This is a genomic window from Mycolicibacter nonchromogenicus, assembly GCF_002101775.1.
Classification (GTDB): Bacteria; Actinomycetota; Actinomycetes; order Mycobacteriales; family Mycobacteriaceae; genus Mycobacterium; species Mycobacterium nonchromogenicum.
In genome coordinates this window covers 171,458-227,660 of record NZ_LQPI01000039.1, presented here as the reverse complement: position 1 = coordinate 227,660, position 56,203 = coordinate 171,458, and the positions used below count along the sequence as shown (strand labels likewise).

58 protein-coding genes and 1 pseudogene (2 of these 59 cut by a window edge) are annotated in these 56,203 nt (G+C 66.3%); 26 read left to right on the top strand and 33 right to left on the bottom strand.

The genetic code is table 11. From position 1 onward, the window contains the following. From AWC18_RS09395 to AWC18_RS09345, 11 genes are all read right to left on the bottom strand, one after another. Window positions 1-404, bottom strand: partial view of a hypothetical protein gene (locus AWC18_RS09395; protein ID WP_064996535.1) — the 5' portion only. Its footprint begins 55 nt before the window's first position; only the first 404 of its 459 coding nucleotides appear in the window; it begins with the start codon at window positions 402-404; its stop codon lies off the left edge, out of view. Window positions 405-439: 35 nt separating this feature from the next. Then, entirely contained in the window at window positions 440-862 is a 423-nt protein-coding gene (locus AWC18_RS09390) for a hypothetical protein (protein WP_064996534.1), read from the bottom strand. 15 nt (window positions 863-877) lie between these two features. Then, complete coding sequence (locus tag AWC18_RS09385) at window positions 878-1,384, bottom strand: Rv2253/PknI dimerization domain-containing protein (RefSeq protein WP_064996533.1); 507 nt, start codon at window positions 1,382-1,384, stop codon at window positions 878-880. Between the two features lie 15 nt (window positions 1,385-1,399). Beyond that, window positions 1,400-2,950 (bottom strand): MCE family protein, encoded by a 1,551-nt coding sequence (locus AWC18_RS09380; protein WP_064996532.1) that lies wholly within the window; start codon window positions 2,948-2,950, stop codon window positions 1,400-1,402. Beyond that, on the bottom strand, window positions 2,951-4,114 hold the full coding sequence (locus AWC18_RS09375; RefSeq protein ID WP_064996531.1) for an MCE family protein: 1,164 nt from the start codon (window positions 4,112-4,114) through the stop codon (window positions 2,951-2,953). Next, entirely contained in the window at window positions 4,111-5,565 is a 1,455-nt protein-coding gene (locus AWC18_RS09370) for an MCE family protein (protein ID WP_064996530.1), read from the bottom strand. The genes AWC18_RS09375 and AWC18_RS09370 overlap by 4 nt, the downstream gene beginning before the upstream one ends. Then, window positions 5,562-6,656 (bottom strand): MCE family protein, encoded by a 1,095-nt coding sequence (locus AWC18_RS09365; protein WP_064996529.1) that lies wholly within the window; start codon window positions 6,654-6,656, stop codon window positions 5,562-5,564. The genes AWC18_RS09370 and AWC18_RS09365 overlap by 4 nt, the downstream gene beginning before the upstream one ends. Window positions 6,657-6,702: 46 nt before the next feature. Continuing rightward, window positions 6,703-7,731, bottom strand: a complete 1,029-nt coding sequence (locus tag AWC18_RS09360; protein ID WP_064996528.1) for an MCE family protein — start codon at window positions 7,729-7,731, stop codon at window positions 6,703-6,705. Then, window positions 7,728-9,026 carry an MCE family protein gene (locus AWC18_RS09355; protein ID WP_082960922.1) on the bottom strand — a complete coding sequence of 433 codons (1,299 nt, stop codon included), beginning with the start codon at window positions 9,024-9,026 and terminating at the stop codon, window positions 7,728-7,730. Before AWC18_RS09355 ends, AWC18_RS09360 begins: the two co-directional genes overlap by 4 nt. 270 nt (window positions 9,027-9,296) lie before the next feature. Next, window positions 9,297-10,502, bottom strand: coding sequence for a CaiB/BaiF CoA transferase family protein (locus AWC18_RS09350; protein WP_085138494.1), 1,206 nt, complete (start codon window positions 10,500-10,502; stop codon window positions 9,297-9,299). Next, window positions 10,499-12,001, bottom strand: a complete 1,503-nt coding sequence (locus AWC18_RS09345; RefSeq protein WP_085138515.1) for an aldehyde dehydrogenase family protein — start codon at window positions 11,999-12,001, stop codon at window positions 10,499-10,501. Before AWC18_RS09345 ends, AWC18_RS09350 begins: the two co-directional genes overlap by 4 nt. Window positions 12,002-12,236: 235 nt before the next feature. On the opposite strand from AWC18_RS09345, the gene AWC18_RS09340 reads away from it, so the two are divergent. The 4 genes from AWC18_RS09340 to AWC18_RS09325 are packed head-to-tail and all read left to right on the top strand — an operon-like array spanning window position 12,237 to window position 15,486. Further along, window positions 12,237-12,938, top strand: a complete 702-nt coding sequence (locus AWC18_RS09340; protein WP_085138514.1) for an SDR family NAD(P)-dependent oxidoreductase — start codon at window positions 12,237-12,239, stop codon at window positions 12,936-12,938. Between the two features lie 56 nt (window positions 12,939-12,994). Then, entirely contained in the window at window positions 12,995-13,855 is an 861-nt protein-coding gene (locus AWC18_RS09335) for a mycofactocin-coupled SDR family oxidoreductase (RefSeq protein WP_085138493.1), read from the top strand. 40 nt (window positions 13,856-13,895) lie between these two features. Next, on the top strand, window positions 13,896-14,090 hold the full coding sequence (locus AWC18_RS09330; RefSeq protein WP_024440885.1) for a ferredoxin: 195 nt from the start codon (window positions 13,896-13,898) through the stop codon (window positions 14,088-14,090). A 13-nt stretch (window positions 14,091-14,103) separates the two neighbouring features. Continuing rightward, entirely contained in the window at window positions 14,104-15,486 is a 1,383-nt protein-coding gene (locus AWC18_RS09325; RefSeq protein WP_085138492.1) for a cytochrome P450, read from the top strand. Between the two features lie 95 nt (window positions 15,487-15,581). Here AWC18_RS09325 and AWC18_RS09320 read toward each other — a convergent pair whose 3' ends face one another. Next, the gene (locus AWC18_RS09320; protein WP_085138491.1) at window positions 15,582-16,757 is read right to left on the bottom strand and encodes an acyl-CoA dehydrogenase family protein; all 1,176 of its coding nucleotides are present in this window, start codon (window positions 16,755-16,757) and stop codon (window positions 15,582-15,584) included. After that, the gene (locus AWC18_RS09315; protein ID WP_064996523.1) at window positions 16,741-17,748 is read right to left on the bottom strand and encodes an acyl-CoA dehydrogenase family protein; all 1,008 of its coding nucleotides are present in this window, start codon (window positions 17,746-17,748) and stop codon (window positions 16,741-16,743) included. The genes AWC18_RS09320 and AWC18_RS09315 overlap by 17 nt, the downstream gene beginning before the upstream one ends. A gap of 262 nt (window positions 17,749-18,010) precedes the next feature. Between AWC18_RS09315 and AWC18_RS09310 the strand changes: the two genes are divergently transcribed. The 4 genes from AWC18_RS09310 to AWC18_RS09295 are packed head-to-tail and all read left to right on the top strand — an operon-like array spanning window position 18,011 to window position 21,551. Further along, window positions 18,011-19,108, top strand: a complete 1,098-nt coding sequence (locus AWC18_RS09310; RefSeq protein WP_208858342.1) for an amidohydrolase family protein — start codon at window positions 18,011-18,013, stop codon at window positions 19,106-19,108. Between the two features lie 23 nt (window positions 19,109-19,131). Continuing rightward, entirely contained in the window at window positions 19,132-20,274 is a 1,143-nt protein-coding gene (locus AWC18_RS09305; protein WP_085138489.1) for an amidohydrolase family protein, read from the top strand. Further along, on the top strand, window positions 20,275-20,667 hold the full coding sequence (locus tag AWC18_RS09300) for a Rieske (2Fe-2S) protein (RefSeq protein WP_064996520.1): 393 nt from the start codon (window positions 20,275-20,277) through the stop codon (window positions 20,665-20,667). A 17-nt stretch (window positions 20,668-20,684) separates the two neighbouring features. After that, entirely contained in the window at window positions 20,685-21,551 is an 867-nt protein-coding gene (locus tag AWC18_RS09295; protein WP_064996519.1) for an alpha/beta fold hydrolase, read from the top strand. Window positions 21,552-21,556: 5 nt separating this feature from the next. Here the strand turns inward: AWC18_RS09295 and AWC18_RS09290 are convergent, their stop codons facing one another. After that, window positions 21,557-22,018, bottom strand: coding sequence for a hypothetical protein (locus tag AWC18_RS09290; protein ID WP_082960919.1), 462 nt, complete (start codon window positions 22,016-22,018; stop codon window positions 21,557-21,559). 29 nt (window positions 22,019-22,047) lie between these two features. On the opposite strand from AWC18_RS09290, the gene AWC18_RS09285 reads away from it, so the two are divergent. The 7 genes and pseudogenes from AWC18_RS09285 (at window position 22,048) to AWC18_RS09255 (ending at window position 28,461) form a co-directional block, all read left to right on the top strand. Next, the gene (locus tag AWC18_RS09285; RefSeq protein WP_085138488.1) at window positions 22,048-23,361 is read left to right on the top strand and encodes an NADH-ubiquinone oxidoreductase-F iron-sulfur binding region domain-containing protein; all 1,314 of its coding nucleotides are present in this window, start codon (window positions 22,048-22,050) and stop codon (window positions 23,359-23,361) included. Beyond that, window positions 23,358-23,552: pseudogene (locus tag AWC18_RS09280) on the top strand (ferredoxin); the annotation flags it as partial. The gene AWC18_RS09285 and the pseudogene AWC18_RS09280, both read left to right, overlap by 4 nt. An 11-nt stretch (window positions 23,553-23,563) precedes the next feature. Next, a complete protein-coding gene (locus AWC18_RS09275; protein ID WP_085138486.1) occupies window positions 23,564-25,216 on the top strand; it encodes a thiolase C-terminal domain-containing protein in 1,653 nt (550 codons plus the stop codon). Window positions 25,217-25,226: 10 nt separating this feature from the next. Continuing rightward, on the top strand, window positions 25,227-26,108 hold the full coding sequence (locus AWC18_RS09270) for an alpha/beta hydrolase (RefSeq protein ID WP_234806468.1): 882 nt from the start codon (window positions 25,227-25,229) through the stop codon (window positions 26,106-26,108). After that, on the top strand, window positions 26,108-26,926 hold the full coding sequence (locus tag AWC18_RS09265; RefSeq protein WP_085138485.1) for an NAD(P)-dependent oxidoreductase: 819 nt from the start codon (window positions 26,108-26,110) through the stop codon (window positions 26,924-26,926). The genes AWC18_RS09270 and AWC18_RS09265 overlap by 1 nt, the downstream gene beginning before the upstream one ends. Window positions 26,927-27,038: 112 nt before the next feature. Next, window positions 27,039-28,241: a cytochrome P450 gene (locus AWC18_RS09260; protein WP_085138484.1), complete on the top strand. Its 1,203-nt coding sequence runs from the start codon at window positions 27,039-27,041 to the stop codon at window positions 28,239-28,241. Between the two features lie 10 nt (window positions 28,242-28,251). Continuing rightward, the gene (locus AWC18_RS09255; protein WP_064996513.1) at window positions 28,252-28,461 is read left to right on the top strand and encodes a ferredoxin; all 210 of its coding nucleotides are present in this window, start codon (window positions 28,252-28,254) and stop codon (window positions 28,459-28,461) included. Window positions 28,462-28,555: 94 nt separating this feature from the next. On the opposite strand, the gene AWC18_RS09250 is transcribed toward AWC18_RS09255, so the two are convergent. The 4 genes from AWC18_RS09250 to AWC18_RS09235 all read right to left on the bottom strand — a co-directional run bounded on the left by AWC18_RS09250 (window position 28,556) and on the right by AWC18_RS09235 (window position 31,745). After that, window positions 28,556-28,861 carry a DUF1330 domain-containing protein gene (locus AWC18_RS09250; RefSeq protein WP_064996512.1) on the bottom strand — a complete coding sequence of 102 codons (306 nt, stop codon included), beginning with the start codon at window positions 28,859-28,861 and terminating at the stop codon, window positions 28,556-28,558. Next, on the bottom strand, window positions 28,861-29,067 hold the full coding sequence (locus AWC18_RS09245) for a ferredoxin (RefSeq protein WP_064996511.1): 207 nt from the start codon (window positions 29,065-29,067) through the stop codon (window positions 28,861-28,863). Before AWC18_RS09245 ends, AWC18_RS09250 begins: the two co-directional genes overlap by 1 nt. Then, entirely contained in the window at window positions 29,064-30,359 is a 1,296-nt protein-coding gene (locus AWC18_RS09240; protein ID WP_085138512.1) for a cytochrome P450, read from the bottom strand. The genes AWC18_RS09245 and AWC18_RS09240 overlap by 4 nt, the downstream gene beginning before the upstream one ends. A 105-nt stretch (window positions 30,360-30,464) precedes the next feature. Further along, window positions 30,465-31,745: an amidohydrolase family protein gene (locus tag AWC18_RS09235; RefSeq protein ID WP_085138483.1), complete on the bottom strand. Its 1,281-nt coding sequence runs from the start codon at window positions 31,743-31,745 to the stop codon at window positions 30,465-30,467. Between the two features lie 261 nt (window positions 31,746-32,006). Here AWC18_RS09235 and AWC18_RS09230 point away from each other — a divergent pair, with 261 nt between their 5' ends. From AWC18_RS09230 to AWC18_RS09200, 7 genes are read left to right on the top strand one after another with little or no spacing between them, the layout of a single operon-like run. Continuing rightward, on the top strand, window positions 32,007-32,552 hold the full coding sequence (locus AWC18_RS09230) for a carboxymuconolactone decarboxylase family protein (RefSeq protein ID WP_085138482.1): 546 nt from the start codon (window positions 32,007-32,009) through the stop codon (window positions 32,550-32,552). 4 nt (window positions 32,553-32,556) lie between these two features. Next, complete coding sequence (locus AWC18_RS09225; RefSeq protein WP_085138481.1) at window positions 32,557-33,834, top strand: aromatic ring-hydroxylating oxygenase subunit alpha; 1,278 nt, start codon at window positions 32,557-32,559, stop codon at window positions 33,832-33,834. Continuing rightward, on the top strand, window positions 33,818-34,141 hold the full coding sequence (locus AWC18_RS09220; RefSeq protein ID WP_085138480.1) for a hypothetical protein: 324 nt from the start codon (window positions 33,818-33,820) through the stop codon (window positions 34,139-34,141). Before AWC18_RS09225 ends, AWC18_RS09220 begins: the two co-directional genes overlap by 17 nt. A 2-nt stretch (window positions 34,142-34,143) precedes the next feature. Next, window positions 34,144-35,388 (top strand): metal-dependent hydrolase family protein, encoded by a 1,245-nt coding sequence (locus tag AWC18_RS09215; RefSeq protein WP_085138479.1) that lies wholly within the window; start codon window positions 34,144-34,146, stop codon window positions 35,386-35,388. Next, window positions 35,372-35,794 (top strand): nuclear transport factor 2 family protein, encoded by a 423-nt coding sequence (locus AWC18_RS09210; RefSeq protein WP_064996505.1) that lies wholly within the window; start codon window positions 35,372-35,374, stop codon window positions 35,792-35,794. Before AWC18_RS09215 ends, AWC18_RS09210 begins: the two co-directional genes overlap by 17 nt. Then, window positions 35,791-36,975, top strand: a complete 1,185-nt coding sequence (locus AWC18_RS09205; protein WP_085138478.1) for an acyl-CoA dehydrogenase family protein — start codon at window positions 35,791-35,793, stop codon at window positions 36,973-36,975. Before AWC18_RS09210 ends, AWC18_RS09205 begins: the two co-directional genes overlap by 4 nt. A 2-nt stretch (window positions 36,976-36,977) precedes the next feature. After that, entirely contained in the window at window positions 36,978-37,781 is an 804-nt protein-coding gene (locus AWC18_RS09200) for an acyl-CoA dehydrogenase family protein (protein WP_085138477.1), read from the top strand. A gap of 136 nt (window positions 37,782-37,917) precedes the next feature. Here the strand turns inward: AWC18_RS09200 and AWC18_RS09195 are convergent, their stop codons facing one another. Further along, complete coding sequence (locus AWC18_RS09195; RefSeq protein ID WP_085138476.1) at window positions 37,918-39,090, bottom strand: acyl-CoA dehydrogenase family protein; 1,173 nt, start codon at window positions 39,088-39,090, stop codon at window positions 37,918-37,920. Between the two features lie 222 nt (window positions 39,091-39,312). Between AWC18_RS09195 and AWC18_RS09190 the strand changes: the two genes are divergently transcribed. The 3 genes from AWC18_RS09190 to AWC18_RS09180 all read left to right on the top strand — a co-directional run bounded on the left by AWC18_RS09190 (window position 39,313) and on the right by AWC18_RS09180 (window position 42,626). Beyond that, window positions 39,313-39,966 carry a TetR/AcrR family transcriptional regulator gene (locus tag AWC18_RS09190; protein ID WP_109470278.1) on the top strand — a complete coding sequence of 218 codons (654 nt, stop codon included), beginning with the start codon at window positions 39,313-39,315 and terminating at the stop codon, window positions 39,964-39,966. A 111-nt stretch (window positions 39,967-40,077) separates the two neighbouring features. Further along, complete coding sequence (locus tag AWC18_RS09185; protein WP_064996501.1) at window positions 40,078-41,535, top strand: aldehyde dehydrogenase family protein; 1,458 nt, start codon at window positions 40,078-40,080, stop codon at window positions 41,533-41,535. 14 nt (window positions 41,536-41,549) lie between these two features. After that, entirely contained in the window at window positions 41,550-42,626 is a 1,077-nt protein-coding gene (locus AWC18_RS09180) for an NAD(P)H-dependent amine dehydrogenase family protein (RefSeq protein ID WP_085138475.1), read from the top strand. Here AWC18_RS09180 and AWC18_RS09175 read toward each other — a convergent pair. The 10 genes from AWC18_RS09175 to AWC18_RS09130 form a co-directional block, all read right to left on the bottom strand. After that, window positions 42,614-42,907, bottom strand: coding sequence for a cytochrome C oxidase subunit IV family protein (locus AWC18_RS09175; RefSeq protein WP_064996499.1), 294 nt, complete (start codon window positions 42,905-42,907; stop codon window positions 42,614-42,616). The two genes, AWC18_RS09180 and AWC18_RS09175, sit on opposite strands and share 13 nt — an antisense overlap. 7 nt (window positions 42,908-42,914) lie before the next feature. Continuing rightward, window positions 42,915-43,487, bottom strand: coding sequence for a cytochrome c oxidase subunit 3 (locus AWC18_RS09170; RefSeq protein ID WP_064996498.1), 573 nt, complete (start codon window positions 43,485-43,487; stop codon window positions 42,915-42,917). Further along, window positions 43,484-44,242 (bottom strand): hypothetical protein, encoded by a 759-nt coding sequence (locus tag AWC18_RS09165; protein ID WP_064996497.1) that lies wholly within the window; start codon window positions 44,240-44,242, stop codon window positions 43,484-43,486. Before AWC18_RS09165 ends, AWC18_RS09170 begins: the two co-directional genes overlap by 4 nt. Further along, window positions 44,239-44,994, bottom strand: coding sequence for a hypothetical protein (locus AWC18_RS09160; protein ID WP_064996496.1), 756 nt, complete (start codon window positions 44,992-44,994; stop codon window positions 44,239-44,241). The genes AWC18_RS09165 and AWC18_RS09160 overlap by 4 nt, the downstream gene beginning before the upstream one ends. Before the next feature lie 109 nt (window positions 44,995-45,103). After that, complete coding sequence (locus AWC18_RS09155) at window positions 45,104-45,691, bottom strand: TetR/AcrR family transcriptional regulator (RefSeq protein ID WP_085138474.1); 588 nt, start codon at window positions 45,689-45,691, stop codon at window positions 45,104-45,106. Window positions 45,692-45,712: 21 nt separating this feature from the next. After that, window positions 45,713-46,588, bottom strand: coding sequence for a methylmalonyl Co-A mutase-associated GTPase MeaB (gene meaB, locus AWC18_RS09150; RefSeq protein ID WP_064996494.1), 876 nt, complete (start codon window positions 46,586-46,588; stop codon window positions 45,713-45,715). A gap of 2 nt (window positions 46,589-46,590) precedes the next feature. Beyond that, window positions 46,591-47,358 carry an enoyl-CoA hydratase/isomerase family protein gene (locus AWC18_RS09145; protein WP_064996493.1) on the bottom strand — a complete coding sequence of 256 codons (768 nt, stop codon included), beginning with the start codon at window positions 47,356-47,358 and terminating at the stop codon, window positions 46,591-46,593. A 58-nt stretch (window positions 47,359-47,416) separates the two neighbouring features. After that, window positions 47,417-48,508, bottom strand: coding sequence for an acyl-CoA dehydrogenase family protein (locus AWC18_RS09140; protein ID WP_064996492.1), 1,092 nt, complete (start codon window positions 48,506-48,508; stop codon window positions 47,417-47,419). Then, window positions 48,495-49,400: an acyl-CoA dehydrogenase family protein gene (locus AWC18_RS09135; RefSeq protein WP_064996491.1), complete on the bottom strand. Its 906-nt coding sequence runs from the start codon at window positions 49,398-49,400 to the stop codon at window positions 48,495-48,497. The genes AWC18_RS09140 and AWC18_RS09135 overlap by 14 nt, the downstream gene beginning before the upstream one ends. Continuing rightward, complete coding sequence (locus AWC18_RS09130; protein ID WP_085138473.1) at window positions 49,385-50,803, bottom strand: class I adenylate-forming enzyme family protein; 1,419 nt, start codon at window positions 50,801-50,803, stop codon at window positions 49,385-49,387. Before AWC18_RS09130 ends, AWC18_RS09135 begins: the two co-directional genes overlap by 16 nt. A gap of 71 nt (window positions 50,804-50,874) precedes the next feature. Between AWC18_RS09130 and AWC18_RS09125 the strand changes: the two genes are divergently transcribed. Continuing rightward, the gene (locus tag AWC18_RS09125; protein WP_085138511.1) at window positions 50,875-51,873 is read left to right on the top strand and encodes a ferredoxin--NADP reductase; all 999 of its coding nucleotides are present in this window, start codon (window positions 50,875-50,877) and stop codon (window positions 51,871-51,873) included. 27 nt (window positions 51,874-51,900) lie between these two features. Here the strand turns inward: AWC18_RS09125 and AWC18_RS09120 are convergent, their stop codons facing one another. The 4 genes in view from AWC18_RS09120 to AWC18_RS09105 are tightly spaced (at most 49 nt apart) and all read right to left on the bottom strand, a layout consistent with a single transcriptional unit that may run on beyond the window. Next, window positions 51,901-53,334 carry an aldehyde dehydrogenase family protein gene (locus tag AWC18_RS09120; protein WP_085138472.1) on the bottom strand — a complete coding sequence of 478 codons (1,434 nt, stop codon included), beginning with the start codon at window positions 53,332-53,334 and terminating at the stop codon, window positions 51,901-51,903. A gap of 16 nt (window positions 53,335-53,350) precedes the next feature. Further along, on the bottom strand, window positions 53,351-54,280 hold the full coding sequence (locus AWC18_RS09115; protein WP_085138471.1) for an SDR family NAD(P)-dependent oxidoreductase: 930 nt from the start codon (window positions 54,278-54,280) through the stop codon (window positions 53,351-53,353). 49 nt (window positions 54,281-54,329) lie between these two features. Then, on the bottom strand, window positions 54,330-56,174 hold the full coding sequence (locus tag AWC18_RS09110; protein ID WP_085138470.1) for a flavin-containing monooxygenase: 1,845 nt from the start codon (window positions 56,172-56,174) through the stop codon (window positions 54,330-54,332). After that, a protein-coding gene (locus AWC18_RS09105) for an aromatic ring-hydroxylating oxygenase subunit alpha (protein WP_064996485.1) crosses the window boundary here: on the bottom strand, window positions 56,171-56,203 show its end. The gene runs 1,341 nt beyond the window's last position; only the last 33 of its 1,374 coding nucleotides appear in the window; its start codon lies off the right edge, out of view; its stop codon occupies window positions 56,171-56,173. Before AWC18_RS09105 ends, AWC18_RS09110 begins: the two co-directional genes overlap by 4 nt.

The following is a 56,203-nucleotide window of genomic DNA, read 5'->3' as shown; positions in this document are numbered from 1 at the left end:
CAGCCCACGTCGAAATGCGACTCGACGACGCCGGCCAACGTGTTCGCATCCCAGGTGAAGGTGTCGCGCGTCGGCATCGAGGGCCCGAACGGGCAGGTCAGACCGGTGGGGTAATCGGAGGTGAACGAGTACTGACCGTCAACCAGTCTGGCCGTCCCGCCGTAGTACCCGCGGCCGAAGAAATGCGGCCGGTCAATCGCGCTGATCGTCACGCAGCCGGCCGGCAGGTCGTCGAACTCGCCCATCGTCTCGCACGGGTACGCCGCCCACACCCATGTGGCGTCGGTCCACCGGTTGCTCAGGACTTCATAGTTGCCGTAGCGCATGTCAGCCGCGGCACTCGGCGCCACCACCGTGGCGGCGGTCAACGCTGCCAGCGCTGCACCGGCAGTGGTTCGTAGCATGGCGAACTCCTTCGACTTGCCAAAACTGTTGTGCGCTAGAGATCTCCGCGGCGCCACAACGCGTATCCGTCTGCGGTGACACAGGTCAAGAACAGGCCGTCGGGAGCCTGCGCCACCTCGCCGGAGTACGCGTCGCACCTGCTGTTCTCCTCCTTGATGCCGTGCATCTCCGGAGAGCGGAACCAGCGCGGTTCATAGCGGCGCGGCGACCCGCAGAACACCAGCCTGCCCGGCAGCGTCGACGGCCCTGCGACAGCCGACCCGAAGACGAAGTAGGTGGTGTTGGAGCACGGCGCCCCCAGCACGACGTTCGGCGCGATCCCGGGTGTGCACGCCGGAACGTCGCACATCGGCACGTACGGGTCGGCCGCAGACGGCGCCGCGGGCGTCACGCCGGCAACCGTCCCGGCGGCCAGGGCTGCCGCGATGGACGCTTTCAACAATCCAGTGGTCTGCATGGTCGTCCCTCCCGCCTAGAGTCGCTGCACCGTCAACGCCATGACAATCACCGTGGGCTGATTACGCCCACAGGCACCGGATACGCCGATCGTTCTGTCGTAGCCGACCAGCAGATCGGTATTGCGTTTCTCAACCTGACCGTTGGCATCGCTGCCCTGAAACTGGTAACGCTGCCGCCCCGGCGACGTGGTGCCATCCGGGCAGGTCTGCCAGTTCTCGTGGAAGCGATCGACGATCCAGCGCGAGGTACGGTACTCCAGCGGTGCCGTCCAGCCCTGGTCGCTGCTGACCTGCCCGCTACAGGTGTGCGCATTCTCGCAACTGGAACTGAACGTCCACACCGACGACACGGTGACCTCGTTCATGAACACATCGTTGGTCTTGGCCCAGTCGCCGTTGGAGGTGACCCGGTAGGACCCGTTGAGCTCGAAGCCCAGAGCAGCGTGCGCCGGCGGCGCCGGGGCCGACCCCACGACTATTCCGAACGCCGCAGCAGCGACTGTCAATTCACGTGCACGCATCCGTCCTCCCTCGGGTCAGAAAGGCATCAGGTCGGTCCACGACTTGGGCGAGGAACCGGGCACCAGATTCGTCTGCTGCTCGTATCGCCCATCGGGGGTCATGTACTTGCCGGTGTTCGGGTCATAGGGCAGCACCGCGACCGACGGCCCCGAGTTCGGAGTCACCGGTGGAATGGCGTTCGGCGACTCGGGCGGCGGCGCGGGCACCACCGGCCGCGGGGCATCAGGCGACGTCCCCGACGGGTTGGCCCACGGCGGCAGCGGGGTTCCCCCGACGGGAGCAAAGATCCTGTCGGTGAAGTCGACCCGGTCATCGAGCGGAACACCCTGCTTGAGCAGGTTCGGGTCGAACGCTCCGGGGCCGGTGAGGTGCTGGCGCATGGCGATCGGGACGAATCCCTTGGGGTCGTCGCAGAGTTCGACGGTCGGCGCACGCTTGCCCGGGTGCTCTATACAGGGGAAGTTGCGGGCGCCGCGCACCGATGTCGGTGAATCCTGCGGCAGTTTGCAATACAGACCGTCGGGGGTGTCGATGGTGGTGGTGTCGTCCGGGGAACGCCACGACGACGGCGGTAGGAACCCCACGGTGCACGGGTTGGGGTCACCGAAGGTCAGGGTGAAGTCGCCCTGGGGCAGACCGGTCGCGTTGTTCTTGGGCAGACCGAACGACTGCTGCGCCGCCATGTATCCGGGCATCAAGACCAAAATCTGCTCCAGCGACGGGTTGTAGACCATCAGCACCTGCCCCAGCGTGTTCAGATTCGCCAGCAGGATCGGCAGCGTGGGCTTGAGATCCTGCATCAGCCCCGACACCTCCTCGGCGAATCCGGGCCCGCGTTGCAGGATGGCCCGCAACTGCGGGTCGTTGGCGGCGATCTGCTCGGAGATCCCGGCCACGCTGCGCGCCCAGGTCCGGATCGCATCGGTGCTGCGTTCCTGGGAGTCCAGCAACGGCGCACCGTCATCGACCAGCTTGCGCACCTTGTCCGAGACCCGGTTGGCGTCACCGCTGATGGTGGTTGCCGAATCCAGCAGTGATTGGAAGTCGTAGCCGGCGCCGTCGAAGGCCTCGAAGGTCTCGTCGAGCAGGGCACTGAGCTTGTCTTTGGGGATGCTGTCGACCAGGGCGCTGACCTGATCGAGCATCGGCCCGACCTGCTGTGGAACTTCGGTGTCTGAGGCCGCGATCACCGAACCGTCGTGCAGGTACGGGCCGCTGTCACTGCGCGGCTGCAGGTCGACGTACTGCTCGCCGATCGCCGAGACACTGCGCACCGCGGCCACCAGGTCCGCCGGCACCTTGGGCGAGCGATCCAACGACAACGTGGCGCGCACACCGTTGGGCGTCAGCTCCACCTTGGTCACCGTGCCGATCTGTACGCCGTTGTAGGTGACGTTGGAGAACCGGTAGAGCCCCCCGGTCTCGGGCAGCTCCAGTGTGACCACCACCCTGCCGATGCCGAGCATGGTCGGCAGTTGCATGTAGCCGAAGAGCATGGCTCCCACGCCGATGACCGACGCCACCAGGAACAGGATCAGCTGGATTCGGACGAAGCGTGTCAGCACCTAGCCACCGCCTCCCGAGCTGACCGCTCCGGGCGGGAGGGCCTGACCCGACGATGCCAGGATCGGCTCCTGCAGCGGATCGTAGGTCCAGTTCAGATACCACGGATCCCCAGGCGCCGGAACCAGTTTCGCATCCTCGTCACCCCACTGCGTGCCGGGGAACAGGGCTCGCTTGAGGCGGGGCTTGGTGAGGTCGAAGACCGCGAACAGGTTCAGGAAGTCTCCCCGGACTGCGCGTTCGATCAAGTTGGGGCCGTAGGGGAAGGCCGTGGCGTAGGCCACTGCCGAGTTGAGTTCCGGTCCGATGTCGGCCAGCGAACGCAACGCCGGTTCGATGTGGATGAGGTCGGAGACCAGTTGGCGACCGGAGTCGTTGACCAGATCGGCCGACAGGTCACCGAACTGCCCCAGCTTGGTCAACGCGGTGACGAATTTGGGGCGCTCCCGGATCAAGACGTCGATGGCCGGCGGGATCTTGTTCAGCGCGCGGTTGATGGTGTCGCGCTGCCCGGCGAATGTCGTGGCCGCGCGGTTCATCTGCGCGATGGCGTCGACGATGTTGTCCCGCTGCCGGTCCAACGCTCCGGTGAAGTGGTCCAGCCGCACGATCAGGTCGCGAATGTCGGCCTCACGGCCGGCCATGGTGGCGCTGAAATTATGGATGATGTCGCCGATCTGACCGAGTCCGCCCCCGTTGACCAGCACGGCCAGCGAAGACAGGGTCTGCTCGGTAGACGGGTATGTCGACGAGTCGCTCAAACCGATGGTGGACCCCGACATCAGCCTCCCCGTCGGAGCTTCTCCGACAGGTGGATTGAGCGCCAGGTGCATCGAACCGAGCAGGCTGGTCTGACCGACGGTCGCGACCGCATTCGCCGGGACTTCGACACCGGGGTTGACCGCGATGTCGACGTTGGCGTGCCAGTCGCTGACGGTCATCTTGCCGACGCTGCCGATCACCACGTCGCCGAGCATCACCGGCGAATTGGACTCCAGTGTCCCGACGTTGGACAGCTGCACCGTGAAGTGCTGCGCTCCGGGTCCGCGGCCCTGTACGCCCGGCAGTGCCAGCGAGTTCAATCCACCGAAGGCGCAGCCGGTGGTGGTGGCGGCGACCGCGACGGCCAGCGCCGCACTGCGCCGCAAGGGATGCAGACCGATCATGGCGAGGACGTCCCTTCCGCAGGTAACGGACCAGGCAGGCCGGGCGGCGGCCCCGGCGGGGGGCCACCCGGCAGCAGCATCCCGTCGAACGTGGTCGGGCTGGGCAGGGGTGCTCCCGGAATCAGGGGCGGTGTCGCTGCGGCCGGCAGTCCGTCCGGCACGTAGGAACCGCGCGGTTGCAGGGGATCGGTCCACCCCGGCGGCGGGGGGACATCGCCGTGCAGCCCGGTGTAGGCCGAGATCGACGGCTGCTGTTCCGGCAGGTTTGCCGGGTGCTCGGCGTGCGGCATCAGCGCCGGGTCGGTGTAGATCAACTTGTCCGGGCTGGCCGCCTTGGTCAGATACGGGGAAATCGGCATCGGGAGGCCGTTGAAATTCAGCAGTCGCATGGCCGGCCCGAGGTACTGCGCGCACAGCTTGGCGGTCTCCGTCGACGTCACGTTGCTGACCGCGCCGATCATCGCGCAGATCGCCTGAACCGGGTTGCTGAGGTTGGCAAACGCGAACGAACCCACCGGAGTTCCGCTGGTCACGTTGTACATGTTGAGTGTGTTGGCGATCGCGTTCGGGGTGATGTGCAGGATATTGCGGATCGCGTTCTTCGAGTCGACCAGCGTCTGGCTGACCTGGGTGAGGCCCTGCAACGCCTCGGCGGTCTGGGCGCGACTGCCCGCCACGAAATCGCGCACCGTGTCGATCGCGCCGGCGAAGTCGGTGAGAGCAGCGTCGAGGTTGGATCGGCTGTCGTTGATCACGCTGGTCAAGGTGGCGAGCCGGGATTCGAAGACCACGATCTGCTGATCACTGTCACGCAGCGCGGTGACGAACGTCTGCAGACCCGAGATGATGTCCACGATGTTGCCGCTGCCCTCGGCGAAGATCCGGGCCACGCCGGACAGTTGCGCCAATGTCTCTCGCAGTTTGGCGCCGTTGCCGTCCATCGCATTGGCCGCGCTGTCGATGAAGCGCGACGCGGACGTTCCCGAGACACCACTGCGCGGCCCCAGTTCGGCAGCGAGCCGGTTCAATTGGGTCTTGACCTCATCCCACTCGACCGGGACCGCGGTGTGCTCGCGCGGAATCACCGCGCCATCGCGCAGGGTCGGCCCGTCGCCGCGATGGTAGGCGGGTGTCAGTTGGACGAAGCGCGCCGCCACCAGGTTGGGAGCGACGATGACGGCTTTGGCGTCGGCCGGAATCGGTACCTTGCGATCGACCCGCAACGTCAGTTTGGCCTGTGTGCCCTGCGGTTCGATACGGTCGATGGTGCCGACCTTCACTCCGGCGACCCGGACCTCGTCACCGGGATAGATCGCGGTAGCGGTGGAGAAGTACGCCGTGATGCGAGTCGGTTTCAGGATGGTCTGGCGAACGAGTATGCCCGCGCCGGCAGCCAGCAGCAGTGCCGTCAGGACGGCTGCCGCCAGGTGCAGTGGTTTGCGAGTCTTCATCGGGGCGGCAGATCTCCTGGTTGCGGAATCCCGTTGACCGGGAACGGCAGTTCGGCACGCGGCCCGGCATTGTCCGGCGGCTGTCCGGCATCGACGCCACGCCGGAATCCGAACGCGTAGTCGAAGAACGGCTGGAGCAGTTGCGGCAGGAACAGGTTGGGAATGTAGGCGCTGTAGTAGGCCCCGCTGGACACCGCCTCGCCTTGAGTGAGCTCGTATTTCGCCAGACCGGGCAGGGCCTTGGCGAGGTTGTCCCGGTTCTTCACCAGGATCTTGTTCAGCTCGATGACTTTGTCGAGGGTCGGTCGCAATTGTTCATTGTTCTGGGCGACCAGGTCGGACAGTTGCCGCGACACCGCCGACGTGCTGACCAACAGGTTGACGATCGCCTGCCGCCGGGTGTTGAGCACATCGACAAGGCTGTCGGCATCCAGGATCAGCGCATTGATCTGCTGACTGCGTTCGGAGAGCACTCCGGTCAGATCGGCGGCCGATTTCAGCAGGTCGGCCAGGCCTTCATTGCGGTTGTTCACCGCCCGCGACAGCCGACTCAGGCTGTCGAACGTGGGCCCCAACTGCGGGGCGATCTGGTCGATGGTGTCCGAGAGGGTGTCCAAGGACCGGTTCAGCGACTCGGTGTCGGTACCGGCGGTGTTGGTGGTGAGTTCACCGACCACGTCGACCAGCGAGTACGGCGATGACGTGCGGGTGAGCGGAATGACCTCGAGCGGACGCATCCTGCCGCTGCCGGCCGGCTCCACCGTCAGCACCCGCTCACCGAGCAGCGACCCGGTGCGAATGTGCGCGGTGGTCTGCCCACCCAACCCGTACTTGCCCGCCAGAGTGAAGGTCACCAGTGCGTCACCGTTGTCGAGTGCGACATCGGTGACCGAGCCGACCTTGATCCCCGAGAGCGTGACGTCGGCGCCGGTACTGAGGCCGCCGGCTTCGGCGAACCGGGCCTGGTAGCGCACGCAGGTGGCCCACTGGATCAACTGTTCGGGCTGCAGCCCGATCGCAACGATGAACGCGACGACCGCGATGCCGATCAGCCCCATTCGCGTCAGTTGGTTGCCGTGGTACTTCAGCATCGGCGTGCCCCCCGCTGTAGTGGAGCGGCACCGGGCGGCACGCCGCTCATTCGGTGTCGCTGCATCGCCCCTCCTCCGCTTTGATCCACGGGAACACCGCGGTGCGACCTTGGGTGTCGCTGACCCTGATCTGAACCGCGCATAGGTAGTACTGGATGAATGCGCCGTAGGCGCCGAGTCGGATGGCTTTGCGGTAGTTCTCCGGCGCCTTCTGCAATGACATGTCCAGGCCCGGCAGGTCGGCGTTGATCGCGGTGGTCAACCGGTCGGCCTGAGTGATGGCGTTGGTCAACGGATCCCGGGCGTTGCCGAGCAGATCAGCCAGCGACGCGGTGCCTCGGTCGAGCGCCGTCACCGCGGTGCCGATCGGGTCGCGGTCGGCAGCGAGCCCGGCAACCAGCTTGCCCAGCCGGTCGATCGCTCCGGAGAACCGCTTGTCGCCGTCGGCCAAGGTGGCCAGCGTCGTGCGCAGTTGGTCGATCAGCGATTCGATCACCTGGTTGTTGTCGGCCAGGGAATTGGAGAACGACGACGTTCGCGACAGGAGCGAATCGAGGGTGCCACCCTGGCCCTGCATGATCTGGATCAACGAGGCGGTGAGCGAGTTGACGTCGTCGGGATTCAGCCCACGGATCACCGGCTTGAGCCCGTTGAGCAGCAGGTCAAGATCCAGAGCCGGGGCGGTCCGTTCGAGCGGAATCTGGGCTCCCTTTTCCAACAGCTGAGTCGAGCCCGGCCCGTCGGTCAGTTCCAGATAGCGGTCGCCGACCAGGTTCAGGTAGCGCACCGACGCCTGGGTTCCCGTGGTGAGCGCAACGGTGCGGTCGGCGGAGAACTTCACCAGGACTGTTCCGTCTGAACGCAGCGACACACCACCGACCGTGCCGACCCGCACGCCCGCCACCCGCACGCTGTCGCCGGCCTTGAGCCGGGAGGCGTCGGCGAACACCGCCTGGTAGCCCACGGTGGGACCAGTCCGCACCTCGGCGAAGATCGCGAACAGAAATACCGTCGACAGCACCATCACCACGGCGTAGACGCCGAACTTGATCAGAGTTCCCAGCCCGCTTCTCATCCCGGCATCCCCACCTGGGCGCTGTTACGCGGCGGTCCACCGATCGGCCCGAACAGCGCCTGCTTGAGGCCATCGGAGTTGAGCAGGATCCCCTGGTTGCCGTACTCGTACGGGTTGGCTCCGACGTCGGCGATCAACGCGGGTACCCGGAATTCCGGCGGTACGTCGGGCAGGCCCAATTCGGTGCAGTAGGAACGGTCGGAGTGGGCCGCCACCTTCGGCAGATGGTCGGGGTATCGGTATCTCTCCTTGGCCAGGGTGAAGCTGGCGGTGAGGATGACGCCCGGGACGTGGAACGGCTGGGATTTGACGAACGGCACCAAACCGCCGATGGTGCAGCCGAGTTCGTCGTGGTACTTGTCCAGCAGCGCAGCGGTCGGCTCCAGAACCTGCGTCAAGTCCGTCAGGGCTTGGCGGTTCTCGCCCAGTACCTCGTTCCCGCTGTCGGCCAGACCGATGGCGCTGAGCAGGAAGGTGTCCAGGCTGCTCTGTTCGGCCACGATGGACTCGCTCATGGTGGTGGCGGCGTTGAGCGCGGCGGTGAGATCCGGTGCGGCATCGGCGTAGGACCGGAACACCGGTGCCGTGGCGGCGGCCTCGTGTTCCAGGGTGCCCAGGCTGGGCTCGATCTCGGCCAGCAGCTTGTCAAAATCGGTGAGCGCCTGACCCAGTTTCTGCCCACGGCCGTTGAACGCCGTCGACACAGCACTCAGGGTCTCGTTGAGCTTCTTGGGGTCGATCTTGTCCAAAACCCGCACCAGCTGTTGGAACACCGTGTTGATCTCGACGGTGACGTGTTCGCCCGCCAAGACCTGGCCGGCGTGCAGGCGGTCGGTGGCCGGTTCCGGCGGCGGCACCAGCTCCACGAACTTGGCCCCGAACACCGTCGAGGAGGCGATTCGGGCGCTGACGTTGGCCGGGATCGCCGACAGTTGACCCGGTTCCATCTTCAGATGCAGGACGGCGGTGCCGTCCGGTTTGGTCTCGATGTCGCCGACCTTGCCGACCTGTACGCCGCGAATCTTGACCTTGGCGTCGGGGTACATCACCAGCCCGGCGCGCTGCGACAGCACCGTGACCGGCACCGTGCGGGTAAAGCTGCCCTTGAACAAGCCGATCGGCAGCGCGATCGCGGCGGCGATCGTCAGCACGGTGGCCAGCCCGATCAGCGGACGCAGATAGGCCGGCTGCTGGCGCCGCGTACCGGCGGGCCGATGCCGGCCCGCAGCCGCCCCACGGGCGGAGCCGTCGAGAGAACCGCCCAACGGCGGATCCGCGGTCGCTCCCAGCACCATCAGCCCTCCGCCACCGCGGTGTGACGGCAGGCGGCATCGTGAGCTCCCGCACCGGCACCGCTACACACCACCGCCCCCTTCCGCAACGGTTACCGCCCACACCGCGGTCGGCCCCCGATGTTGTGCGCCGATCCGACCCGGGCACCGGCCGGGTCTCCCCCAGTCCCGACCGCCTGCTCGAAGAGTTGTACGCACTGTGCCACACGCACGGCACCCCGCGGGTGGCCTTGCGAATTCAGGCAACACGGCATCGAAGAATTCCCACTGTTCTCAGGTGACCGCGCCGACGGTCTTGAGTTCGATGATGCGGTCCCAGTCCAGGCCGAGCTCGGCCAGGATTTCGTCGGTCTGCTCGGCGAATCCAGGCGCCGGCCCGGTGGCCGGCGCGGCCACGTCGAACTGCACCGGGTTGGCGACCAATTCAAGCTCGCCGGCCTGCACGATGTATTCGTTGGCGCGGATCTGCGCGTCCTGAGCGGCCTGCAGGGTGTCCTGGACCGGCGCCCACGGACCGGCCAGGGTGGCGAAGCGCTCACTCCACTCCGGCAGCGTCCGCTTGGCCATCGCCGCGCGCAGGATCTCCACGGCCGCCGGGGTGTGCTCGGCAAAGGACTCCGCGGTGGCGAACCGGGGGTCGTCGATGTAGTCGTTCAGGTCCATGTGTTGGCACACGTCGGCCCAGAACTTGGTGGGCTGCATCATGACAAAGGAAATGTAGCGCTCGTCGGCGGTCGCGTAGACCCCCACCAGCGGGTTGATCGGCGAGCCGTGCACACCTGGCGGCTGTTGGATCAGGCGCTCACCCAGATGGCTGGTCAGGGCGACAGTGTGGCCCATGGCCCACAGTCCGCTGCCCAGCAGCGACACGTCCACCACCGCGGGCTCACCGGTGCGCTCGCGCTTGAACAGCGCCGCCGCGATACCGCCCGCCAGGTTGGTGCCGGAGATGGTGTCGCCGTAGGCGGGCCCAGGGGGGCCGATCATGCCCTCGATGCCGGGCGGGGTGATGGTGGCAGCAGTGCCGGCACGACACCAGAAGGCGGTCATGTCGTAGCCGCCCTTTTCCGATTCGATGCCGCGGGGCCCCAGTGCGCTGCCGCGGGCATAGATGATCTTCGGGTTGACCGCGCGGATGTCCTCGACGTCCATGGCGAACTTCTTGCGATGGCCGGGCAGGAAACTGGTCAGGAAGACATCGGCGCGCTTTGCCAGTTCGAGCAGGACATCGCGGCCCTCGGGGGTCGACACGTCCAGGCCGATGCTGCGCTTTCCGCGGTTGGCGTGCTCGATGTTGGGGTTGGGGTCGCCTTCGACCCGCAGCATGCCGGTTTGGCGCAACCCCCGCTGCGGGTCGCCGGTCACCGCGTGCTCGACCTTGATGACCTCGGCGCCCCATTCGGCCAGCACCGCCCCGGCCGAGGGGACGAACCCATACATCGCGACTTCGAGGACGCGAACGCCTTCCAGCGGTCTCACGCCGGAGCCCCGGCCAGCGGCACGGCGAACGTCTTGCTTTCCAGGAATTCCTCCAGTCCGGCGACGCCCATCTCGCGGCCGATGCCGGACTGCTTGTATCCGCCGAACGGGGCGTCCGGGCTGAAGTAGTTGCCGCCGTTGATCGAGAACGTTCCGGTCCGGATCCGACGAGCCAGCGCCAGCGCCCGCTCCTGACTGCCGAAGACCGCACCCGACAGCCCGTAGATGGAGTTGTTGGCGATCCGGACCGCATCATCGTCGTCGTCATAGGCGATCACCGTCAGGACGGGTCCGAAGACCTCCTCCTGAGCGATCTCGCTGTCCGGGTCGACATTGGTCAACAAGGTCGGGGTGTAGAAGAAGCCCGGGTCCACCTTCTCGCCACCGGTCACCAGGGTGGCGCCGTCGGCCACCGCACGCTGCACCATGTCGTGGACCTTGTCGCGCTGCTTGGCGCTGATCAGCGGACCCATGTAGGTCGTGGGGTCAGTCGGGTCGCCGTAGCGCACGTGGGAGAAGTTGGTCTTGATCAACTCGACGATCTCGTCGTGATGCGACTTGGGCACCAGCAGCCGTGAGGTCAGGGCGCACCCCTGGCCGGCGTGGGTCACCATCGAGAACGCGGCGAACACCGCAGCCATGTTGAAGTCGGCGTCGTCGAGGATGATCGCCGCGGACTTGCCGCCCAGCTCCAAGAACACCCGCTTGAGTGTCCCGCTGGCGGCCGCCATGATGGTGCGCCCCGTCGGGGTGGATCCGGTGAAGGTGACCATGTCGACGCCACTGTCGGTGGTCAGCGCGGCGCCGACCGCGGGGTCCGACGAGCTCAGGACATTGACCACACCGGCGGGTATGTCGGTGTGGTTGGCGATCAGTTCGCCCAGCGCAAGCGTGACCAACGGAGTGTCGGGCGCGGCCTTGAGCACCACGGTGCAGCCGGCGGCCAGCGCCGGCGCGAGCTTGGCCAGGGCCAACTGGTTGGGGTAGTTGTAGGCGATGATCGCGGCGACGACGCCCGCGCCTTCCTTCTCCACCCAACGGTGGTGCAGCATTCCGCGGCTCTCGACATTGCCGAGGTCTTCGGTCATCGGGTAATTCTTCAGCAGATCGGCGTAATAGCGCACGATCGCGATCGGCTGATCCAGCTGCGCCCCCTGAGTCAGCGCCGGGGTGGCACCGACCTCGGCGATGGTGAGTGCGGCGAACTCGTCGCGGTGCTCGATGAGCGCACGGTGCAATTGATCCAGACACCGGACGCGCAGATCGGTGTCGGTGGCCCAGTCGCCGGCGTCGAAGGCGCGGCGTGCCGCCCCGATGGCCGCAACCGCATGCGAGACACCGGCCTCGGGGGCGTAACCCAGGATCTCGCCGGTGGCCGGGTTGAGCGAGGGGTACGCGGCGTCCGCCTCCACCAGTTCACCGTTGATCAGCAGTCGCCGGTCGACGCCCTGTCCCGTGGAACTGTCAGCGGCGGTCTCTGCTGCGTCCTGCGAACCCATCAAGCCTCCCGGCGGGTAACTAGATTCTCATCTGCGGCGAATCATACATCTCCTATGAGAGAACTCAAGGGCGAGCGAAGGGCGTTGCAGCCTGCAGCTGTACGTCGAGAGTCGATGCGACTCCGCCGTTTTCGCTGCTGGGAGCGGGTCTGGATGCGCCTTGCCAGAATCCGACATACGAGAGTACGATTCTCAGTGCTCGGAAAGGAGATTCTTTGTGACCGAGACGGGCCTCGTGAGGACTGCTGTCGTGACCGGGGGCGCCTCGGGTATCGGGGCGGCAGTCGTGAAGCGCTTGCGCGCCGCCGGCCACCGGGTGGCCATCATCGATCTCAAGCCGGGCGGCGAGGATCTCGCCTTCGCCGCCGACGTGACCGATCGCGCGCAGATCGACGCCGCACTGGCGCAGATCCGCGAGCGGCTCGGCCCGGTCACCATCCTGGTCAACGCTGCCGGCAAAGACGGGTTCAAGAAGTTCAGCCACATCAGCTTCGAAGAGTGGCAACAGATCATCGACATCAACCTCAACGGGGTGTTCCACACCATTCAGGCGGTGCTGCCCGACATGGTCGAAGCCGGCTGGGGGCGCATCGTGAACATCTCCTCGTCGAGCACCCATTCCGGCACTCCTTATATGGCGCACTATGTTGCGGCCAAATCCGCCGTCAACGGGCTCACCAAGACGTTGGCTCTGGAGTACGGGCCGAGCGGCATCACGGTCAACGCCGTGCCGCCGGGCTTCATCGACACCCCCATGCTGCGCAACGCCGATCGTCGAGGGTTCCTCGGCAACATCGACGACAACATCGCCAAGACCCCCGTGCGGCGTATCGGACAGCCCGAGGACATCGCGGCGGCCTGCGCCTTCCTGGTGTCCGAGGAGGCCGGCTACATCACCGGCCAGATCCTCGGCGTCAACGGCGGCCGTAACACCTGACCTGCACCACAATTCGCCGCCCCGGGCGGCCATGAGCACGAACGAAAGGAACAGCTGTGGGACGCGTTGCCGGAAAGGTCGCCTTCATCACCGGAGCAGCCCGCGGGCAGGGCCGCAGCCATGCACTGCGGCTGGCCGAGGAAGGCGCCGACATCATCGCGGTCGACCTGTGCCAGGACATCGAGACCATCGGCTACCCGATGGCACGGCCCGAGGACCTCGAGGAGACCGCCAAGCTGGTCGAGAAGACCGGACGCAGCATCGTCACCGCGCAGGCCGATGTGCGTGACGCGGCGGCGCTCAAGACTGCGCTCGAGTCCGGTCTGGCCGAGTTCGGCAAGCTCGACATCGTGGTCGCGCAGGCGGGCGTCGCCGGCATGAAGGGCAACCCGCCGCTGCAGGCCTGGACCGACGTCATCAACACCAACCTGGTCGGCACCATCAACGGAATTCAGGTCGCGCTGCCGCACCTGTCCGAAGGCGCCTCGATCATCGCCACCGCCTCAGCGGCCGCGTTGATGGACGCCCACCAGAAGGCCAACCCGGGCAACGACCCCGGCGGGATGGCCTACATGACCTCCAAGCGGCTGATCGCGCAGTACGTGCACGACCTCGCAACGGAGTTGGCGGTGCGCGGCATCCGCGCCAACGTCATCCATCCGACCAACTGCAACACCGACATGTTGCAGAGCGAGCCGATGTACCGCTCCTTCCGGCCCGACCTGGAACGTCCGACCCGTGCCGACGCCGAACCGGTCTTCTACGTCCAGCAGGCGATGAAGGTGCCGTTCATCGAGCCCGAGGACATCTCCAACGCGGTGCTGTGGCTCGCCTCCGACGAGGCCCGCTACGTCACCGGTATGCAGTTGCGAGTTGACGCCGGCGGATACCTGAAGTGGTACGACTACCACGTCTGATGGCGCGCACCGTTTCGCACCAGTTGAAAGGAGCAAGGACATGAAGGTTTCCGTTGACGGCCAGCGGTGCCAGGGCCACACGCTGTGCGCGATGATCGCCCCTGATTCGTTCGTGCTCAACGACATTGACGGCACCTCTTCGCCGGTGTCCGAAGTGGTTCCGGCCGATCAGCAGGACGCCGTGCGCGAGGCGGCGCACTCCTGCCCCGAACAGGCCATTCTCATCGAGGAATGAAAGGGAGGATTCCTTGAGCGTCAACGACTCACTGGCCGCGACCGGCCAAGACGACGAATCCGACGATCGCAAGAAGAACACCTACTACTTCGACCGGCACACCCCGGAGTACCGCGATCGCTTCGACGAGATCACCAGCGAGATGCACGCCAAGTGCCCGATGGCGTGGAGTCCGACCTACAACGGACACTGGGTGGCCGCCGACAGCAAGCATGTCTTCGAACTGGCCCGCTGCCCCGCCGTCTCCAACCACCACGACATCACCGGGCAGACACCCTTCCAGGGCATCACCATCCCCAAGGCGAGCCGGGCCACCGTGGTGCGCGGCGGGATCCTGGAGATGGACGAACCCGAACACAGCGCCTACCGCGGCGCGCTGAACCCGTATCTGTCCCCCGCGGCGATCAAGCGGTGGGTGCCCTTCGTGGACGAGATCACCCGCGCGGCACTCGATGAGCACATCGAGTCGGGCCAGATCGACTTCGTCGAGCACCTGGCCAACGTGGTTCCCGCGGTGTTCACCCTGGCCATGATGGGCATCGAGCTCAAGAAGTGGAACGTCTACAGCGAGCCCACGCACGCCTCGGTGTACACCCCGGAGCACTCACCCGATCGCGAACGAATCAACGAGCAGCACCGCGAAATGGGCATCGACATCATCAACAATATGATGGAGATCCGGGAGAACCCGCGCCCGGGCCTGGTCAACGCCATGCTGCAGTTGCGGATCGACGGTGAGCCCGCACCCGACATCGAGATCCTGGGCAACCTGGGCCTGGTCATCGGGGGCGGCTTCGACACCACCACGGCGCTGACCGCGCATGCCCTGGAATGGCTCGGCGAGCACCCGACGGAGCGCACGCGGCTCAGCCAGGAGCGCGCAACTCTGTTGGACCCCGCGACCGAGGAGTTCCTGCGGTTCTTCACCCCCGCACCTGGCGACGGCCGGACTTTCGCCGAGGACGTCGAGGTGGAGGGACAGCAGTTCAAGCAGTACGAGAGGCTGTGGCTGTCCTGGGCGATGGCCAACCGCGACCCCGCGATCTTCCAAGAGCCCAACCGCGTCATCTTGGACCGTAAAGGCAACCGGCACTTCAGCTTCGGACTGGGGATACACCGCTGCATCGGCTCCAACGTGGCGCGCACCGTCTTCAAGTCGATGCTGACCGCGGTGCTCGATCGGATGCCCGACTACCAGTGCGATCCGGAGGGCACGGTGCACTACGACACCATCGGTGTCATCCAGGGTATGCGGAACCTGCCGGCGACCTTCACCCCCGGCAAGCGGCTGGGGCCCGGACTCGACGAGACCCTGGAGAAGCTGCAGCGCATCTGCGACGAGCAGGAGTGCGCACGCCCCATCACCGAACGGAAGGAGCCGGTTGTCATCGACTGACGTTCCCCGGTTTTTCTCCGCGAGCAGACGCGAAAGCCCCCTTTTCACACCAGAAATGGGGGCTTTCGCGTCTGCTCGCGGGGGTGGCTGGCGGGTCAGCCGCGGGGTAAGCCCAGCCCCTGCTGGGCGACGATGTTTCGGTGAATCTCCGAGGTGCCGCCGGCGATGGTGCCGGAGAAGCTTCGGGCATGCCGCTCGAACCAGCTGGCGAAGTAGCTGTCGAGGTTCATCGGCGCGTACGGTCCCGAATTCGCCGGGTGCACAAGACCGTCTGTCCCCGCAGCATCCAGTGCGTGACCGGAGGCGAACATCTCGGCCTCCGAGCCGAGCAGCTTGAGCACCGACAGTGCGGCCACGTCCTCCTCGCCGCGGGCCGCCCGCGCCAGCGCTCGCGACCCCAACAGGCGCAGCGCCTGATAGTCCATGACCGCGGTGGCGAATCGGTCGCGTTCGAGCGCGCCGTTGGGGTGGAAGTCAGCGATGATGTTGTCGAGCCGGTCGGCGAAACCCAGCCACATCATGGTGCGTTCGTGACCGAGAGACCCATTGGCCACCCGCCAGCCACCGTTCAGCGGACCGACCAGGTTCTCCCCCGGCACCCGCACATCGGTGAAGAAGACCTCGTTGAAGTCTTTGTCGTCCATTCCACAGATGGTGGGGAACGGACGACGCACCACCCCCGGGGTGTCTGTCGGAATGACCAGCACACTGATGCCTTTGTGCTTCGGCGCGTCAGGGTCGGTTCGCACGAAGGTGAGCAGCACGTCTGCATCGTGGGCCCCGGAGGTCCACACCTTCTGGCCGTTGACGATGAAGTCGTCCCCGTCGCGGTCAGCCCTGGTCCGCAACGACGCCAGGTCCGATCCCGCGCTCGGTTCGCTCATGCCCAGCGAGGCGGTGATCTCCGCGCGCAGGATCGGCACCGCCCAGCGCTGCTTCTGCTCAGGGCTGCCAAAGGTAAGTAGCGATGCCGCAATGATGTTCACACCCTGCGGATTGAAGCTGTGGTAGATGCGGCGGCGGCACAACTCCTCCAGATGCACGAACTGCTGCAGCAGGCCGGCGTTGCGACCACCGAACTCAGGCGGGTTGCCGGGCAACAGCCAGCCGTTGTCGAACAGCAACCGCTGCCAGCGTCGGGCCCATTGCGGCATGTGCGATACCGAACGTGGCCGCTCCATGGTCTCGGCCTCGGGCGGCAGGTTGGCGTCGAGGAAGGCCGAGAACTCGGCTCGGAATTCCTCGACCTCGGGATCAAACGCGAGTTGCAAGGTATTCCTCGGCAATCGCGGCCCGGTGCTGCGCGGCACCACCCAGCATCAACTCGCCCGCCTTGGCCCGCTTGAGCGCGAACTGCAGGTCGTTCTCCCAGGTGAACCCCATCGCGCCGAACAGTTGCAGCCCATGGCGGAAGACCACCGATTGGCATTCCCCAGCGGCCGCCTTGGCCATGGCGGAGGCCATCCGCCGCCGCGGGTCGTCGACTGAGATCGTCAGCGCCGCGAAATAGGCCAGCGCCCGGGCGCGTTCGATCGCCACGTGCATGTCCGCGGCCTTGTGCTGAACCGCCTGGAAGGAGCCGATCGGAACCCCGAACTGATGCCGGCTGCGGACGTGCTCGAGAGCCAGATCGAGAATGCGCTGGCAGGCACCGACCATCGTCATCGCCATACCGGCGAGCGCGACGTGACGGGCCCGTTCGACATCGACCCGGATCCGGGCACTGTCGGGCACCTCGACTCCGGCGAAGTACACGTCACTGACATGCAACGTCGGGTCGAACACGGCCGATTTGCGAGTCGTCACCGCACTGGCGTCAACCAGGAACACGCCCGCCGCGGTCACCACCGCCAGCCGGTCGGCGCGATCCCCGTCCAGCACATGCAGGGCGGTTCCGTCCAGCCTCCAGCCGTCGGCGGTGCGATGCGCGGTCACCCCGCTGAACACCGCTGCGCCCGTGGAGCCGTCCGCCTTGTGGTGTTCACCGACCAGCGGGGCGAACTGCGTCATGGTTGCCAGAAAGGGCGTGGGGTCGGTGGCGCGGCCCAGTTCTTCCAGGACGATTGCCAGCTCGACCGCTGTTTCGGGTTCGTGCAGCTCGGCCCAGCCCAAGTCGACGTAGACCTTCCAGAGTGAGTCCACCGCGCCGTCCGCCCCGCCCTCGGCGATGCTGCGCACCAGCGACGGCGAACACTGCTTGCCCACCACATCGCGGACCGTGCCCTGCCACAGTCGCTGATCTTCGTCGAACTCCAAGAGCATTGCCGCCACCTCTCCCAAGCGCCGGTTGAGAATAACATTCTCACAAACGGATGTAACGATCTCGATGCGAATTTCCTTGCCGCCGCGCACCGCAGGCAAGCCTGGCTCGCAGCGCGGGCCGCGGCGGCGACCGGCCGTCCGCCAGAAAGAGAATCTGGTTCTTGCACGCAAAGAATACAGCTATACAATGGTCGCGCGGGGGTCGGGCGGCACGGTGACAGGCCACCGTGCCCGGTGGGCGGTACGACGAAGGGCGGCGTTGATGATCGAGCACCCCGACGGCACCCGGACGCCTGTCATCGACGCCAGCGTGCACATCTTTGCGGCGTCCAACGCCGACCTCCGAAGCTTCCTGCGGGAGCCGTTCAAGAGCCGTGGCTTCCCCGACTACGAGATGGACTGGTACGGCGCACCGGGCGGCGAGTACGCACCCGGCACCGACGGACCGCAACGCCAGTACCCGGGTTCCGACCCCGCGGTCGTGGCTGCGCACCTGTTCACCGAACGCGGTGTCGATGTGGCCGTGCTGCACCCGATGACCCGTGGAGTCATGCCGGACCGGCATCTGGGATCGGCGATCGCCGCGGCGCACAACGAGATCCTGGTGTCGCGCTGGCTGGACCATCCCGAGTACGGCGAACGCTTCCGCGGCACCATCCGGGTCAATCCGGACGACATCGCCGGCGCACTGCGCGAGATCGACCGCTGGAAGGACCACCCCCGGGTGGTGCAGATCGGCGTGCCGCTGCAGTCCCGGGAGCTTTTCGGCAAGCCGCAGTTCTGGCCGCTGTGGGAGGCGGCCATCGACGCCGGCATGCCGGTCGTGGCGCACATCGAGGTGGGTTCCGGCATCTCCGCCTCGCCGACGCCGTCCGGCGTTCCGCGCACCTACGAGCAGTACGTCGGCTTCATGGCGTGCAATTACCTGTACCACCTGATGAACATGATCGCCGAGGGCGTTTTTGAGCGGATGCCGGCGCTGAAGTTCGTGTGGGCCGACGGCGCCGCGGATCTGCTGACTCCGATCATCTGGCGAATGGACACCTTCGGTCGGCCGCATCTGGAGCAGACACCCTGGGCGCCGAAGATGCCCAGTGACTACCTGCCCGGTCACGTCTACTTCGTGCAGGGCGCGCTGGACGGCCCCGGGGACACCGATTTCGCCGGGGAATGGCTCGGCTTCACCGGCAAAGACGACATGGTGATGTACGGATCCAGCTATCCGCACTGGCAGCGCAACGAACTGACCATTCCGGGGGCGCTCAGCACCGAACAGCGCGACAAGTTGTGCTGGCGCAACGCCAGTCTGCTTTACGGCATAGAAGTCCCTGTCGCACCGGCCGCCACAAGCGCACACTAGAGAGCAGACCAAGGGAGTTCGCGATGACCGTGACAGCCACCGAGCGCAAGCCGGCCGCCGAGCGAATCGCCGTGCGGTGTGTGGATTCGGACGTACACCCCGTGCCGCGGCGCGGCGACCTGGTGCAGTACCTGCCCGAGCCGTGGCGCAGCAAGTACTTCCTGCCCCGCCGGGTCGGCGAACAGATCTACTACGACGCACCCGACTACGCGCACGCCTTCGCCATGCGCGTCGACGCGTTCCCGGCCGACGGTGAGTTCCCGGGAAGTGACCCGGAGTTGGCGTTCAAACAACTGATCATGGAGGCGGGCGCCGACTACGCGATCCTTGAGCCCGCCGCCTATCCGGCCCGCATACCCGAAGCGCAGCAGGCGATGTCGTCCGCACTCAACGACTGGCAGGCCAATCACTGGCTTGATGCCAAGAACAACTGGCACCAGCGCTGGCGCGGCTCGATCTGCGTCGCGATCGAGGACCCGCCGGGCGCGGTCGCCGAGATCGAGAGGTGGGCCGGCCACCCCTATATGGCACAGATCCTGATCAAGGCCGAACCACGTCCGGCATGGGGCGACCCCAAGTACGACCCGATCTGGGCAGCCGCGACCAAACACGACATCACCGTGAGTTGCCACCTGTCGCGCAGCCATCACGAAGAGCTGCCCATGCCGCCGGTGGGCATGCCCAGCTACAACCACGACTTCATGGTCACCTACTCGCTGCTGGCCGCGAACCAGGTGATGAGCCTGGTGTTCGACGGCGTCTTCGACCGGCACCCGAACCTGCGGATCGTGCTCGTCGAGCATGCCTTCACCTGGATCCTGCCGCTGATGTGGCGGATGGACGCCATCTACGAGGCCCGCAAGTCCTGGATGGACATCAAGCGCAAGCCCAGTGAATACGTCAAAGACCACATCAAGTTCACCACCCAGCCACTGGACTACCCGGAGGACAAGACCGAGCTCACCAGAGCTTTCGAATGGATGGAGTGCGAGAAGATCCTGCTGTACTCCTCGGACTACCCGCACTGGACCTTCGACGACCCGCGTTGGCTGGTCAAACACCTGCCCAAGGCGGCCAGGGAAGCGGTGATGTTCAAGAACGGATTGCAGACCTACCACCTGCCGGACACCGTCCCGGCCCTCGAGGGTCAGGTGCGGGTGTTCTAGATGAGTCACGACGAAAAGCGGCCCCGGCTGGCCCAGGGCCGCGAGCACATTGTTGCCACCGTCGATGAGATTCCGCCCGGCACACACAAACTCGTGCCGATCGGGCACCACGGAGTCGGCGTGTACAACATCAACGGGACGTTCTACGCGATCGCGAATTTCTGCCCCCATCAGGGCGGTCCCCTGTGTTCGGGCCGGCTGCGCGGCCGCACCGTCGTCGATGAAGAGAGCCCGGGCGATGCCGCCATGGTCCGCGACCTCGAATACATCCACTGCCCTTGGCATCAATGGGGTTTCGAACTGGCCACCGGCACGACAGCGGTCAAACCGGAGTGGAGCATCCGCACCTACCCGGTGCGGGTGGTCGGCAACGACGTCCTCGTCCAGGCCTAGCACACAGGAGATTTTGGGTGGCCTCTATCGAAGTCAACGGCGGCAACGTTGTCTACGAGATCCTCGGCACCGCCGGTGATTTGATCGTCCTGACACCCGGCGGCCGGTTCTCCAAGGAGATCCCCGGACTGCGCCCCCTCGCCGACGCACTCGTTGACGGCGGCTACCGGGTACTGCTGTGGGACCGCCCCAACTGCGGGGCTTCCGACGTGCAGTTCTACGGCCAGTCCGAATCGCACATGCGCGCCGAGACGCTGCACGGACTGTTGACCGCCCTTGGGACCGGACCGGTCATCCTGGCCGGCGGCTCGGGCGGGGCGCGGGACTCGATCCTGACCACCATCCTCTATCCGGAGATGGTCACCAAGCTGGCTCTGTGGAACATCGTGGGCGGCATCTACGGCACCTTCGTGCTCGGGTCCTACTACGTGGTGCCCTCCATCCTGGCCGTGCGAGGCGGCGGCCCGGCGGCCCTGCTGGATATCCGCGAATGGCAGGAACGGATCGAGGAGAATCCCAACAACAAGCAACGCCTGCTCGACTTGGACGGGGATGCGTTCCTCAAGGTGATGCTGCGCTGGCTCAACGCTTTCGTCTCCAAGCCGGGCCAGACGATTCCCGGCGTGGACGACGAGATGTTCGACCGGATCACGGTCCCCACGTTGATCATCCGCGGTGGCGAGAACGACTGGGACCACCCCAAACGCACCTCACTGGAGGTGCACTGCCTGATCAAGGGCTCGAAGCTGATTGACCCGCCGTGGCCTGAAGATGCCTGGGAGCGCGCCGCTGAAGACCGGGCAAAGGGAAAAGTGAGTCGCTTCAACCTGTTCGACACCTGGGTGCAGGCCGCCCCGGCGATTTTGGAATTCCTGGGACGCTGATGCGGTCAGCGGCTATGGATGTGGACCTCGCAGTTCAGCGACGCCTCCAGCGCGGTGTGGATCCGGCTTTCGCCGACCCGCTGCAGATCCGGCTCGGCCAGGGTCACATGCACGATGTCCAGGCCGTCGGGCCCCGCGGTACGGGCGATCTCGCCGGTCAGTCCCAGCCCGGCCAGCACCCCATGCACGTCGTCGTCGGTGCCTCTGCTGAGGTAGGTCACCACTCCGGGGGCCGGAATCGTGTCGAATGCCTTGGCGCACAGTCGCACACCGAGGTCGATGACGACCTGCTCGGCTCCGGTGATCAGCAGTCTGACGTGGCGCCGGCCCACCACGATGTCGGCATCGACCACTTCGACACCGGCCTGGTCGGCCAGAGTGCGCAGCGTTGCCATTCCCTGCGTCAGTCGCTCGGGCGTCAACTGCCCGGACGGGTCGACGTCAAGTCGCACCACCGCTGTTCTCACGTCCGTGAGCCTAGCCAAAAGAGGTGTCCATGACGACCAACAGCACGGTGGCCCCGGAGGCGAAGACGGTCACCGTGGCCACTTGGCCGAGCTGCCCGCCGAGGTTGCTTCGCACGGCGTCCGGCGTCGAGGGCGCAACAGAGTATGCGGCCGCCGGTGGCTATCAACCGCTGCCCGACCCGGAGGAATTTCTCGCCGAGGTGCAACGCAGCGGTCTGCTCGGCCGCGGCGGCGCGGCCTTCCCGCTTGGCGTGAAGCTGCGTTCGGTACGCGACGGCGGACTGCGCGGCCGCGACACCGTGGTGGTGGCCAACGGCGAAGAGGGCGAACCGGCTTCGGTCAAGGACCGCTGGCTGCTGCGCAACCGCCCGCACCTGGTGCTGGACGGGCTACGCATTGCCGCAGCGACGGTGGGAGCACATCGCGCCTACGTCTACGTCTCCGATGCGTGGGCGGCGCGCAGTGTCGACAACGCGCTGACCGAGCTCGGACCAGAGGTTCTGGGCGAGCTGTCGATCACCGTGTTCACCGTCGATGCGGGCTATGTGGCCGGCGAGGAGACTGCGGCGGTGCAGGCCATCAACGGCGGCCCAGCCAAGCCGACGGATAAACCTCCACGCCCCTACCAGCAGGGAATCGGTACGCTCCCGACGCTGGTCTCCAATGTCGAAACATTGGCGAATCTTCCCTATCTGCAACGACACGGCGCCGACGCATTTCGCACCATCGGGACTGCCACGTCACCGGGTACCTTCTTGGCGACGGTCAGCGGCGGCGGGCGGCCACCCGTGCTCTACGAGCTTCCGCACGGCCTGACGATCGCCGAACTGCTGAGCGCGCACGGAGTTGCGACGGAGCAGGTCCGTGGTGTGCTGATGGGTGGTTACTTCTCCGGGTTGCTCAATCGCGACGCCCTGCAGACCACCCTCGACCACGAATCGTTGCGCGCGAGCGGCAGCGGCCTGGGCTGCGGGGCGATCTCCGTCCTGACCGACGAATGCCCGGTCGCGGTGGCTGCCTCGGTGTTGGCCTATTTCGGCCGGGAGAACGCCGGGCAGTGCGGGTCATGCTTCAACGGCACCGTGGCCATGGCGGCGGTCGCCGAAGTCCTGCGGGACGGTGTCGCGACCACCGAAGACGTGCAGCGGCTGCAGCGGTGGGCCGGTGCGCTGCCCGGGCGGGGCGCCTGCGGCACCCTGGACGGCGCCACCAATGTCGCGGCCAGCCTGCTGACCCGTTTCCCAGATCTGGTGGCGCGCCACCTCGACGGCGCCTGCGACGTCTGCGGTGACGGCGCCTTCCGCGCCGAACGCCCCTACGAGGTCGAGGAGGTGACGGCGTGAAGATCCGCCTGGACCGCACCCTGTGCGACGGGTTCGGCTACTGCGCCAAACACGCGCCCAAACACTTCTCGCTGGATGACTGGGGATATGCCTCGCTGACCGGCGACGGGTCGGTTGAGAAGACTGATGAGCACGATGTCCTGCGGGCCCTGCTGGACTGTCCCGTGCACGCCATCATCGAGATCGCCGAGGACGGCGAGGCATGAGCGCACCCGGGCGCCCCCTTCCCGCGGTCACCCCCGAGAACGAATTCTTCTGGACTGCCGGTGCTGACGGCGTGCTGCGACTCCAGAGTTGTCTCGACTGCGCTGCGCTGATCCACCCGCCTCAACCGGTGTGCCGGTATTGCCGCAGCACCAACATGGGTGTGCGGGACGTCTCGGGGCGGGCCACACTGGCGGGCTTCACCGTCAACCACCGATTCAGCCTGCCGGGGCTGCCGGCGCCGTATGTGGTGGCCCAGGTGGCAATCGACGAGGATCCCCGAGTTCGATTGACCACCACCCTCATCGACTGCGATCCCGAGGGCCTCGAGCTGGGTCAGCAGGTGGAGGTCACCTTCGAGCACCTCGAAGACGTGTGGTTGCCGCTGTTTCGGCCGGCGAAAGGCTCGGCGACCAAGCCGCTCCCCGAGGACGCGATTGCGCCCGAAGACTTCGCAGCGCACGTGCGCCCGATGGTGACAACCGAGAAGTTCGAAGACAAGTCGGCGATCACCGGGGTCGGGGCTTCCCGGCTGGGCCGTCGGCTCATGGTCGCACCACTGGCTCTGACCGTGGAGGCATGCCAGGCGGCGGTCGCCGACGCAGGCTTGACCTTCGAGGACATCGACGGGCTCTCCACATATCCCGGCTTAGACGTCGCGGGCATGGGCGAAGGCGGGATCTCGGCGCTGGAGGGGGCATTGGGGTTACGCCCGACCTGGTTCAACGGCGGCATGGACACCTTCGGTCCGGGCGGCTCCGTCATCGCCGCGATGATGGCCGTGGCCACCGGGCTGGCCCGCCACGTGTTGTGCTTCCGCACCGTGTGGGAATCGACATTCGGCGAGCGGTTGAAGGCAGGCAAAGCCGCACGGCCGGGTGGACGGCGCACCGACAGCTGGCAGGTTCCGTTCGGCGCCACCTCGGCAGCACACACACTGGCACTGAATGCGCAGCGGCATTTCCACCGCTACGGCACCACCCGCGAGACACTCGGCTGGATCGCGTTGAACCAGCGCGCCAACGCCGCACTCAACCCGACGGCCATCTACCGCGACCCGATGGACATGAACGACTATCTGTCCGCGCGGATGATCACCACCCCGTTCGGTCTCTACGACTGCGACGTCCCGTGCGACGGCGCAGTGGCGGTGATCGTCTCCGCCGTGGACGCCGCCCGCGATCTGGCCAAACCGCCGGTCCTGGTGGAGGCCGTCGGCACCCAGATCATCGAGCGAACTGACTGGGACCAGAGCACCCTGACGCACGAGCCACAGGTCCTCGGTCAGTCCGCGCACCTGTGGTCACGGACATCGTTGCGGCCCAAGGACGTCGACGTCGCCGAACTCTACGACGGGTTCACCTTCAACTGCCTGTCCTGGATTGAGGCACTGGGCTTTTGCGGTATCGGTGAGGCCAAGAGCTTCCTCGACGGCGGCACCAACATCGCCCGCGACGGAGTACTGCCCCTGAACACCCACGGGGGTCAGCTCTCGCACGGCCGCACCCACGGGATGGGACTGATTCACGAAGCCGTCACCCAGTTGCGCGGCGAGGCCGGCGAGCGCCAGGTTGCCGACGCCAGGGTCGCGGTGGTCAGCAGCGGCGGGCTGACCCCGAGTGGCGTCATCCTGCTGCGGACCGACTCGTGAGCACCGGCATATGAGTCGAGTGGTCCGCCCGCGGATGGTCAGCGCTGACGGCATTCCGATGTCGGCACTGGTCGCCGAGGTCGCCGAACCGCGTGCGGTCGTCATCGCACTGCACGGCGGAGGGACCACGTCGATCTATTTCGACTGCCCCGGACAGCCCGCGCTGTCACTGCTGAGAACCGGTGCAGCGCTGGGATACACCGTGATAGCCCTGGACCGTCCGGGATACGGTAGTTCGGCCCTGTATCCCGAGGCCATGACCGAGCCCGAGGAGCGGGTCCGGTTGGCCTATCTTGCCGTCGACCGGATCCTGGGCGATCGGGCGCGGGGCGCCGGGCTGTTCGTGCTGGGCCACTCCAACGGTTGCGAACTGGCGGTGCGGATGGCCGCCGCCGATCGTGGCACCGAAGTGATCGGTCTGGAACTGGCCGGCACCGGGCTGCACTACCAAGACGCCGCACGCGCCGCACTGAACTCGGCCGGACCCGGCCGGCGGCCGACCGGTCTGCGTGAGCTGCTCTGGGAGCCCGCCTCGCTGTACCCGGAGGCCGTGCTGCGCGGTATCACCAACACATCGTCGGGTGCGCCCTATGAAGCCGACATGGTCGGAACTTGGCCGAAACGGGACTTCCCGTCGCTGGCCGCGCAGGTCCGGGCGCCGGTGCGCTTCACCTTCGCCGAGCACGAGAAGGTCTGGGAATCGGGTCCGGATGCGCAGCGCGAGATCCGCGACCTCTTCACCGCCGCCGACAGTTTCGCCACCAATCACCAGCCCGGGGCGGGCCACAACCTCAGCCTCGGATTCAGCGCGGGGGAATACCACCACTCGGTGCTGTCATTCGTCAACGATTGCGCGGCGGCGTTCGTCGCGCGGGACTCGGAGGTCAGCTGATGCGCGTCGGTTTCATCGGATTGGGCAGCCAGGGTGCGCCGATGGCGCGGCGCATCGTCGAAGGCGGTTACGCCACGACGTTGTGGGCACGCAGGGACGGCACCCTGGAGCCGTTCTCTGACACCGAGGCACGCATCGCCGACTCTCCGGCGAAGCTGGCCGACCAGAGCGACCTGGTCTGCCTGTGCGTAGTCGGTGACGCCGACGTCGACGAGGTGGTCCGGGGCGACAACGGGGTGTTGGCCGGTCTGCAACCCGGTGGGATCATCGCGATTCACAGCACGGTGCATCCCGACACGTGTCGCCGGTTGGCACAGCACTGCGCCGAACGGCAGATTTCGGTGATCGATGCTCCGGTGAGCGGGGGCGGTCCGGCCGCCGCCGCGGGAACGTTGCTGGTGATGGCCGGTGGCGATGCCGACGTCGTGGAGCGCTGTCGGCCGGTCTTCGAGACCTACGCCGACCCGGTGGTACATCTGGGCGATCTCGGCTCCGGTCAGGTGGCCAAGTTGCTCAACAATCTGTTGTTCACCGCTAATCTCGCCACCGCAGCCACCGCGCTTGCCCTGGGCAAGCAGTTGGGCGTGGCCACCGACAGGCTCGCCGAGGTGGTGTCGAGGGGCAGCGCGAACAGCTTCGCGCTGAACAGCATCCGCGGTTCCGGCGGAACCCTGGACCGGCTGGCCGGCCTGGCGGGGTCCCTGCTGCAAAAGGATGTGCGGCTGGTGTCGGATCTGGCGCAGCGGGCGGGGGCCGATCCCGGTGCGGTGCTCGATGCCGCCGACGCGGCGCTGGCCCTGATGGACCGCCCTCGGTGACGCCGGTCTGCGGCACCCCCTTCCGACAAGCTGCCGTTTGTCTTACAGTAGCGGTTATAGTCCATCGTCTCAGCGTCGTCCTGCGCAGCGTGCGGCGCCCTGAGGAGGTTCGATGACCAAGGCGGATGTCGTATTCGACCCGTTCTCCGAAGAGTACTTCGACAATCCGTTCGACATCTATCGGCGAATGCGCGAAGAGGCGCCGCTGTACTACAACGCCGACGAGGACTTCTACGCCCTGACCCGCCACGAGGATGTGGCCGCGGCCCTCAAGGACTTCGAAACCTACTCGTCCACGCGCGGCTGCGACCTGGCGATGGTGCGTGCCGGGTCGGCGCCGCAGAAGATGATCATCTTCATGGATCCTCCGGACCATCGACACATGCGGAGCCTGCTCAACAAGGCCTTCACGCCTCGGGCGATCCAATCCCAGCGCGATACCGTCATCGAGCAGGTCGAGCGGTTCCTGGACGCCGTCGACCCCGACGGTTTCGATGTGGTGCAGGACTTCTCCGGTCCGTTCCCGGTGGAGGTCATCACCCGGATGGCCGGGGTCCCCGACGAATACCGCCAGCAGGTCCGGCACTGGATCGACACCTCACTGCACCGCGAGCCGGGGCAGATCGAGACCAGCGAGGCCGGCATCCAGGCCTCTATTGAGACTGCGACCTACTACTACGGATTGATCCAGGAACGGCGCGCCGACCCGCAAGACGACATGATCAGCAGGCTGATCGCCGCCGAGATGCCCGGTGAAGACGGCCAGATGCGCCGCCTGGACGACATCGAGATCACCGGATTCGCCACGCTGCTCGGGGCCGCAGGGGCCGAGACCGTCACCAAGCTGATCGGCAACGCGATGGTGATCTTCGCCCGCCAACCCGACCAATGGCAGAAGCTGCTCGACGATCGCAGCAAGGTCCCCGCCGCCGTCGAGGAACTGCTGCGCTACGAGGGCCCGGTGCAGTACAACGTCCGCTACACCCTCAAGGAGGCACAGGTTGCCGGCGGCACGATTCCGGCCGGCAAACCGGTCTTCCTGATCAGCGCATCGGCCAATCGGGATCCCGAAGCGTTCACCGATCCCGACGTATTCGACATCGATCGGGACTTGACGCAGGCGCAGCACCTGGGCTTGGGGTACGGGATTCACAGCTGCCTGGGAGCAGCGCTGGCCCGGATGGAAAGTGCCATCGCGTTGGAGCGACTGCTGGACTTCATGCCTCGCTACGAGGTGGATTGGGCCGGCCTGCGGCGAGTTCACATGCAGAACGTTGCCGGGTGGAGCCACGTCCCGGTCCGGGTATTGCGGTAAGGACTGGCAGATGACCAAACGACAGGTAGTGGCCGATTACGGGCTGTGCGAGGCCAACGCGATCTGCATGGCCATCAACCCGGAGATATTCCACGTCGATGACGAGGACAACCTCTTCATTCTCAAGCCTGACGTCACCGCCGAGAGCGAACGTGACATCGCCGACGCGGTCCGTCGCTGCCCCCGACAGGCGCTGTCAATAGTCGACGTCGACGACTGATCCCGATCGGCCCTGGCGCACCGGCCGCCGCGAGTCGGAATCTGACGACGCGACACGCCGGTGTCGCGTCACCAGATTCCGGCCGGGCGCCTGATCAGGTCCGCGCGGGGAATCCCGACAGGATCACCGCGTTGCAGTCGGCCGCGGCCTGCCGCAGCTTCGCCGCCTCCTGATAGGCGTCGGAGTTGTACCACGCGCGGGCCGCGTCAACGGATTCGAATTCCAATACCACGGTTTGGTTTCCGTGCCACTCGCCTTCCAGCAGCTCATGCTGGGTGTCGACGGCCAGGATCGTGGCGTTGGCCATCGTGGGCCCCGCGGCCTTGGCATAGGCGATCATCCCCTCAGGGTTTTTGATCGCCTCGGTCAAGATGACATATCCCTTGGGCGCGTTCGCCATTAGCTCTCCTGATTACCGGTGGTGTCGTCGATGGCACGTTCTGGGCACTGCTTGATGGCGTCGCGCACCGCGTCTTCGAACTGCGCCGGCACCTCGTCGACGGTGACCTCGGAGTAGCCGTCGTCGTTGATGGTGAACACCTGGGGGCAGATCGTGGTGCAGATGCCGTGCCCGGCACAGCGATCCGGATCGACCCAGGCCTTCATCGCTCCGCCCGCTCGACCGGGGTGAATTCCAGGTTCAGTTGGATCAGCCCGCGCAGAATGTAGGTCGGGATGTACTGGTAGTGGCGCGCACCCTCCGGGCCGTGCAGCTCGGCAGAGATTCTGATGTCGGTGGTGCGGTCCAGCAGCCGCTCGAGGGCGATGCGGGTTTCGGCGCGGGCCAGCGGCGCACCGGCGCAGCTGTGGATGCCACGGCCGAAAGTGATGTGCTGACGAGCATTTGAGCGCGCGGGGTCGAAGGTCTCCGGGTCGGTGAACCGGCGCGGATCGCGGTTGGCCCCAGCCGCCAGCACCATCAGGGTCGTACCGGCAGGGACGTGCACTCCCCCGATTTCGGTGTCCACCCTCGACAGCCGGAAGTCACCCTTGACCGGGCTCTCGAAGCGCAGCACCTCCTCGATGAAGTTCGGGATGAGGCTGCGGTCCTCACGGAGGCGCTGTTGGACGTCGGGCTGCTCCGCGATGATCTTCAGCGCGGAGCCGAGCAGTCGCACCGTGGTTTCCTGGCCGGCCGAGTACACATTGGCGGCGACCTTGGCCACGTCCATCGGGTCCGGAATGGAACCGTCCGGGAATGTCGCCTCCGCCATGCCGGTCAGCACGTCGTCGCGCGGTGCGCTGCGGCGATCGGCGATGTAGCCGGCGAAGGTGGCGTAGAGGAACTCCAACGGGCTGTGCGCCAGCGCCTTGGCATCGGTGCTGCCGACCCCACCGCCGACGTTGTGGTGCATGTTCTTGACGAAGTCGTCACGGTCTTCATCCGGGACGCCCAGCAGGTCCGCGATGACGAGCAGGGTGAAGGGTGCCGCGAAGCCGCTGATGAACTCACCTGCACCGGGCGCGAGGTACTCGTCGAGTACCGCGTCGGCGAGCTCCCACATGGCGTCTTCGTTCTCCTTGAGACGCTTGGGGGTGAGCAGCCGCATCAGCAACGCACGGTGGTTGGTGTGCGTCGGCGGATCCAGGGTCGGCAGTTGGTCACTGAAGGGCAGTTCGTCGCGATGCTTGTCGATCAGGTTCGCGACGGTCTCGCCCCCCAGGTCGCCGTCGAGCGGCACCGGGAAGCCGGGGAACGGGCCGGTCACCGCGATGCACGAGGAGAACACCTCGGCATTGCCGGCCACCGCACATGCTTCGTCCCAGCCGGTCACCATCATCACGTTGTGGTGCGGTTCCCTGGTGACCGGCGAGCGCTCACGCAGCGCGCGCAGGTAGGGGTACGGGTCGCCGACCACCGTCTGGTCGGTGAAGAAGTCGATCGTGTCTGGATCCATCGAGACGTTCCGCTCCCTCTCACAACCGAGAATCTCATTCTCGTAACCGGTGAACAGAATTTCATATGCCGACTGCGGCGTCAATGTCGCTGACGCCGTCCCGGCTCAGCTGTTCGACCGCGCGGCTTCCATCAACGCGTTCGCCTGGCGATCCCCGTCCTTGTGGTGGCTCAGGGCGCGGATCGAGACATCGTGACCCTCGGCAGCCTTGCGCAGTGCGCCGACTCCCGCCTGCTCACGGGGAATGTGCGCGAACGGGTCGAACGAGTACCAGCGCATGGCGTTGCGATGCGTCATCTTGTCGATGTCCTCATCGGACACGTTGTTGGCGGTCAACACATCCCACAACTCTTCGGGCGCTCCGGGCCACATCGAGTCACTGTGCGGGTAGTCGGCCTCCCAGGCGATGTTGTCGATGCCGATCAGATGGCGAAGTTGAACACCCACCGGGTCGGAGATGAAACAGGTCAGGAAGTGATCCCGGAACACCTCGGAGGGGACTTTGCCGCCGAAGTCCTGACCGGTCCAGGTCGAATGCATCTCGTAGGTCCGGTCCACGCGCTCCAGAAAGTACGGGATCCACCCGGTGCCACCCTCGGACAGGGCGATCTTGAGATCCGGATACTCCTTGATCGGCCTGGACCACAACAGATCCGCGGCGGCCTGGACGATGTTCATCGGCTGCAGGGTGATCATCACGTCCATCGGCGCATCGGGCGCGGTGATGGCGAGTTTGCCGGATGAGCCGATGTGCACATTGAGCACGGTGTCGGTGTCGCACAGGGCCTGCCACAGCGGGTTCCAATAGGCGTCGTGGAAACTCGGGTAGCCCATCGCGGCCGGGTTCTCGGTGAACGTCAGGGCGTGCACGCCCTTCTTGGACACTCTGCGCACTTCGGCGGCGCACTTCTCGGCGTCCCAGATCACCGGTATCGCCATCGGAATGAAGCGGCCGGGATAGGCCCCGCACCATTCGTCGATGTGCCAGTCGTTGTAGGCCTGCACCAGCGCCACCGAGAAGTCCGGGTCGTCCGTGGCGAAGAGCCGGCCGGCGAAGCCGGGGAATGACGGGAAGCAGATCGACCCCAGAATGCCGCCGGCATTCATGTCCTTGACCCGCTCATGGACGTTGTAGCAGCCGGGCCGGATCTCGTCGAGGCCCTGCGGCTCCAGCCCGTACTCCTCCTTGGGCCGGCCCGCGACCGCATTGAGCGCGACATTGGGAATCACCACGTCCCGGAACTGCCACGAGTCGGAGCCGTCGGCGTTGTGCACCAAGCGCGGCGCGTCGTCGAGGTACTTGCGCGGCAGGTGGTTGGCGAACATGTCCGGTGGTTCAACGGTGTGGTCGTCGACGCTGATCAGGATCATGTCGTCTTTGTTCACGGCTATCCTCCGTTCCGGGGCGGCAGCGCAGGCCAGTCCCCAACGACGTCTTCAATGGAAACTATCTTCCCGTTTTCGGAGAATCAACCTTCGCACACGACCCCTGCCCTGGCGGCACCCGCGACGCGACCGGGCAGGTCGAGCGCCGCTCGGTGCCACGCGTCCCACCAGCGCAGACGGCGAAGTATTGACCAATCGCGTCAAACATGGAAATCTGTTGGTCAAATATGAGAATGTAATTCTCATCTACGAGGAGGCACGATGCGCCTGACCCCGCTGTCGGAATCCCAGTGGGAGGAGGAAGCGGTTCAGCGTGCCCTGGCCCAGATGCTGACCGCGGATCGGCGCAACGCCCGCGACGCCGGCTCGGCGATGACCATGCTGGTTCACCACCCGAAGCTGGCTCGGGCGTTTCTCAAATTCAATGTCGAGCTGCTCTACCGCGCATCGCTGCCTGCAGATCTCCGCGAGCTTGCGATCCTGCGGACGGCCCACCGCCGCGGCTGCGAGTACGAATGGGTGCACCACATCACGTTCGGCAAGCAGGCCGGCCTGACCGACTCCGACATCGAAGACCTGCAGCACGCCACCGGACGTGACGAGCTGTATCAGGCCGTGGTGAACGCGGCCGACGAACTCGACGAGGACTCCCGCCTCTCCCCCGCCACCGAGGCGGTCCTCGCCAAACACCTGGACGAGCAACAACTGATGGAACTCGTCTTCACGGTCGGCTGCTACAGCATGTTGGCCATGGCCTTCAACACCTTTGGCGTTGAACTTGACGAAGAACCCGAATCAGAGAGGTAGTACCGTGGCGCATTTCCCCAAGCCTGCTGCCGGTAGTTGGACGCAGAGCTATCCCGAACTGGGCACCGAGCCGGTCGATTACACCGACTCGATCGACCCCGCATTCTTTGAGGCCGAGCGCGAGGCGGTCTTCAAGCGGATGTGGATCAACGTCGGACGCGTCGAACGCCTGCCCAAGACCGGCAGCTACTTCACCCGGGAGCTGCCCTCGGTATGCAAGGGCACCTCGATCATCGTCGTCAAGACCAAGGACGGGTCGGTCAAAGCCTTCCACAACATCTGCCGCCACCGCGGAAACAAGCTGGTGTGGAACGACTTTCCCAACGAAGAGACTTCCGGCATCTGCCGGCAGTTCACCTGCAAGTACCACGCCTGGCGCTACAACCTGGACGGCGACCTGACCTTCGTCCAGCAGGAAGACGAGTTCTTCGACGTCGACAAGAGCGACTACGGACTGGCGGGCGTGCGCTGCGAAGTATGGGAAGGCTTCATCTTCGTCAACTTCGACGACAACGCCCAGCCGCTGGCCGACTATCTCGGTCCGCTGGCCAAGGGGATCGAGGGCTATCCCTTCGGTGAGATGACCGAAACCTACTCCTACCGCGCCGAGGTCGGCAGCAACTGGAAGCTGTTCATCGACGCGTTCGTTGAGTTCTACCACGCGCCGATCCTGCACCAGGGGCAGTACACCAAGGAAGAAGCCGCCAAGATCCAGAAGTACGGCTACGAAGCGCTGCACTACGAGTTGGCCGGCCCGCACAGCCTCCAGTCGACCTGGGGTGGCCAGGCGCCGCCCCCGGACCTGTCCATGGTCAAGCCGTTGGACCGCGTGCTGCGCAGCGGGCTGTTCGGCCCGTGGGACAAGCCGGAGCCCATCGCCAACCTCAAGGAGCTTCCGCCGGGTGTGAACGTGAAGCGAGCGCCGCAGTGGGGCATCGACTCGTGGCTGTTCTACCCGAACTTCATGCTGCTGATCTGGGAGCCGGGCTGGTACCTGACCTACCAGTACTGGCCGACCGCCGTGGACAAGCACACCTTCGAGGCGAACCTGTACTTCGTGCCGCCGAAGAATGCGCGCGAGCGCCTGGCCCAAGAGCTGGCCGCCGTCACATTCAAGGAGTACGCGCTCCAGGACGCCAACACCCTGGAAGCCACCCAGAGCATGATCAGCACCAAGGCCGTCAAGGACTTCCTGCTGTGCGACCAAGAGATCCTCATCCGTCACCTGCACAAGGTGAACCGCGACTTCGTAAAGGAGTACCAAAGTGCCGCTGCCGTCTGAATTCGCCGCCCTGGAACCCTTTTTGGACTGGGCCCTGGCTCATGAGCCCGAGCGTTACGCCAAGCGGCTGGCGTCGTCCATGGAGGAGATGCAGGCGTTCTACGACGTCGCGTTCCCACTGCTCGAGGACGTGATCGCCTACTGCGACAAGTTCCCGCTGGACGACTTGCCCGATGATGCAAAGCCCCTCATGCACATCATGCAGTCCCTCGTCATGGTGTCGTTCCCGATCGAGGCTTGGAAGCAGCCGCGCGTACCCGACAGCGGCGCGGCGTGGGTGGAACTGCTCAGTGAGCCGGTGATCTAAGGGTGCTGACGCTCAAGGCGGCAGGCCTGCTCGACGTCGAAGCCGGTGAGATCGTCCGGCCCGGTGTGCTGCATATCGAGGGCGAACGGATCGTCGGAGTCGGCGAGCGACAGGCCGGCGGCACGGCGTCCTCACCGTCGGAGGACGACGAGGTCATCGGCCTCGGCGACTCAATCCTGCTGCCCGGGTTGATGGACATGGAAGTCAACCTGCTGATGGGCGGTCGTGGCGAGAACCCCGGCCTGTCCCAGGTGCAGGACGATCCGCCGACCCGGGTGCTGCGTGCGGTGGGCAACGCCCGACGCACCCTGCGCGCCGGATTCACCACCGTGCGCAACCTGGGTCTGTTCGTCAAGACCGGCGGATACCTGCTCGACGTGGCGCTGGCCAAGGCGATCGACGCCGGCTGGATCGAGGGGCCGCGCGTGGTGCCGGCCGGGCATGCGATCACCCCCACCGGCGGACACCTGGACCCGACGATGTTCGCGGCGTTCATGCCGGGGGTGCTGGAGCTGACCGTCGAAGAAGGCATCGCCAACGGCGTCGACGAGATTCGCAAGGCAGTCCGGTACCAGATCAAACACGGCGCGCAGCTGATCAAGGTGTGCTGCTCCGGTGGTGTCATGTCCCTGACCGGAGAAGCAGGAGCACAACACTATTCGGACGAGGAGCTGCGTGCGATCGTCGACGAGGCGCACCGCCGGGGACTGCGGGTGGCCGCCCACACCCATGGTGCGGAGGCCGTCAAACACGCGGTGGCCTGCGGCATCGACTGCATCGAGCACGGCTTCCTGATCGACGACGAAGCCATCGCGATGCTCGTCGACAATGACCGCTTCCTGGTCAGCACTCGCCGGCTGGCCGAGGCCATGGACGTGTCCAGGGCACCGGCTGAACTGCAGGCCAAGGCCGCCGAGATGTTCCCCAAGGCCCGCACCTCGATCAAAGCGGCGTATGAGGCCGGAGTGAAGATCGCTGTCGGCACCGACGCCCCCGCGATTCCACACGGGCGCAATGCCGATGAGCTGGTCACCCTGGTGGAGTGGGGCGTGCCGGCGGCGGCCGTGCTGCGGGCGGCGACGGTGACCGCAGCCGAGCTGATCAACGCCACCGACCGCGGCCGCCTGGCCGAGGGGCTGCTCGCCGATGTCATTGCGGTTCCAGGTGATCCGCTGGCCGACATCACCGTCACCCGGAACGTGAACTTCGTCATGAAAGGCGGCAAAGTCTATGTCAACAAGAACTGACGACCTGGTCGAGATCCAACAGACACTGGCCCGCTACGCGGTGACCATCACCCAGGGCGACATCGACGGCCTGGTGGCCGTGTTCACCCCGGACGGCACCTACAGCGCATTCGGCGAAACCTATTCGCTGGACCGGTTTCCGGTGCTGGTCGAGGCTGCGCCCAAGGGTCTGTTCATGACCGGCACCCCGGTGATCGAGTTGGACGGCGATACCGCAACCGGCACCCAGCCACTGTGCTTCATCGACCACGCCAGCCACGACATGCGGATCGGCTACTACAACGACACCTATGTGCGCACCGCCGACGGCTGGCGGCTGCGGACGCGGAAGATGACGTTCATCCGGCGAAGCGGCGCACATGACGCTGGGCGTCCGCACGCGATCGGCCGACCTTCCGCCGGATGACGACGACACAAGCTGGGAGCGGGGACACCTCCCCCTCCACAGGAGCGAACCGCGACATCAACACCAGCGACGCGAATATCGCCGAGTTCCAGGCAGATCTGCGTGCCTGGCTCGACGCGAACGATCTGAGCCCCGGCTCGGACCACTCGCTGGAAGGCCACCTCAAGCAGTTCGCCCGCGTCTCGGCCGCGCTCTACGACGCGGATTGGATGCGTTATGGCTGGCCGGTCGAAGCGGGCGGTCTGGGCGGCCCGGCGATTCTGCGAGCCGTGGTCGGTGAAGAGGTGGTGGGTCGTGGCCTCGCCGAGCCGGGACCGTACTCGATGCTGGAAGTACTGGCGCCCACGATGATCGACTACGCGCGACCGGAACTCGCCGCGGAAATGGTGCCGCGGCTGCTGTCCGGTCGTGAACAGTGGTGCCAGGGCTTTTCCGAACCCGGTTCCGGCAGCGACCTGGCATCACTGAGCACCCGCGCCGTCCCGCGCGGTGACCAGTGGGTGATCAACGGCCAGAAGGTCTGGACCAGCTTCGCCCAGTATTCGCAGCGCTGCATTCTGCTCACCCGCACCGGGGATGCCGATACGCCCAATCACCAGGCGATCACAGCCTTCTTCGTCGACCTCGACACCCCCGGTGTCGAAGTGCGCCCGCTGCGCACCATGCATGGCGTCGATGAGTTCTGCGAGGTGTACTTCGACGATGTCGTCGTGGAATCCTCCCGGATGCTCGGCCAACCCGGCGACGGCTGGCAGCTGGCCATGGACTTACTGCCCTACGAGCGGTCGACCTGCTTCTGGCAGCGCATCGCCTACCTGTACTCGCGCTTCGATGCGCTGATCGCCGAAGTCAAGCGCCAAGGCGCCGCGGTCGACAGTGACCTGGGTGCGGTGTATCTGGCGTTGCACACCCTGCGCTGCCGTTCCCGCGCCACCCAGCATCGACTGGCCGACGGTGGGCGGCTGGGGCCGGACACCTCCATTGACAAGGTGCTGTTGGCCGGAGCCGAACAACTGCTCTATGACACCGCGCGCGACCTGCTGCCGGGCGTCATCGAGCTGGACGAGGGTCGGTGGCGCGCCGAGTACCTCTACTCTCGGGCGGCCACCATCTACGGCGGCACCGCCGAGGTGCAGCGCAACATCATCGCCCGCCGACTGCTCGACCTTCCCAAGGAGTGACGATGACCGCCGGAATGGACTCGGCCTCGCTCGTTCTGCTGGAGGACACTCTTCGCAAGACCATGGCGTCGTCGGCGGGCCCCGCCCTGGACCAGGCCTTGGCTGAACTCGGCTGGGCGGAAATGCTTTCCGAAGAACCGGATTTGGCCATCCCGCTGGTGTTCCGGCTACTCGGCGAGACCGGGGCGTATGCCTCGGTCATCAACGACGTGATCCTGGAGACCATCGGCGGCCTGCCCGGCGGCACGCCGCCGATGCCCTATGCCGGCGGCAGCTGGGTGATCTGGGAGCGCAGCGAACCTACCGGCAATCCCGTGCTCGGCGGGCTTCCACTGCGCGAGGTACCCGGCGGGGAACTGATGCGCCTGGGCGAGGCCCGCCGCGCGTTGGGATGGTGGCTGGTCGGTTCGGCGCGGGCGATGCTGGCCCTGGCCCGCCAGCACGCACTGGACCGGGTGCAGTTCGGTAAGCCGATCGCCGCCTTCCAGGCGGTCCGCCACCGCCTGGCCGAGACCCTGGTAGCGATCGAGGGCGCCGAGGCCACCCTCGCCGTGCCCGTCGTCGACAGCCCCGACCTGACGTCCATACTGGCCAAGGCCGCCGCGGGCAAGGCCGCGCTGACCGCGGCCAAGCACTGCCAGCAGGTGCTCGGCGGTGTCGGCTTCACCGAGGAGCACGAACTGCACCGCCACATCAAGCGGGTAATGGTGCTCGACGGACTGCTGGGCAACGCCCGCGAGCTGACCCGCCAGGTCGGCGGTGGTCTGCGGGCCCGCGGTTCAGCGCCCCGCATGGTCCAGCTCTGAGTGCCGAGCAGACGTGAAAGCCCCCAATTTGTAGCGAAAAAGGGCTACTTCACGTCTGCTCGCGACAAGGGACCGCGCCGACGGGGTGGCCGACGGGGTGGCCGATGGGGTGGCCGACGGGGTGGCCGTAACCCGGTCAGCGGGGCAGGCCGAGCACCCGTTGCGCGATGATGTTGCGCTGGATCTCCGAGGTGCCGCCGGCGATGGTTCCCGAGAAACTGCGCAGGTACCGGTCGAACCAGCTGCCCGAGGCGAAGTCCTCGTTGAGCGGCACATAGGTACCGGAGTTGCCCGGGTGGATCAGGCCGGCCACACCCGCGTTGTCGAGCATGTGTTCCGCGGCGTTCTGCACCGCTTCGGAACCCAGCAGCTTGAGCACCGACAATGCCGGCACATCCTGTTCACCGCGGGCGGCCTGCGCCAAGGCCACCGAGCCGAGCAGTCGCAGGGCCTCGTTGTCCATCAGCACCGTGGCGAAGCGGTCACGTTCCAGCGCACCGGCCGGATGGAAATCGTGAATCAGATCGCGCAGGCGGTCGGCGAAGCTCATCCACAGCAGCGTGCGTTCGTGGCCGAGTGAGCCGTTGGCCACGCCCCAACCGCCGTTGAGCGGCCCCACCAAGTTCTCGGCGGGTACCCGGACGTCGGTGAAGAACACCTCGTTGAAGTCGATGTCATCATGGGCACAGGCCGACGCAAACGGCCGCCGCACAACGCCTTCGGTGTCGGTGGGGATCAGCAGCACACTGATGCCCTTGTGTTTCGGCGCATCGGGATCGGTGCGCACGAATGTCAACAGCACGTCGGCGTCGTGGGCGCCGGACGTCCAGACCTTCTGCCCATTGACTATGAAGTGGTCGCCGTTGAGCACCGCCCGGGTCTGCAGGCCGGCCAGGTCCGACCCGGCACCGGGCTCGCTCATGCCCAGCGACGCAGTGATCTCCGCCCGCAGAATCGGTACCGCCCAACGATGTTTCTGTTCCTCGGTGCCGAACGACAGCAGCGACGCGGCGATGATGCCCACCCCTTGGGGGTTGAAGCTGGGGTAGATGCGGCGGCGGGACAGTTCCTCGGAATGCACGTACTGCTGCAGGATCGTGGCGTTGCGGCCGCCGAATTCGGGGGGATTCGCGGGCAGCAGCCAACCATTGTCGAAGAGCAGTCGTTGCCAACGGCGGGCCCACTCCGGCACGTCCGAACACGAATGCGACCGTTCCAACGCCTCGGCGTCGGTGGGCAGATGCTCATCGAGGAACGCGGAGAACTCGGCCCGGAAGTTCTCGACTTCGGGATCAAAGGTCAGTTGCACGCAGGTACTCCTCGACTCGGGGCGCCGCGAGAAACCGGATTCACCAGCCGCCGGCGATATTGCCTGTCCGCTTCCCTAGACGCGAAGATGAGAATATCATTCTCGAATGGAGAAGTTACGATCTCTGGATCGTCGGCCCCACGCCGGCGCGCTGCGCCACCGGCGCATTTGCGTCCAGCACAGTTGCGCCATGTCTCGGTCACCGCGGCGTCCGGAACACCGGTGACCAACCCGAGCGAGGAACCCGCCTGGAAGCAGCGCGCGGTCGAACGCTCAATCAAGACGGCCAAGATTCGCGCGGCGCAACGCGTTCAGCGGTTTCTGGACGCCGCACAGACGATCATCATCGAAAAGGGCAGCACGGATTTCACCGTCCAGGAGGTGGTGGACCGCTCACGCCAATCGCTGCGCAGCTTCTACCTACAGTTCGACGGCAAGCATGAGCTGCTGCTGGCACTGTTCGAAGATGCCCTGAGTCGCGCGGCCGACCAGATCCGCGCTGCGACGGCCAATCACACCGATCCGCTGGAGCGCCTCAAGGTCGCCGTAGAGTTGCTCTTCGAGTCGTCACGCCCAGACCCGGCCGCCAAACGGCCGCTCTTCACCGATTTCGCCCCGTCCCTGCTGCTGACCCACCCCGTCGAGGTCCGAGTCGCCCACACGCCGCTGCTGGAGTTGCTGGCCGAGCTGACCGAACAGGCCGCCGACGCCGGGCAGCTGCGCCCCGGCACCAATCCCCGGCGGGTGGCGGCCATGGTCATGCAGACGGTCATGTTCAACGCCCAATCCAGCCCGGCCTCAGCCGATCCGGCGGTCAATCCGCTGACCACCGAGGAAATCTGGGATTTCTGCGCGCACGGCTTCGGACGCGACTGAGCCGGTTGTACACCGCTACAGCTCGACCCCTCCGCGAACCCTGGACATCGGCTGGGGAACGGCATACCCTCGTGCAAACGTAATTATCCGAATGCGAGAAGGGGATTATCCATGTCGGTGCAGACGGTGTTGGACGACATTCGTAAGGTCCCCGGCACCGGAGACTTGATACCGATCATCGATCCGGCCACCGAAGAGCAGCTGACCGAATTCACCGACTGCGGACCCGAAGCGGTCAATGACGCCGTCGCCCGGGCCAAAGCCACTGCCGAATCCGGTGTCTGGTCGCAGATGGCCGACTACGACCGGGCCCGGGTGCTGTGGAAAGTCGCCGACCTCATCGACGAGAACGCCGAGATCCTGGCCGAACTCGAGTCGCTCAATGCCGGCATTCCGGCCTCCCAGGCCGCGATCATCACCAAGGTGGGCTCGGAGTGGTTCCGTTACTACGCCGGATGGTGCACCAAGATCGACGGCATCGCACGGGACGTCAACACCGGTGGCCTGACGGGTATCGAGTCGCATCAGCACGTCTACACGCTGCGCGAGCCCTATGACGTGGTGGGGCTGATCTTCCCGTGGAACGGCCCGGTCTTCAACTTCTGCGCCAAGCTGGCGCCATCACTGGCCGCGGGCTGCAGCAGTGTCGTCAAGCCGGCCGAGGAAACTCCGCTGTCGGCGCTGGTCCTGGACCGCATCCTGACCGAGGCCGGCGTTCCCGATGGCGTGGTCAACATGGTGCTGGGCTACGGCCACACCGCCGGTGCGGCGATCACCGCGCACCCCGACGTGGACAAGGTCGCTTTCACCGGCTCCACAGAAGTGGGCCGTGAGATCGTCCGCGCCTCTGCGGCAAGCAATCTCAACAAGGTGACTCTGGAACTCGGCGGCAAGTCGCCGGTGTTGATCTTCGACGACGCCGACCTCGACATGGCCATCCCGATGGCGGCGTTCGGCACCTTCGTGCACTCCGGGCAGGCCTGCGTGTGCGGGTCGCGCATCTTCGCCCAGCGCGGCGTCTACGAGCGGGTCGTGGAGGGCATCGCCAACATGGCCAACATGATGCAGCTCGGCGGCCCGAAAGACGAGGGCGTCATGGTGGGCCCGCTGATCAGCCAGAAGCAACTCAACCGAGTGCTCGGCTACCTGGAGCAGGGCCGCGCCGACGGCAACGAGCTCGTCACCGGCGGTCACCGGCTGGACCGCAAGGGCTACTTCGTACACCCCACCGTGGTGACCGGCGTCGACCCCGATTCCAGCCGGCTGTTTCAGGAGGAGATCTTCGGCCCGGTGGTCACGATCCTGCCGTTCGAGGACGACGACGAGGCGATCGCCCTGGCCAACAACAGCAGCTACGGGCTGGCGGCGACCGCGTGGACGTCGAACCTGGGCCGGGCGCACCGACTGGCCAAGCGGCTCAAGGCCGGAACGGTGGGGCTGAACTGTCAGATGCAGTTCGACCACTCGATGCCGTTCGGTGGATACAAGCAGTCCGGCTGGGGTTACGAATCCGGCAAGGCGGGCATTGAAACCTACCTCCAGACGAAGATCGTCTGGGCGCAGATGTAGGTCAGGACAACGACATGGTTGACACCCCCGCCTCCCCCTTCCGGGTTGTCCAGTGGACCACCGGCAACGTCGGCAAGAGTTCCGTACGGGCGATCGCCGGCAATCCGAACTACGAACTCGTGGGCCTGTTCGCCTGGTCGGAGGACAAGGTCGGCCGCGACGCCGGGGAGCTGGCCGGCATCGGCCCGCTCGGTGTCACCGCGACCAACGACGCCGCGGAACTGCTGGCGCTCAAACCGGACTGCGTGATCTACAACCCGATGTGGATCAACGTCGACGAGCTGGTGCAGATTCTGTCGGCTGGCGTAAACGTCGTGACGTCAGCGTCGTTCATCACCGGGCACAACCTGGGCGAGGACCGGGAACGACTCGAACAGGCTTGCCGCAAGGGGGGATCCACCCTGTTCGGGTCCGGGGTCAGCCCGGGGTTCGCCGAGCTGCTGGCGATTGTGGCAGCAACCGCATGCGATCGGGTCGACAAGGTCACCATCACCGAGACGGCCGACACCACCCTCTACGACTCGCCCGACACCGAGCGGCCGGTGGGTTTCGGCACCGCGATCGACGACCCGAACCTGGAACCCATGGCCGCCCGCGGCACGGCGGTCTTCGCCGAGGCGGTGCGACTGGTCGCCGACGCGATGGGCGTCGAACTCGATGACGTCACCTGCACGTGCGAATACGCCCAGACCACCGAGGATCTGCCGATGGCGTCGTGGACGATCCCGGCCGGGCATGTGGCCGGGGTGTTCGCCAGCTGGCAGGGAATCGTCAACGGCCAAGCCGTCATCGACATCAACGTGCGGTGGCGCAAGGGCCAGACGCTGGAGCCGGACTGGCAGCTCGACGGCGATGGCTGGAAGATCACCATCGACGGGCGTCCCACGGTGAATATGCAGGTCGGCTTCACACCGCCGCCGGACCTGATCGCCTCGGCCAAGTCCCTCGACGACTTCTTCGAGCTCGGTCACATCATGACCGCGATGCCGCCGATCAACGCCATCCCGGCAGTCGTCGCCGCCGAACCCGGCATCGCCACCTACAACGATCTGCCGTTGAACCTGCCCCGCTTCCCCGCTCAGAACAGGTAGATCACCAGTACCGCCGTCCACAGCACTCCGAGCCAGGCGTCGGTGGTGCGACGTAACCAGACCGGTGCGGTGCGCACCTCCATGAAGTTGCGGATGATCAACCGGGCCTTGATGGCTGACAGCGCGATCACGGTGACCGTGATGGGGAGGCTGGGCTCGACAGGCCCGTCACTGTGCCCCGGCGCCAGCCACCACGCCAGCACGGTGATGGCCACCAGCACCAGCCAGGTCCCGGTGAGCAGCGGGTCGGCGACGAATCGGGATTGCTGCGGTGCGGTCACGGGCGTTTCACCTCATCACATAGAGCAGAGCGAAGATGACGACCCAGAGCAGGTCGACCATGTGCCAATAGGTGGCGCCCTGTTCGACCATGCTGACCCGGGCCCGTCTCGGGTTGCGCAGGTCGCGGACCACGACGCCGAGAATGAGCAGGCCGAGCCCCACGTGGAACAGGTGTACGCCGGTCAGAACGTAGTAGAAGCTGAAGAATTCGCTGGAATTGGTATGCCCTGCTTGTATTTCCGCGGACCATTCGTAGACCTTGAGTCCGGCGAACAGCACGCCGCACACCGCCCCGGCCCGAATCAGGCTGATCGCGCCGGCCCGATCACCCGCGCGGGCGGACTGCACGCTTTGGGCTACCAACCAGGAGCTGGTGATCAGCACGATGGTGTTGATCACGCCGACGGTGATGTTGAGGTGCTGCTGATCGGCCAGGAACTGCTCGGGCGCCCGCGTCCGGAACACCAGGTAGGCGATGAAGTAGCTGCCGAAGATGAACAGGTCGCCGAGCACCATGAGCCACATGTGGCCGTCACCGGGCAGATGCGTGCGAGCGTTCTGCGCTTTCAGATCGGTCATCGACGGGCCTCCGCAATGTCTTCCGGGACTTCGCGTTTACCGGTGACCCACATGATCGGAAAGATCAACCCGATCCAGGCGGAGAAGATGACGACGGCGATGAAAAAGGTGATGATGCCGTTCCAGGCGAAAGCGCCCGATTCGAACAACCACATCTGGGTGGCGATCACTTCGGTGACGATCTGCCAGACGGTGATGTAGGCGAACCATTTCGGGAAGATGTTGTTCTTGTCGTAGAAGATGGCCACCGCCAAACAGAAATAGGCAGCGGTGAAGCAACCCAGCGAGCCGTTATAGGACAGTGTCCCCAGGTCGTAGAAGAAGCGCACCAGCTCCGGATCGCGGTCTGCCCGGAACACCGCAAGCAGATAGCACAGCATCATCAGCTGAAATCCCGGAACCGCTCCCACCGCCATGGCTCCGATGTAGCCGTAGGCCAGCACCGAACCCGAGCTCATCCGTTTCATGTGATAGCCGATGAGCCCGTTGGAGACCGCCGCGCCGCCGGTGATCACCAGCAGCATCACGAAGCCGATCTGGATGGTCAGGGCGTGCTGGTGATACCAGGCTTGGATCTCGGGTATGCCGACATCGGGTCGCGGCGGCGGCGTCACCCGACCCAGCAGACATACGCCCAGACCCATCAGCAGGTAGAAGGTCACCGAGATCCAGAACACCACCCGCACAGCGGGTTTACCCCCGGCCGGCGGCGGCTCGTCGGCCTCGGGTCCGTAGAGCAGTGTCGCGAGGCTCATTGCGCCGGGCCTTCGATCAATCCCTCGGCCACACCCTGGCGGTACAGCGCATCGCGCAGCGCGAAGAACATTGCGACGACGAAGATCGCGAAGGCGCCGTTGCGAATCCAGAACGAGATCAGACCGTCCCAGGCCAGCGGTCCGGTGGTGAAGACCGTCGCGGCGACCGAGGGCACCATCGCCAGGGCGGTGATGACCGACAGATGCGCCACCCAGCGCGGGAATACCGGATCAGGTCCACGGTCGAAGTAGACCGCGCAGGCCAGCATGGCGAACTGTGTCACGATCATGCCGACCGGTGCGATGAACGACAGCCACGCCATGTCGTTGAGCGCCTGGATCACTTCCGGGCTGCGATTCGGCCGAAACGCCGCGACGCCGAAATAGATATTCGACAACGCGAACAGTGTTGCGCCGCTGACCACCGCCGCCAGGTAGGCGTAGGCGAAGATGTGGCTCTGGGCCGACATCCGCTTCATCTGCGCCACGATCAGCACCAGAAACGGCACGATCATGATTCCGCACAGGTTGAACCCGACCATGCTCAACCGAATCCAGGACCGATGCTCGTCGTAGAACCGCGCCACCTGCTCGGCGGACATGGTCGGCGACATCGGCGGGAAAAAGCCCGGGAACGCGACGAACATGGCGAGCAGGACCGCGGCCACGACCGGCCCCGACCACAACAGCACCAACTGCGCCCGAAATGCCGTGGCCTGCGGTGTTTCTTCCACCTCGGCGATCATCTGCATGGCGTGATCCCTTCGCTGCTCGCCCGGCGGCCCCTCGGGCGGCCGCGGGGACCGGATCGCCCACTAGCCGATCGACTACCCGAAAGATAGCCGAGCGGCTATTCGGTGGTCAATGGCGATCGGGAGCTTCGATGAATCGTTTGGTGAGCCGCAGCAATTGGGCCCGCAGCGTGTCGTCATCGATGCCGCCCACCAGCGGGTGCATCACCCCCACGGCGATGGCACCGGACAGCATCGCCGCCGACACCACGGCGTCGTCGCCGGCGTCACCGACCAGCACCCCGTACAGCCGCGCGATGAACTGCTGAAAGGGCTGATGTTCGGCCAACAGGCGGACGACCACCGGATCGAACTGCAAGGTGCTCGCCGCGCCCCGCCGGCGTACCGCCATATCAATGACGCCGTCGAGCAACACTTCACGGGCCCGTGGCCTGCTCTGCTCGGCTTCGGCCTCCTCCAGCGCTTCCTCCAACTCCCCCAGCTCACGTTCGGTGAGCGCGACGACGATCTCTTCCTTGGTCTTGAACTGGTGGTAGACCGCCGCCTTGGTCACCCCGATCAGGTCGGCGATCATCTGCAGTGATGTCCCGCCCACGCCGTTCTCGCCGATCAGCTGCAGCGCGGCATCGAGGATGCGCGTCTGCGCCGCGCTACGGGGGATGGAGCGAAACTGCGCAGCGGCCGGAGTCGAAGCCATGCGAAGAGAGTAGCCAGTCGGCTACTCAGACAACAGCTGCTCCGCCGCTGAATAGGGATCGTCGGCACCGTCGACCACCCGTTCGGTGAGCCGGTCCAGTGCGGGGTGGGTTCGCAGCCGGGTCTGGGCCAGGGACAGGATCTGCGACCGCGCCCGCGCCAGCCGGCGTTCCCGACTGTCGGTGCGGTGATGCGCCTCGATGGTGTCGACCAGATCGCCGAGGCCCTCGCCGCGCGCGGCGATCAGGGTGAGAATCGGTGCGCCGGTGTGCATCAACTCGACCCGAAGGTCACGCACGGTCTGCTCGGCACCCTCGCGGTCGGCCTTGTTGACCACCACGATGTCGCTCACTTCCAACAGTCCGGCTTTGGCGGCCTGGACCGCGTCACCGGCGCCGGGATTGAGCACCACGATCGTCGGGTCGGCTATCGCGGCGATTTCGATCTCGGATTGGCCCACCCCGACCGTCTCCAGCAGCAGCACGTCGAAGCCGAGTCCCGCGAGCAGCTGGATGGCCGCCGGCACCGCCTCGGCCAACCCGCCCAGGTGACCGCGAGCCGCCACCGACCGGATGAGCACTTCCGGATCGTTGATGTGGGCAGCCATCCGGATGCGATCACCCAGTAAAGCCCCGCCGCTGTACGGCGAGGACGGGTCGACGGCGAGCACCGCCACCCGCAGGCCCCGCTGGCGGTATGCCCCCACCAGGGCAGCGATCGTGGTGGACTTGCCCGCACCCGGCGGTCCGGTCAGCCCGATGACTCGGGTGGCGGCGGGCCCCACAGCGGACAGGACTTCGGCCCGCTGACCGCTTTCGACCAGGCTGAGCAACCGGCCGGTGGCGCGGACGGAACCCCCGCGCGCCGCGGCGAGCAGCTCGGCAATGGTCGGCGGCATCGTCAGTTCTTGTTCGCCGTGAGCCGATCGATGATGGTCGCGAAGTCGTCGGTCTTGAAGGACTGGTCCTCGGCCATGTTGGCGAAATCCAGCGTAGCCAACACCGCGCGCTCCAGGTGGATGTTGAGCAGCCGCTTGGTGCTCTCCACCGCCTGGCGAGGCAGCTCAGCGATCTTTTTGGCGCATGAAATCGCTTCCGCCAGAGGATCTTCCGTCACGTGATTGGCCAACCCCAACTCCACCGCCCGGGCCGCGGGAATGCGGGCTCCGGTCAACGCGTACTCCTTGGCCAGCAACAGGCTCATCTGCAACGGCCAGGTCAGCGGACCACCGTCGGCAGCGACCAGCCCCACCTGCACATGCGGGTCGGCCAGGTAGGCCGACTCCGACATGTAGACGATGTCGCTCAGCGCCACCAGACTGCAGCCCAGGCCGACAGCGGGCCCGTTGACGGCGGCGATCACCGGGGTACGGCAGCGAGCCATGCCCAGCACGATATCGCGGCCATGGGCAATCGTCTTGGCGCGCAACTTCTCGTCGCGTCGCAGCTCGTCGAGGTAGGCGAAGTCGCCCCCGGCGGAGAACGCACGCCCGCTGCCGGTCAGCACCGCTGCCCGCGCGCCGTCGTCTTCGGCCAACCGGGGCCACAGCTGCGCCAGACCGGTGTGCAGTGCGTCATTGACGGCGTTGAGCGCATCGGGGCGATTCAGAGTGATGATCCGCAACGGACCATCGGCGCGCACGTCGATCTCAGCAGGCATGTCGTACATGTCTAGACTCCCTCAATAGTCGTGACCCGCTTCACCCGGACTCCGTCCGCGCTCGCGATCATGACGTCAATCCCAGGATTCGGCCGGCGATGATGTTCTTCTGAATCTGCGAGGTGCCGCCCATCACGCTCTGGGCGCGGCTGTACAGGTAGGCGCTGAGCAGGTCCGGGTCGTCGACCCCGCCGACCGCCAGCGCGGCGTGGCCCACAGACTGCTCCACCCAGGTCATCAGCAGCTTGTCCAGCGAGCCCTCCGGGCCATGCGAGAGCCCGTCGAGCTGTTCGGAGAGCCGGCGGCGCACATGCAACCGCAGCATCTCGGTTTCGACTGCCGCCCAAGCTAATTCCTCCGGGACGGCACCGGATACGCGGTCGGCCATCTGGCGCACCAGCTTGCCGTATCGGGCCGAGTACCCCAGCGTGGACGGCTCGCGCTCATGGCCGACCACCGTCATCGCCAGCGCCCAGCCCTCGCCGGGCTGGCCCACCATCTGGCTGGCCGGAACCCGCGCGCCGTCGAACAACACCTGGCCGAATTCCGTGGTGACGCCGTTGATCATCCGCAACGGTCGCTGCTCGATTCCGGGCTGGTGCATCGAGACGATGAACGCCGAGATGCCACGATGCCGAGGCGCGTCCTTGTCGGTCCGGGCCAGCAGCAGGCACCAGTCGGCGACATCGGAGTAACTGGTCCAGATCTTGTGCCCGCTGATCACATAGTCGTCGCCCTCACGGGTCGCCGTGGTGGTAAGCGACGCCAGGTCAGAACCGGCCCCTGGCTCGGAGAAGCCCTGGCACCAGCGTTGCGTGCCGTCGATCATTCCGGGCAGGAACCGTTGCTGCAGTTCGCGACTGGCGTGTCGGCCCAATCCGACGACCAGGTACCCCAGACTCGGCCGCGGCGGTGCACCGGCGGCGGCCAGCTCCTCGTCGACGATGACGTCATAGACCGGCGGCAGCTCCTGGCCACCGTACTCACGCGGCCAGGACACCCCGAAGAATCCGCCGGCATACAGTGCCTGATGCCATTCCCCCTGGCGCGCCCAGTACTCGTCGTCGCCGGCCGCCGGGAAGGTACCGGCCCGCTCGGCCAGCCAGGTCCGAAGCCTGCTGCGAAAGTCGGCTTCGGCGGGCGAATCACGAAAGTCCATCTGCGATCTCCCTAATCGTCACGGGCCACAGGTTGGTCGAGGTGAGCGCTCGCCGCAGGTACACGTGCGCCGCGCACTCCCAGGTGTTGCCGATTCCGCCGTGGACTTGTATCGCGGTCTCGCAGACCGTCCGGGCGGCACGTGCGGAATAGATCTTGGCGATCCGGGCCGCCCCCACCGCGTCGGCCGCGGGTGCCTCGTCGACCGCCCAGGCCGCGTGCCGCAGCACGCTCACCGAACCCTCGATCAGCGCCAGCCCTTCGGCGAGCAGGTGTGCGATGGCCTGATAGGAACCGATGGGTTTGCCGTACTGTTCACGGATCTTGGCGTAGTCGCACGCCAGCGCGTGCGCACCACGTGCGGTGCCGACGAGATCGGCGCAGGTCGCCACCAGCGCCAGCGCCTGCCAACGCAATGCGTCGTCGTCGGCGAGCTCGCCTACCTGCTGCGCCGCACCGGCAAGATCGGCGACCGGCCGGGTGAGATCCGCTCCGGTTCGCAACTCGCCTACCGGAGCGGTCAGCACCTCCCGTCCGCGCACCGTCGCCGCCTGCACGGCACCGCGCGCGTCAATGGCCGTGTCGCCGACCGCGACAGTGGTCGGATCCTCGCCGAGGGGCACCAGGCGGTGCAGATCGTCGGCCAGCACCGGCCCGAGGAATGGCACGTCGACCAGGCCGCGGCCGAACTCCTCGGCGACGATCGCCACCTCGACTCCCGATGCGCCGTCGGAACGCAAAGCACGCCAGCCGGTCTGGTCGACGGCGCGTTCCAGGCGCGCCGCCCGGCTCGCATCGTCGAGTTCGGCCACCGAGCCGGGCCCCAGATCGTCGGCGAGCTTGGCCGCGGCATCTCGCAGTTGGCACTGCTCGGCATTCAGCCGGACATCCATAGGCGCTCCTTCAGTAGTCGGCGCAACAGCTTTCCGGAAGGCAACCGGGGGATCTCGGGCACAACCACCACCCGGCGCAGTCGTTTGTAGGACGCGAGGCGTTCGCTGACCAGCGCGCACAGTTCCTCGTCGCTGACCGGGGCGTGCAGGGCGACCGCCGCGACGACGGCCTCACCGTCACGCTCATCAGGCACCCCGAAGACGCCGCAGTCAGCCACCGCGGGGTGCTCGTGCAACACCGCCTCGATCTCGGCGGGGGCGACCTGAAACCCGCGAACCTTGATCATCTCCTTGCAGCGGTCGGTGATCCGCAACCAGCCGTCGGCGTCGAGGTATCCCACGTCCCCGGTGTGAAACCAACCGTCGCGCACCACCGCTGCGGTCTCCGACGCGGGAAGATAACCGGCCATCAGCGATTCGGACCGGGCCAGGATCTCACCGACAGTTCCGGGCGGCAACGGCTCGGTGTCGGCGTTGTCCGCCTCCAGGTTCACCACTTTCACGTCGACCCCGGGCACCGGCCGGCCCACGGTGTCCAGGCGCGCTGCACCCAGGGGGCTGCATGCGATCACCGGTAGCTCGCTGGTGCCATAGGCCGGCACGAAGGGCACGCCGGTGCGCCGGGTGACGCTGTCGGCCACGGCCGCGGTCACCGGAGTGGCACCCCACATGATGTAACGCAGTGAGGACAGATCGAACGATTCCAGCTCTGGATGTCCGGCGAGGGCCAGCGCGATAGGCGCCACGGCCATCTCGACGGTGACCTTGTCGGCTTCGATCGATTTCAGCATCGTGTCGATGTCGAACCGCCGGTGCAGCCGCACCCACGCACCGACGTTCAATGCGGTCAGAATGTTGAGCAGCCCCAGGATGTGCGACGGCGGCGTCGCCACCTGGATCCGGTCGGCAGCGGTCAGCCCCAACGCATCCCGCCAGTGCCGTACCGCCACGGCCAGGGAGGCGTGGGTGTGGCGGACGGCTTTGGGCATCCCGGTGGTGCCAGAACTGAACACCAGCAGCGCGTCGGCGTCGGCGGGCGGTGGATCACCGTGCCAGGTGCCGGCCGGGATCTCGTCGTCCAGGTGCCGCATCGGCATCAGCTCGGCCAGCACGGGGTGGTCACCGAGAGCGCATCGGGGTTGGGCCAGCGCCAGGGCGTGGGCCACTTCGTCGCGCTTCCAGGCGGGACTGACCAGGGCGACGACGGCTCCCAGGCGCCAGATGGCGCGCACCGCGATGACGAACTCCGGACGATTCGACGACATCAGCGCCACCCGGTCGCCGGCGGTGACCCCGTCGGCCGCCAAGACAGCCGCCAGGTCCCCGGCCAGCCGGTCGATCTCGGGCAGCCGCCACTGCCGATCCTCGAATGCGAGGACAGCGGTGGACGAGCCTGATGACATTTGAGAAGATCCTATCGGTTTGAGAGAATAGTATTCTCTCAAGGGAAGAACGTAAACCGGAAGGGGTGGGCATGGCGGTCACTCATGTATTCCAGCGAGCGACCGTGACGCGCATCGTCAAAGAGACGGCCGACGCCTACACCTTTGTGCTGGCCCCGCACGAAGCGCCGTTCACCTACCGCGCCGGTCAGTACTCGACGTTCCAGGTCCGGGTGGACGGCGAGGAGCTGTACCGCTCCTACTCCATGTCGAGCGCGCCGGAGACCGACACCGAGCTGATGACCACGGTCAAGCGTGTTCCCGGCGGCAAGGTGTCGAACTGGTTGCTGGACAACGTCGCCGAGGGCGACGAACTTGTCATGACCCGCGCGGCGGGGATCTTCTGCCTTCAGGAGTCGACGGCGCCACTGCTCGCGTTCTCCGGCGGCAGCGGAATCACGCCCATCCTGTCGCTGGCCAAGAGCGCCCTGGCGACCACCGACCGCCCCGTGCGACTGCTGTGCGCAGATCGGGAAGCGTCCGCGGCCATCTTCGGGCGGGCACTCGACGAACTGGCCGACCGCTATCCCGGCCGACTGTCCGTGCAGCGCCATTGCGATGCCGACGACGGCCTCCTCGACGCCGCGGCGGTCACGGCATTCGTCGGCGCCGACACCGACGCGGACTGCTACGTGTGCGGACCGGCCGGATTCATGGAGGTGGTGCGGGCGGCCTGGCCCGGTCCGGGCCGCCTGTTCGTCGAGGACTTCGACGTGGCGAGCGCCCCGGCCCCAGGGCCTGACGCCGGCGCCGAGGTGAGCGGGACGGTGACGATCCACCTCGGGCGCGCGAAGGCCTCGGTACCGCGGGTCGCTCGCGAGACCCTGCTGGAGAGCGCCCGCCGCGCCGGACTGTCTCCCCCGTTCTCGTGTGAGGCGGGCAACTGCGGAACCTGCATCGCGCAGATCACCGAGGGCAGCGCGACCATGCTCAACAACACGGTGCTCGAGGACGACGAAGTCGCCGACGGCTACATCCTGACCTGCCAGGCTGTGCCCGAGGGCGGCTCGATCACCGTCGAATATGAATAGCCGGACCTGACCGCGGGCGAGCCGGTCTCAGCCGTCGGCGCCGGCCCCGAAACCCAGGGTGCTCTTGGTCTCCAGGTACTCGTGGAATCCGGCGTCGCCCCATTCGCGGCCGTTGCCGCTGCGCTTGTAACCGCCGAACGGCGCGTTCATGTCGAATGCGTGGTTGATCGCGACCCAGCCGGCCCGGATCCGGCGCGCGAGTCCCCGCGCGGTGTCGAGATCGGCACCCGAGACATAACCGGCCAGACCGTACTCGGTGTCGTTGGCGATCTCGACAGCCTCATCGAGGTCGTCATAGCCGAGGATGCACAACACCGGGCCGAAGATCTCTTCGCGCGCGATCGTCATCTGGTTCGTCACACGAGCGAAGACCGTCGGCCGCACGTAATAGCCGGTGTCGAGGCCGGCCGGCCGGCCGGGGCCGCCGGCGGCGACCGTGGCACCCTCGGCAATACCCTTCTCGATCAGGCCCTGCACCTTGGCGAACTGCGCCGCCGACGCGACCGGGCCGATCGACTTCGGGTCGGCGGGGTCACCGACTTTGACCCGGTCGGCGACCGCCTGGGCGATCGCGATGGCCTCGTCCATCCGCGAGTTCGGCACCAGCATCCTTGACGGCGCGTTACAGCTCTGCCCGGAGTTGACCATCATGGTCGCCACCCCGGCGGTGACGCTGTCGACGAATGCGTCGTCGTCGAGCACGATGTTGGCGCTCTTGCCGCCCAACTCCTGGGTCACCCGCTTCACGGTCGGCGCGGCGGTCTCCGCCACCGCGACACCGGCACGGGTAGATCCGGTGAACGACACCATGTCGACGTCCGGGTGCCGCGACAGCGCCGCACCGACCCCCGGGCCGTCGCCGTTGACCATGTTGTACACGCCGGCCGGGACACCCGCCGCGTCCATGATCTCGGTGAAGATGTACGCCGAGAACGGCGCGACCTCAGAGGGCTTCAGCACCATGGTGCAGCCGGTGGACAGCGCCGGAAACACCTTCACCGCGATCTGATTCAGCGGCCAGTTCCACGGTGTGATCAGACCGCACACCCCGATCGGTTCGCGCTCCACCAGGGTGTCACCGCGCTGCTCACTGAACGAGAAGTTCTTCAGCGCATCGATCGCGGTCACGAGGTGCCCGGCACCGAGGTTGACCTGGGTTCCCGCGGCCAGGCTGGGCGGCGCCCCCATCTCCTCGCTGACCGCGTCGCCCAGATCGGCGCTGCGGCGCTGGTACTCGGCCAGGATCGCCTGCAGCAGATCCAACCGCTCCTCGCGACTGCTCTGCGACCAGCTGTCAAAGGCCCGCCGGGCCGCGGCGACCGCGAGGTCGACGTCTGCCGCCGATCCCAGGGCGATCTTGCCGCACACCTCTTCGGTGGCCGGGTTGTCGACGTCGAGCGTCTGCGCCTCAGCCGGCTCCACCCATCGGCCGTCGATGTAGAACTGGGTGTATTCGCGCATCACAAGTCTCCTTCGACTATTGGGTTTCGCCTTGTTGGGCCATTCCGAAGCTGTACCGGATATGCGCGGCGTGCCCGTCGGGCACCACCGGGAACATCACCGGATCGGTGAGGTCGCGGATCGCCTCGATCCGCGCGTCGACGTCCTCGATCGTCCAGTCGGGTTGGTACACGCCCGGGCTCTCGACCACCGCGGCCCGGGCCACCCGCCCGGCCAGGGCGATCAGCACTTCGCCGTTGACCGAACAGGATTCGTGTGCGAGCCACCCGACTACGGGCGCGACCAGTTCGGGCTCCATCGGCGGGTAGGCCGAAGTGTCGATCCCCTCGGCCATTCGCGTCACCGCCGCCGGCACCACCACGTTGCAGCGGACGCCGTGAGCGGCGCCCTCCAGCGCCGCGACGTTGCTCAGCCCGATCACGCCCGCCTTTGCGGCCGCATAGTTGGCCACGTCGGCGTTGCCGTAGATACCGCCGATCGACGAGGTCAGCACAATGCGACCGTAGCCTGCGTCACACATTGCCCCGAAGGCCGCCCGCACCACATGGAACGCGCCGCGCAGATGCACGTCGAGAACCGCGTCGAAGTCTTCCGGACTCATCTCCCGCAACGGGGCCCTGCGGACGTTTCCGGCATTGTGGATCACCACGTCGACCCGACCGTAATGCTCCAGCGCGGCACCGATGATGGCCTCACCGCCGTCGCGGGTGGCGACCGACGCCGTGCAGGCCACCGCGACACCGCCCGCATCACGGATCTCGGCGGCGACCCGCTCGGACGGATCGTCGTGCACGCCGTCGCCGGTCAGATCCGCACCGGTGTCATTGACGACGACTGCCGCTCCGCGCTGCGCCAGCATGAGCGCGTAGGCGCGTCCCAGTCCCCGTCCGGCGCCGGTCACCACGGCGACTCGGCCGTCGAAGCGCAACGGTTGTGGTGCGCTCAACCGAAGGGTTCCTCACGCAGATTTCGCATCGGCAACCTGGGCGTGCTCGTCATCGCAGTTCCAGACCCTCCAGGTCACCGGCGTCTCGCCACTGCCGCAGCAAGTCGTCGAAGGCGTAGAAGCCCGGCGAATAGACCTCACCGAGGAACGAGCGGCTGGCATCGCCGAATCCGCGGCCCTCGTTGTTGTAATAACCTGGCGTGCACGACAAATCGAATGCGGAGTTGTCGAAGGCCAGTTCTCGGATGGTGCTGACCCAGGCGGCCTGGCCCTCCTGACTGGGCTCGACGACCGTCGCCTTCCGTTTGAGAGCCTCGGCGATGATGTAGGCGATGTGCTCGGCCTGCTGCTCGAACATCGCGGTGGTGTTGGCCGACACGCCGCCTTGGATGAAGCCGGTGTGGAACTGATTGGGGAACCCGCGACTGGTCATCCCGTGCAGGGTCTGGTACCCGTTGCGCCAGTGGTCGAACAGCGATACCCCGTCGCGGCCCTCGATGACGTCGATCGCGTAGCGACGGCTGATCTCCGTGGAAATCTCGAACCCGCTGGCGAAGATGACGCAGTCGACTTCGTACTCGACGCCGCCCGCGACAATGCCTTTCTCGGTGAGCTTTTCGACGCCCTTGGTTTCAGCCACGTCGACCAGAGTGACGTTGGGCCGATTGAATGCGGGCAGGTAGGTGTCGCTGGAGGTCGGACGCTTACACATGAACCGGTAGTAGGGCTTCAGCGCCTCAGCGGTCTGCGGGTCCTCGACGATCCCGTCGATGCGGCGCCGCAGCCGCTCCATGATCTTGTAGTCCTCCTCCTCCCGCATCGCCATGATCTCCTCGACGCTCAGAGCCGTCGGGTCGGGGCAGGCGCCGATGCGAGCGGTCAGGTTGCGACCCAACTCGGTCCAGAAGTCGCACACCATATCGGGGGCGTCGAATACCACGCCTTCGAACGGCGACCAGCGATGGAAGTTGCGCTTGCGTTCGGCCTGCCAGCCCGGTTGCAGCGACGCGGCCCACTGCGGGTCGGTGGGCTCGTTCCCACGGAAGTCGACCGATGACGGGGTCCGCTGAAAAACGTAGAGGTGCTTGGCATCCCGACCCAGGTGTGGGACCAGCTGCACACCTGTGGCACCGGTGCCCACCAGCGCCACGCGCTTGTCCGCCAGCTTGTGCAGGCCGCCGTTCGCGTCGCCGCCGGTGTATTCGTAATCCCAGCGTGCCGAGTGGAAGACGTGGCCACCCGCATTCACGAAGTCCTTGATGCCCTCGATACCGGGAAACTTGGGCCGGTTGTAGGAGCCCTGTGCCATCACCACGAAACGCGCCCGCAGGTCGTCGCCCCGGTTGGTCGTCAGCCGCCAGCGATTGATCTCCTCATCCCAACGGGCGGTGCGGACCTGGGTCGAGAAGATCGCCCCGTCATAGAGGCCGAAGTGCTTTCCGATGTTCTGGCAGTGCTGAAAGATCTCGGCGCCGTCGGCGAACTTCTTCGACGGGATGAAGTCGAGCTCTTCGAGCATCGGGATGTAGCAGTACGCGTCGTTGTCGCATTGGATACCAGGGAACCGGTTCCAGTACCAGACTCCGCCGAAGTCGCCGCCCATCTCGATGACCCGCACCTCGGCAACGCCCGCCTTCTTCAGGTAGGCGCCGGCGAGCAGGCCGGCGATGCCCCCGCCGAGTACGGCGACCTCGATGTCGGCATCGATGGGGTCACGCGGAGTCACCTCGGTGTAGGGATCCTCCTCAGCGAACTCCACGAAGTCATCTTTGAGTTCGAGGTACTGCTGGGCACCGTCGGAACGAACACGTTTGGCGCGTTCGGCGGCGTATTTGCGCCGCATCGCCTCGATGTCGAAGTCGTCGGGGGTCTCGGTCGGCGAACAGTCCGTCATCGATCACTTCCTGTCGGGATTTCTTCAGG

Bases quoted from the DNA above. Each gene is read 5' to 3' on its own strand.
- AWC18_RS09285 (WP_085138488.1), top strand. From the start codon at position 22,048: ATGACGACCAACAGCACGGTGGCCCCGGAGGCGAAGACGGTCACCGTG.
- AWC18_RS09305 (WP_085138489.1), top strand. From the start codon at position 19,132: ATGACCGTGACAGCCACCGAGCGCAAGCCGGCCGCCGAGCGAATCGCC.
- AWC18_RS09155 (WP_085138474.1), bottom strand. From the start codon at position 45,691: ATGGCTTCGACTCCGGCCGCTGCGCAGTTTCGCTCCATCCCCCGTAGC.
- AWC18_RS09390 (WP_064996534.1), bottom strand. From the start codon at position 862: ATGCAGACCACTGGATTGTTGAAAGCGTCCATCGCGGCAGCCCTGGCC.
- meaB (WP_064996494.1), bottom strand. From the start codon at position 46,588: ATGCCGCCGACCATTGCCGAGCTGCTCGCCGCGGCGCGCGGGGGTTCC.
- AWC18_RS09230 (WP_085138482.1), top strand. From the start codon at position 32,007: ATGCGCCTGACCCCGCTGTCGGAATCCCAGTGGGAGGAGGAAGCGGTT.
- AWC18_RS09265 (WP_085138485.1), top strand. From the start codon at position 26,108: ATGCGCGTCGGTTTCATCGGATTGGGCAGCCAGGGTGCGCCGATGGCG.
- AWC18_RS09130 (WP_085138473.1), bottom strand. From the start codon at position 50,803: ATGTCATCAGGCTCGTCCACCGCTGTCCTCGCATTCGAGGATCGGCAG.
- AWC18_RS09170 (WP_064996498.1), bottom strand. From the start codon at position 43,487: ATGACCGATCTGAAAGCGCAGAACGCTCGCACGCATCTGCCCGGTGAC.
- AWC18_RS09245 (WP_064996511.1), bottom strand. From the start codon at position 29,067: ATGAAGGCCTGGGTCGATCCGGATCGCTGTGCCGGGCACGGCATCTGC.
- AWC18_RS09240 (WP_085138512.1), bottom strand. From the start codon at position 30,359: ATGGATCCAGACACGATCGACTTCTTCACCGACCAGACGGTGGTCGGC.
- AWC18_RS09275 (WP_085138486.1), top strand. From the start codon at position 23,564: ATGAGCGCACCCGGGCGCCCCCTTCCCGCGGTCACCCCCGAGAACGAA.
- AWC18_RS09260 (WP_085138484.1), top strand. From the start codon at position 27,039: ATGACCAAGGCGGATGTCGTATTCGACCCGTTCTCCGAAGAGTACTTC.
- AWC18_RS09250 (WP_064996512.1), bottom strand. From the start codon at position 28,861: ATGGCGAACGCGCCCAAGGGATATGTCATCTTGACCGAGGCGATCAAA.
- AWC18_RS09185 (WP_064996501.1), top strand. From the start codon at position 40,078: ATGTCGGTGCAGACGGTGTTGGACGACATTCGTAAGGTCCCCGGCACC.
- AWC18_RS09120 (WP_085138472.1), bottom strand. From the start codon at position 53,334: ATGCGCGAATACACCCAGTTCTACATCGACGGCCGATGGGTGGAGCCG.
- AWC18_RS09110 (WP_085138470.1), bottom strand. From the start codon at position 56,174: ATGACGGACTGTTCGCCGACCGAGACCCCCGACGACTTCGACATCGAG.
- AWC18_RS09140 (WP_064996492.1), bottom strand. From the start codon at position 48,508: ATGGACTTTCGTGATTCGCCCGCCGAAGCCGACTTTCGCAGCAGGCTT.
- AWC18_RS09355 (WP_082960922.1), bottom strand. From the start codon at position 9,026: ATGGTGCTGGGAGCGACCGCGGATCCGCCGTTGGGCGGTTCTCTCGAC.
- AWC18_RS09200 (WP_085138477.1), top strand. From the start codon at position 36,978: ATGACCGCCGGAATGGACTCGGCCTCGCTCGTTCTGCTGGAGGACACT.
- AWC18_RS09310 (WP_208858342.1), top strand. From the start codon at position 18,011: ATGATCGAGCACCCCGACGGCACCCGGACGCCTGTCATCGACGCCAGC.
- AWC18_RS09180 (WP_085138475.1), top strand. From the start codon at position 41,550: ATGGTTGACACCCCCGCCTCCCCCTTCCGGGTTGTCCAGTGGACCACC.
- AWC18_RS09145 (WP_064996493.1), bottom strand. From the start codon at position 47,358: ATGTACGACATGCCTGCTGAGATCGACGTGCGCGCCGATGGTCCGTTG.
- AWC18_RS09330 (WP_024440885.1), top strand. From the start codon at position 13,896: ATGAAGGTTTCCGTTGACGGCCAGCGGTGCCAGGGCCACACGCTGTGC.
- AWC18_RS09300 (WP_064996520.1), top strand. From the start codon at position 20,275: ATGAGTCACGACGAAAAGCGGCCCCGGCTGGCCCAGGGCCGCGAGCAC.
- AWC18_RS09205 (WP_085138478.1), top strand. From the start codon at position 35,791: ATGACGACGACACAAGCTGGGAGCGGGGACACCTCCCCCTCCACAGGA.
- AWC18_RS09270 (WP_234806468.1), top strand. From the start codon at position 25,227: ATGAGTCGAGTGGTCCGCCCGCGGATGGTCAGCGCTGACGGCATTCCG.
- AWC18_RS09210 (WP_064996505.1), top strand. From the start codon at position 35,372: ATGTCAACAAGAACTGACGACCTGGTCGAGATCCAACAGACACTGGCC.
- AWC18_RS09375 (WP_064996531.1), bottom strand. From the start codon at position 4,114: ATGATCGGTCTGCATCCCTTGCGGCGCAGTGCGGCGCTGGCCGTCGCG.
- AWC18_RS09165 (WP_064996497.1), bottom strand. From the start codon at position 44,242: ATGAGCCTCGCGACACTGCTCTACGGACCCGAGGCCGACGAGCCGCCG.
- AWC18_RS09365 (WP_064996529.1), bottom strand. From the start codon at position 6,656: ATGCTGAAGTACCACGGCAACCAACTGACGCGAATGGGGCTGATCGGC.
- AWC18_RS09345 (WP_085138515.1), bottom strand. From the start codon at position 12,001: ATGGGTTCGCAGGACGCAGCAGAGACCGCCGCTGACAGTTCCACGGGA.
- AWC18_RS09135 (WP_064996491.1), bottom strand. From the start codon at position 49,400: ATGGATGTCCGGCTGAATGCCGAGCAGTGCCAACTGCGAGATGCCGCG.
- AWC18_RS09370 (WP_064996530.1), bottom strand. From the start codon at position 5,565: ATGAAGACTCGCAAACCACTGCACCTGGCGGCAGCCGTCCTGACGGCA.
- AWC18_RS09125 (WP_085138511.1), top strand. From the start codon at position 50,875: ATGGCGGTCACTCATGTATTCCAGCGAGCGACCGTGACGCGCATCGTC.
- AWC18_RS09255 (WP_064996513.1), top strand. From the start codon at position 28,252: ATGACCAAACGACAGGTAGTGGCCGATTACGGGCTGTGCGAGGCCAAC.
- AWC18_RS09315 (WP_064996523.1), bottom strand. From the start codon at position 17,748: ATGCTCTTGGAGTTCGACGAAGATCAGCGACTGTGGCAGGGCACGGTC.
- AWC18_RS09160 (WP_064996496.1), bottom strand. From the start codon at position 44,994: ATGCAGATGATCGCCGAGGTGGAAGAAACACCGCAGGCCACGGCATTT.
- AWC18_RS09385 (WP_064996533.1), bottom strand. From the start codon at position 1,384: ATGCGTGCACGTGAATTGACAGTCGCTGCTGCGGCGTTCGGAATAGTC.
- AWC18_RS09360 (WP_064996528.1), bottom strand. From the start codon at position 7,731: ATGAGAAGCGGGCTGGGAACTCTGATCAAGTTCGGCGTCTACGCCGTG.